This window comes from Herbiconiux aconitum (genome assembly GCF_024979235.1).
Lineage (GTDB): Bacteria > Actinomycetota > Actinomycetes > Actinomycetales > Microbacteriaceae > Herbiconiux > Herbiconiux aconitum.
In genome coordinates this window covers 1,705,051-1,760,576 of the sequence record NZ_JANLCM010000001.1, presented here as the reverse complement: position 1 = coordinate 1,760,576, position 55,526 = coordinate 1,705,051, and the positions used below count along the sequence as shown (strand labels likewise).

General features: G+C 67.7%; 57 protein-coding genes and 1 tRNA gene (1 of these 58 running past the window's edge). 25 read left to right on the top strand and 33 right to left on the bottom strand.

Features of this window, described 5'->3' with window-relative positions:
- The first annotated feature begins 131 nt into the window (after nt 1-131).
- The 3 genes from N1027_RS08335 (at nt 132) to N1027_RS08325 (ending at nt 1,710) form a co-directional block, all read left to right on the top strand.
- Nucleotides 132-596, top strand: a complete 465-nt coding sequence (locus N1027_RS08335) for a DUF8821 family protein (RefSeq protein ID WP_259506880.1) — start codon at nt 132-134, stop codon at nt 594-596.
- A 135-nt stretch (nt 597-731) separates the two neighbouring features.
- Nucleotides 732-1,016 carry a hypothetical protein gene (locus tag N1027_RS08330; RefSeq protein WP_259506879.1) on the top strand — a complete coding sequence of 95 codons (285 nt, stop codon included), beginning with the start codon at nt 732-734 and terminating at the stop codon, nt 1,014-1,016.
- Between the two features lie 229 nt (nt 1,017-1,245).
- On the top strand, nt 1,246-1,710 hold the full coding sequence (locus tag N1027_RS08325) for a pyridoxamine 5'-phosphate oxidase family protein (protein WP_259506878.1): 465 nt from the start codon (nt 1,246-1,248) through the stop codon (nt 1,708-1,710).
- Between the two features lie 13 nt (nt 1,711-1,723).
- Here the strand turns inward: N1027_RS08325 and N1027_RS08320 are convergent, their stop codons facing one another.
- Together N1027_RS08320 and N1027_RS08315 are read right to left on the bottom strand one after the other, a co-directional pair.
- On the bottom strand, nt 1,724-2,374 hold the full coding sequence (locus N1027_RS08320) for a response regulator (RefSeq protein WP_259506877.1): 651 nt from the start codon (nt 2,372-2,374) through the stop codon (nt 1,724-1,726).
- Nucleotides 2,375-2,387: 13 nt separating this feature from the next.
- Nucleotides 2,388-4,100: a GAF domain-containing sensor histidine kinase gene (locus tag N1027_RS08315; protein ID WP_259506876.1), complete on the bottom strand. Its 1,713-nt coding sequence runs from the start codon at nt 4,098-4,100 to the stop codon at nt 2,388-2,390.
- A gap of 204 nt (nt 4,101-4,304) precedes the next feature.
- On the opposite strand from N1027_RS08315, the gene N1027_RS08310 reads away from it, so the two are divergent.
- Nucleotides 4,305-4,853, top strand: coding sequence for a flavodoxin family protein (locus N1027_RS08310; protein WP_259506875.1), 549 nt, complete (start codon nt 4,305-4,307; stop codon nt 4,851-4,853).
- Between the two features lie 4 nt (nt 4,854-4,857).
- Here the strand turns inward: N1027_RS08310 and N1027_RS08305 are convergent, their stop codons facing one another.
- The 5 genes from N1027_RS08305 to N1027_RS08285 form a co-directional block, all read right to left on the bottom strand.
- Nucleotides 4,858-5,772, bottom strand: coding sequence for an SDR family NAD(P)-dependent oxidoreductase (locus N1027_RS08305; protein ID WP_259506874.1), 915 nt, complete (start codon nt 5,770-5,772; stop codon nt 4,858-4,860).
- 66 nt (nt 5,773-5,838) lie between these two features.
- On the bottom strand, nt 5,839-6,936 hold the full coding sequence (locus N1027_RS08300; protein ID WP_259506873.1) for a glycosyltransferase: 1,098 nt from the start codon (nt 6,934-6,936) through the stop codon (nt 5,839-5,841).
- A gap of 83 nt (nt 6,937-7,019) precedes the next feature.
- On the bottom strand, nt 7,020-9,239 hold the full coding sequence (locus tag N1027_RS08295; protein ID WP_259506872.1) for a helix-turn-helix domain-containing protein: 2,220 nt from the start codon (nt 9,237-9,239) through the stop codon (nt 7,020-7,022).
- 75 nt (nt 9,240-9,314) lie between these two features.
- The gene (locus tag N1027_RS08290; protein ID WP_259506871.1) at nt 9,315-10,097 is read right to left on the bottom strand and encodes a helix-turn-helix domain-containing protein; all 783 of its coding nucleotides are present in this window, start codon (nt 10,095-10,097) and stop codon (nt 9,315-9,317) included.
- A gap of 55 nt (nt 10,098-10,152) precedes the next feature.
- A complete protein-coding gene (locus N1027_RS08285) occupies nt 10,153-10,968 on the bottom strand; it encodes a helix-turn-helix transcriptional regulator (RefSeq protein WP_259506870.1) in 816 nt (271 codons plus the stop codon).
- Between the two features lie 259 nt (nt 10,969-11,227).
- On the opposite strand from N1027_RS08285, the gene N1027_RS08280 reads away from it, so the two are divergent.
- On the top strand, nt 11,228-11,947 hold the full coding sequence (locus tag N1027_RS08280; protein ID WP_259506869.1) for a hypothetical protein: 720 nt from the start codon (nt 11,228-11,230) through the stop codon (nt 11,945-11,947).
- Between the two features lie 125 nt (nt 11,948-12,072).
- Here the strand turns inward: N1027_RS08280 and N1027_RS08275 are convergent, their stop codons facing one another.
- The gene (locus N1027_RS08275) at nt 12,073-12,909 is read right to left on the bottom strand and encodes an alpha/beta fold hydrolase (RefSeq protein WP_259506867.1); all 837 of its coding nucleotides are present in this window, start codon (nt 12,907-12,909) and stop codon (nt 12,073-12,075) included.
- Nucleotides 12,910-13,225: 316 nt separating this feature from the next.
- Here N1027_RS08275 and N1027_RS08270 point away from each other — a divergent pair, with 316 nt between their 5' ends.
- From N1027_RS08270 to N1027_RS08255, 4 genes are all read left to right on the top strand, one after another.
- On the top strand, nt 13,226-13,801 hold the full coding sequence (locus N1027_RS08270; RefSeq protein ID WP_259506866.1) for a TetR/AcrR family transcriptional regulator: 576 nt from the start codon (nt 13,226-13,228) through the stop codon (nt 13,799-13,801).
- Between the two features lie 110 nt (nt 13,802-13,911).
- Nucleotides 13,912-15,051, top strand: coding sequence for an ABC transporter permease (locus N1027_RS08265; protein WP_259506864.1), 1,140 nt, complete (start codon nt 13,912-13,914; stop codon nt 15,049-15,051).
- Nucleotides 15,048-15,737: an ABC transporter ATP-binding protein gene (locus N1027_RS08260; RefSeq protein WP_259506863.1), complete on the top strand. Its 690-nt coding sequence runs from the start codon at nt 15,048-15,050 to the stop codon at nt 15,735-15,737. Before N1027_RS08265 ends, N1027_RS08260 begins: the two co-directional genes overlap by 4 nt.
- 33 nt (nt 15,738-15,770) lie before the next feature.
- Nucleotides 15,771-16,133, top strand: a complete 363-nt coding sequence (locus N1027_RS08255) for a hypothetical protein (RefSeq protein WP_259506862.1) — start codon at nt 15,771-15,773, stop codon at nt 16,131-16,133.
- 30 nt (nt 16,134-16,163) lie between these two features.
- Here the strand turns inward: N1027_RS08255 and N1027_RS08250 are convergent, their stop codons facing one another.
- Nucleotides 16,164-16,859 (bottom strand): DUF8817 family protein, encoded by a 696-nt coding sequence (locus tag N1027_RS08250; protein WP_259506861.1) that lies wholly within the window; start codon nt 16,857-16,859, stop codon nt 16,164-16,166.
- Between the two features lie 233 nt (nt 16,860-17,092).
- On the opposite strand from N1027_RS08250, the gene N1027_RS08245 reads away from it, so the two are divergent.
- Complete coding sequence (locus N1027_RS08245) at nt 17,093-19,321, top strand: putative bifunctional diguanylate cyclase/phosphodiesterase (protein ID WP_259506859.1); 2,229 nt, start codon at nt 17,093-17,095, stop codon at nt 19,319-19,321.
- 114 nt (nt 19,322-19,435) lie between these two features.
- Here the strand turns inward: N1027_RS08245 and N1027_RS08240 are convergent, their stop codons facing one another.
- Together N1027_RS08240 and N1027_RS08235 are read right to left on the bottom strand one after the other, a co-directional pair.
- Nucleotides 19,436-19,999 carry a DM13 domain-containing protein gene (locus N1027_RS08240; protein WP_259506858.1) on the bottom strand — a complete coding sequence of 188 codons (564 nt, stop codon included), beginning with the start codon at nt 19,997-19,999 and terminating at the stop codon, nt 19,436-19,438.
- A gap of 68 nt (nt 20,000-20,067) precedes the next feature.
- Nucleotides 20,068-20,520 (bottom strand): anthrone oxygenase family protein, encoded by a 453-nt coding sequence (locus N1027_RS08235; protein ID WP_259506857.1) that lies wholly within the window; start codon nt 20,518-20,520, stop codon nt 20,068-20,070.
- A gap of 86 nt (nt 20,521-20,606) precedes the next feature.
- Here N1027_RS08235 and N1027_RS08230 point away from each other — a divergent pair, with 86 nt between their 5' ends.
- Together N1027_RS08230 and N1027_RS08225 are read left to right on the top strand one after the other, a co-directional pair.
- Nucleotides 20,607-21,179 (top strand): TetR/AcrR family transcriptional regulator, encoded by a 573-nt coding sequence (locus N1027_RS08230; RefSeq protein WP_259506855.1) that lies wholly within the window; start codon nt 20,607-20,609, stop codon nt 21,177-21,179.
- A 309-nt stretch (nt 21,180-21,488) separates the two neighbouring features.
- Nucleotides 21,489-21,869: a VOC family protein gene (locus N1027_RS08225; RefSeq protein WP_259506854.1), complete on the top strand. Its 381-nt coding sequence runs from the start codon at nt 21,489-21,491 to the stop codon at nt 21,867-21,869.
- 89 nt (nt 21,870-21,958) lie between these two features.
- On the opposite strand, the gene N1027_RS08220 is transcribed toward N1027_RS08225, so the two are convergent.
- Nucleotides 21,959-22,048 (bottom strand) — tRNA-Ser (locus tag N1027_RS08220).
- A 63-nt stretch (nt 22,049-22,111) separates the two neighbouring features.
- Here N1027_RS08220 and N1027_RS08215 point away from each other — a divergent pair.
- Nucleotides 22,112-22,894 (top strand): glycosyltransferase family 2 protein, encoded by a 783-nt coding sequence (locus N1027_RS08215; protein WP_259506853.1) that lies wholly within the window; start codon nt 22,112-22,114, stop codon nt 22,892-22,894.
- A gap of 26 nt (nt 22,895-22,920) precedes the next feature.
- On the opposite strand, the gene N1027_RS08210 is transcribed toward N1027_RS08215, so the two are convergent.
- Nucleotides 22,921-23,829 (bottom strand): alpha/beta fold hydrolase, encoded by a 909-nt coding sequence (locus tag N1027_RS08210; protein ID WP_259506851.1) that lies wholly within the window; start codon nt 23,827-23,829, stop codon nt 22,921-22,923.
- Between N1027_RS08210 and N1027_RS08205 the strand changes: the two genes are divergently transcribed.
- Both N1027_RS08205 and N1027_RS08200 read left to right on the top strand, forming a co-directional pair.
- Entirely contained in the window at nt 23,765-24,580 is an 816-nt protein-coding gene (locus tag N1027_RS08205; RefSeq protein WP_372499698.1) for a potassium channel family protein, read from the top strand. The genes N1027_RS08210 and N1027_RS08205 overlap by 65 nt on opposite strands.
- Nucleotides 24,581-24,691: 111 nt before the next feature.
- Complete coding sequence (locus N1027_RS08200; RefSeq protein ID WP_259506846.1) at nt 24,692-25,636, top strand: phosphodiesterase; 945 nt, start codon at nt 24,692-24,694, stop codon at nt 25,634-25,636.
- Here the strand turns inward: N1027_RS08200 and N1027_RS08195 are convergent.
- Complete coding sequence (locus N1027_RS08195; protein WP_372499696.1) at nt 25,572-27,194, bottom strand: stealth family protein; 1,623 nt, start codon at nt 27,192-27,194, stop codon at nt 25,572-25,574. The genes N1027_RS08200 and N1027_RS08195 overlap by 65 nt on opposite strands.
- Nucleotides 27,195-27,309: 115 nt before the next feature.
- Nucleotides 27,310-27,711 (bottom strand): DUF6855 family protein, encoded by a 402-nt coding sequence (locus tag N1027_RS08190; protein WP_259506844.1) that lies wholly within the window; start codon nt 27,709-27,711, stop codon nt 27,310-27,312.
- Between the two features lie 147 nt (nt 27,712-27,858).
- On the opposite strand from N1027_RS08190, the gene N1027_RS08185 reads away from it, so the two are divergent.
- Complete coding sequence (locus tag N1027_RS08185; RefSeq protein ID WP_259506842.1) at nt 27,859-28,641, top strand: cupin domain-containing protein; 783 nt, start codon at nt 27,859-27,861, stop codon at nt 28,639-28,641.
- 5 nt (nt 28,642-28,646) lie between these two features.
- On the opposite strand, the gene N1027_RS08180 is transcribed toward N1027_RS08185, so the two are convergent.
- The gene (locus N1027_RS08180) at nt 28,647-29,372 is read right to left on the bottom strand and encodes a TMEM175 family protein (RefSeq protein ID WP_259506840.1); all 726 of its coding nucleotides are present in this window, start codon (nt 29,370-29,372) and stop codon (nt 28,647-28,649) included.
- Nucleotides 29,373-29,475: 103 nt separating this feature from the next.
- Here N1027_RS08180 and radA point away from each other — a divergent pair, with 103 nt between their 5' ends.
- The gene (radA, locus tag N1027_RS08175) at nt 29,476-30,798 is read left to right on the top strand and encodes a DNA repair protein RadA (protein WP_259506838.1); all 1,323 of its coding nucleotides are present in this window, start codon (nt 29,476-29,478) and stop codon (nt 30,796-30,798) included.
- Nucleotides 30,799-30,965: 167 nt separating this feature from the next.
- Here radA and N1027_RS08170 read toward each other — a convergent pair whose 3' ends face one another.
- Complete coding sequence (locus tag N1027_RS08170; RefSeq protein WP_259506835.1) at nt 30,966-32,525, bottom strand: carboxylesterase/lipase family protein; 1,560 nt, start codon at nt 32,523-32,525, stop codon at nt 30,966-30,968.
- A gap of 118 nt (nt 32,526-32,643) precedes the next feature.
- Between N1027_RS08170 and N1027_RS08165 the strand changes: the two genes are divergently transcribed.
- Nucleotides 32,644-32,802 (top strand): hypothetical protein, encoded by a 159-nt coding sequence (locus N1027_RS08165; protein WP_259506834.1) that lies wholly within the window; start codon nt 32,644-32,646, stop codon nt 32,800-32,802.
- 4 nt (nt 32,803-32,806) lie between these two features.
- Here the strand turns inward: N1027_RS08165 and N1027_RS08160 are convergent, their stop codons facing one another.
- From N1027_RS08160 to exaC, 4 genes are read right to left on the bottom strand one after another with little or no spacing between them, the layout of a single operon-like run.
- On the bottom strand, nt 32,807-33,142 hold the full coding sequence (locus tag N1027_RS08160; protein WP_259506833.1) for a hypothetical protein: 336 nt from the start codon (nt 33,140-33,142) through the stop codon (nt 32,807-32,809).
- Between the two features lie 56 nt (nt 33,143-33,198).
- Nucleotides 33,199-33,876: a hypothetical protein gene (locus tag N1027_RS08155; RefSeq protein ID WP_259506832.1), complete on the bottom strand. Its 678-nt coding sequence runs from the start codon at nt 33,874-33,876 to the stop codon at nt 33,199-33,201.
- Nucleotides 33,877-33,905: 29 nt separating this feature from the next.
- Complete coding sequence (locus tag N1027_RS08150; RefSeq protein WP_259506831.1) at nt 33,906-34,310, bottom strand: DUF779 domain-containing protein; 405 nt, start codon at nt 34,308-34,310, stop codon at nt 33,906-33,908.
- Nucleotides 34,310-35,794 carry an acetaldehyde dehydrogenase ExaC gene (exaC, locus tag N1027_RS08145; protein ID WP_259507941.1) on the bottom strand — a complete coding sequence of 495 codons (1,485 nt, stop codon included), beginning with the start codon at nt 35,792-35,794 and terminating at the stop codon, nt 34,310-34,312. The genes N1027_RS08150 and exaC overlap by 1 nt, the downstream gene beginning before the upstream one ends.
- Before the next feature lie 226 nt (nt 35,795-36,020).
- Here exaC and N1027_RS08140 point away from each other — a divergent pair, with 226 nt between their 5' ends.
- Nucleotides 36,021-36,884, top strand: coding sequence for an AraC family transcriptional regulator (locus N1027_RS08140; RefSeq protein WP_259506830.1), 864 nt, complete (start codon nt 36,021-36,023; stop codon nt 36,882-36,884).
- A gap of 27 nt (nt 36,885-36,911) precedes the next feature.
- On the opposite strand, the gene N1027_RS08135 is transcribed toward N1027_RS08140, so the two are convergent.
- The 4 genes from N1027_RS08135 to N1027_RS08120 all read right to left on the bottom strand — a co-directional run bounded on the left by N1027_RS08135 (nt 36,912) and on the right by N1027_RS08120 (nt 42,396).
- Nucleotides 36,912-38,156: an MFS transporter gene (locus N1027_RS08135; RefSeq protein ID WP_259506829.1), complete on the bottom strand. Its 1,245-nt coding sequence runs from the start codon at nt 38,154-38,156 to the stop codon at nt 36,912-36,914.
- Between the two features lie 79 nt (nt 38,157-38,235).
- Nucleotides 38,236-39,537, bottom strand: a complete 1,302-nt coding sequence (locus N1027_RS08130) for a GAF domain-containing protein (RefSeq protein WP_259506828.1) — start codon at nt 39,535-39,537, stop codon at nt 38,236-38,238.
- A 190-nt stretch (nt 39,538-39,727) separates the two neighbouring features.
- Nucleotides 39,728-41,149, bottom strand: a complete 1,422-nt coding sequence (locus tag N1027_RS08125) for a molybdopterin molybdotransferase MoeA (protein WP_259506827.1) — start codon at nt 41,147-41,149, stop codon at nt 39,728-39,730.
- A complete protein-coding gene (locus N1027_RS08120; RefSeq protein WP_259506826.1) occupies nt 41,146-42,396 on the bottom strand; it encodes a DUF6457 domain-containing protein in 1,251 nt (416 codons plus the stop codon). The genes N1027_RS08125 and N1027_RS08120 overlap by 4 nt, the downstream gene beginning before the upstream one ends.
- 123 nt (nt 42,397-42,519) lie before the next feature.
- Between N1027_RS08120 and fdhD the strand changes: the two genes are divergently transcribed.
- Nucleotides 42,520-43,437, top strand: a complete 918-nt coding sequence (gene fdhD, locus N1027_RS08115) for a formate dehydrogenase accessory sulfurtransferase FdhD (RefSeq protein WP_259506824.1) — start codon at nt 42,520-42,522, stop codon at nt 43,435-43,437.
- Nucleotides 43,434-45,737, top strand: coding sequence for an FdhF/YdeP family oxidoreductase (locus tag N1027_RS08110; RefSeq protein WP_259506822.1), 2,304 nt, complete (start codon nt 43,434-43,436; stop codon nt 45,735-45,737). The genes fdhD and N1027_RS08110 overlap by 4 nt, the downstream gene beginning before the upstream one ends.
- Nucleotides 45,738-45,784: 47 nt before the next feature.
- Here N1027_RS08110 and N1027_RS08105 read toward each other — a convergent pair whose 3' ends face one another.
- A complete protein-coding gene (locus N1027_RS08105; protein WP_259506821.1) occupies nt 45,785-46,297 on the bottom strand; it encodes an 8-oxo-dGTP diphosphatase in 513 nt (170 codons plus the stop codon).
- A 56-nt stretch (nt 46,298-46,353) separates the two neighbouring features.
- On the opposite strand from N1027_RS08105, the gene N1027_RS08100 reads away from it, so the two are divergent.
- Together N1027_RS08100 and N1027_RS08095 are read left to right on the top strand one after the other, a co-directional pair.
- Entirely contained in the window at nt 46,354-46,524 is a 171-nt protein-coding gene (locus N1027_RS08100) for a hypothetical protein (protein ID WP_259506820.1), read from the top strand.
- A 50-nt stretch (nt 46,525-46,574) separates the two neighbouring features.
- Entirely contained in the window at nt 46,575-46,880 is a 306-nt protein-coding gene (locus N1027_RS08095; RefSeq protein ID WP_259506818.1) for a TraR/DksA family transcriptional regulator, read from the top strand.
- A gap of 8 nt (nt 46,881-46,888) precedes the next feature.
- Here the strand turns inward: N1027_RS08095 and N1027_RS08090 are convergent, their stop codons facing one another.
- The 3 genes from N1027_RS08090 to N1027_RS08080 all read right to left on the bottom strand — a co-directional run bounded on the left by N1027_RS08090 (nt 46,889) and on the right by N1027_RS08080 (nt 50,333).
- Nucleotides 46,889-47,185, bottom strand: coding sequence for a hypothetical protein (locus tag N1027_RS08090; RefSeq protein WP_259506817.1), 297 nt, complete (start codon nt 47,183-47,185; stop codon nt 46,889-46,891).
- A complete protein-coding gene (locus tag N1027_RS08085; RefSeq protein WP_259506816.1) occupies nt 47,182-47,700 on the bottom strand; it encodes an amino-acid N-acetyltransferase in 519 nt (172 codons plus the stop codon). Before N1027_RS08085 ends, N1027_RS08090 begins: the two co-directional genes overlap by 4 nt.
- A 116-nt stretch (nt 47,701-47,816) precedes the next feature.
- Entirely contained in the window at nt 47,817-50,333 is a 2,517-nt protein-coding gene (locus tag N1027_RS08080; protein WP_259506815.1) for an ATP-dependent Clp protease ATP-binding subunit, read from the bottom strand.
- 322 nt (nt 50,334-50,655) lie between these two features.
- On the opposite strand from N1027_RS08080, the gene N1027_RS08075 reads away from it, so the two are divergent.
- Nucleotides 50,656-51,690 carry a pirin family protein gene (locus N1027_RS08075; protein WP_259506814.1) on the top strand — a complete coding sequence of 345 codons (1,035 nt, stop codon included), beginning with the start codon at nt 50,656-50,658 and terminating at the stop codon, nt 51,688-51,690.
- 42 nt (nt 51,691-51,732) lie between these two features.
- Nucleotides 51,733-52,254: a PH domain-containing protein gene (locus tag N1027_RS08070; protein WP_259506812.1), complete on the top strand. Its 522-nt coding sequence runs from the start codon at nt 51,733-51,735 to the stop codon at nt 52,252-52,254.
- An 8-nt stretch (nt 52,255-52,262) separates the two neighbouring features.
- On the opposite strand, the gene cls is transcribed toward N1027_RS08070, so the two are convergent.
- The 4 genes from cls to lysS form a co-directional block, all read right to left on the bottom strand.
- Nucleotides 52,263-53,735 (bottom strand): cardiolipin synthase, encoded by a 1,473-nt coding sequence (cls, locus tag N1027_RS08065; protein WP_259506809.1) that lies wholly within the window; start codon nt 53,733-53,735, stop codon nt 52,263-52,265.
- A gap of 85 nt (nt 53,736-53,820) precedes the next feature.
- Nucleotides 53,821-54,003 (bottom strand): hypothetical protein, encoded by a 183-nt coding sequence (locus N1027_RS08060; RefSeq protein WP_259506807.1) that lies wholly within the window; start codon nt 54,001-54,003, stop codon nt 53,821-53,823.
- A gap of 18 nt (nt 54,004-54,021) precedes the next feature.
- Entirely contained in the window at nt 54,022-54,216 is a 195-nt protein-coding gene (locus N1027_RS08055) for a hypothetical protein (RefSeq protein WP_259506806.1), read from the bottom strand.
- A gap of 24 nt (nt 54,217-54,240) precedes the next feature.
- Nucleotides 54,241-55,526 carry the 3' portion of a lysine--tRNA ligase gene (gene lysS / locus N1027_RS08050; RefSeq protein WP_259506804.1) on the bottom strand. It continues 232 nt past the right edge of the window, so 1,286 of the gene's 1,518 nt are visible here — the last part of the coding sequence; its start codon lies off the right edge, out of view; it ends in the stop codon at nt 54,241-54,243.

The window sequence follows — 55,526 nt, the reverse complement described above, 5'->3', positions numbered from 1 at the left end:
GCAACCCCACGCATCGGGCAGTTTTGGAGAAGTGCGTCGTCCGCGCCGTCGATACAGTGGATTCGCTGGCTCGCACAGACGCAGTCGCCTGAGACACGAGAGGGCCAGCACCGAAGGAAGGGATACCCGACATGTCGTATGCCGTGGACTTCATCACTGTCTCACCGATCGGTCTGGAGTCGTCGCCGGTCGTGGATGCGCTCGCCGGACTCCGCGCGAACGAGGCGCGCTACTTCAAGAACAAGTACGACCACGTCTTCACGGTGGAACCTGCGAGCGAGGCCGGCGAGACCATCGATTGGGTGCACGGCATCCTGAAGGACGAACGCGACATCGTGATCGCCTCCCCTCCCCTCGAGGCCACGGAGTTCGAGGTCGAGGGCATCCGGATGGCCTACGTCTTCTACCAGAGCGGTCTCTCGATCAACGTGATGTACACCCTCGACGACGAGGGCAAACGCGCGGTGGGCTTCAAGCTCTCCGATGGAATGGAGATTCCCGACGAGCTCGCCGCACGGTTCAAGTTCGCGCGTCAGAGGTCGAAGCTGGCCGGCACGATCCGTGGCTCCTACTTCACGATCAAGGACGTGCACTGACGCGATTCCGCAGATCCAGGCTCTCGACGCCGCACGGGCGCCTGTCAAGCCCCTGGCCCATCCGACCAGTCTGACTACTCTTCGATGAGGTGCGCCGAACAGCGGCCGCCGACATCGCGGATGCGAGGACCGAGCGTGACCAAGGACACCGTCGACAAGCGCATCACGGTCGAGTCCCGTGTCGAGGTGGTGTCCCTGTGCGAAGGCGAGTGGCGCATCTGCGATCCCGGCCTGCCCGCCGACGACACTCGCCGGCTGGTGAGCTACGTCTCCCAAGACACCGAGGGTTTCGAGGTGCTCTGGCTCGCCACTCTGTCGGTGCAGCGGGTCGCCACCCTCGACGCGGCGATCGAGCAAGCGCAGAAGCGCTGCACCGCCCGCCGGTCGGATGATCGGGCGGCTCGGCCACGAAAACGATGATGAGGCGCTCGTCGTTCTCGGGACCAATGGCCCTGGTGCGGGTCGTGTTCACTTGGCAGTGTTGGTGATAGGCCGCAGGATCCGCATGTGGGTCATGCGTTGAGATTGGGGACTCACTGAGACTTCGAGCGCGCGCTCGAAGTCCGTCGGCCGTCGCGGGTTTGGGTGACTGCGACGGCCGAAGCCAGTCGACTACGACCTTCGCCGACAGAACACAGAGGACCCGATAGTGACCACGAATCCATACCTTCACGTGCCCCGGCCAGCCGCTGCTGTCGACGACTCCGAAGCGCTCGAAACCGAAGAGTGCTGGCGTCTTCTCGCCGAGACCCCGATAGCGCGCCTCTCCGTGTGCGACGACCTCGGAGCCGACATCTTTCCGATCAATTTCCTCGCCGCCTCCGGGTCGATCTTCTTTCGGAGCGCGCCGGGCACGAAGATCGTCGACCTCACCAGGCGCCCCGGGGTGGCCGTGGAGATCGACGGCACCGACGGCGGCAAGAGGTTCAGTGTCGTCGTGCGCGGCGATGCGCAACGGCTGAACGACGACGAGCAGATCCACGAGTCGGGCGTGACCGAGCTGCACACGATGACCTGTTCGGACAAATGGAACTACTTCGAGGTCACGCCTCGAACGATCACCGGCATCCGATTCCGGACGAGCCGACGAGCGAATGAGCCGATAAGCCGATGACCTCCCCCGTGAGCTAGGGCTCGGGGCTCACGGCCGCCGACCGCGAGTCCTGATGCAGGATCGCCGCGTGAGCGCGACGGTGCAGCCCCAGTTTGCTGAGCATCAGGGAAACGTAATTCTTCACGGTCTTCTCGGCCAGCGACATCCGGGCTCCGATCTCGCGATTCGTGAGCCCATCGGCGATGAGCTCGAGCATGTGGTGTTCACGCGATGTGAGTGAATCCATGCGAGGGTCGCTGAGCACAGGTGCCGTGATGCGTTCCATGACCTTCATGCTGAGCCTGGGGTCGAGGAGCTTCTCACCCCCGGCGACCTTGCGGAGGGCGTCCACGAGCCCAGTGCCACGGATGTCTTTCAGCACATAACCGGATGCGCCGGCCAGCACCGCGGCCCGCAGTGCGTCATCGTCGTCGTAGGCGGTGAGCATCAGGCAGGTGGTCTCCGGGTAGCGGGAGCGGATGTCCCGGCACAGGTCGATCCCGCTGCCGTCGGGGAGGCGCACATCGAGCAGCACGACGTCGGGGCGGGTCGCGGCGACCCGTGCCCAGGCCTGGGCGAGGGTGGCGCCTTCTCCGACGACGTCGATGTCGGGCTCGGCGAGAAGCAATCCGGCGATGCCCCGACGTACGAGTTCGTGGTCGTCGACGAGGAAGACCCTGATCATCCGCGATCCCATCTCAGCCGGCTGCCAGCGAGTAGGGGACGCTCCAGCGCAGATGCGTTCCGGTCGTGGCTTCGTCGGGATAGGCCTCGGGATTCAGCTGAAAGGTGCCGCCCCGGATCTCTGCGCGGTGCGTCAAGTTGGCCAACCCACTCCGGCGCCCGTGGTCGACGATTCCTCCACCGTCATCGGTCATGTCGATGACCACCCACCCTTCAGCGACCGCGATGGAGACCGAGACGTGGCCGGCCGCCGCATGCTTGGCGGTGTTGGTGAGGCCTTCCCGAATCACGGCGATGACGTCGCGGGCGAGGTCGCCGGTGACGAGGAGGTCGACCGGGCCCGAGAAGCTCACCTGCGGTATCGAGGCGAGGCGCGGGGAGAGTTCGGTCGCCAGGTCGAGGATCAAGTGTCGCACCGCGTCGTCGGCCGGCCCGGAGGGAGCGGTCAGGGCGAAGATGGCGGTTCGGATCTGCGAGATGCTGGCATCGAGATGCTCGACGGATTTGTGGATGCGAGCGGCGGCAGGCTCCCCGGCGAGGCTTCCGGCGATGCTCTGCAGCTCGAGTCCGGTGCCGAAGATCTGCTGGATCACGTGGTCATGGAGGTCTCGGGCGATGCGACCCCGGTCTTCCAGCAGGAGGAGTCGCTGCCGGTCGGCTCGAGCCTTGGCCAGTTGCATCGCAACGCTCGCCTGACCTGCGAAGTCGGCCGCCATGTCGAGGTCGGCCGTGGTGAATCGCAGCGCAGGAGCCATGCGGGCGACCACCAGCACACCCTCGGCCCGGCCGGCCGCGATGAGCGGGACGGCCATGGCAGGGCCCAACTCACGACCATCGGGAAGGGTGATCTCGCTGTCGTCCAGAAGCTCTGGCCGGCGACCCTCGATGACCCGCCTTGCTATCGAATCGCTGATCGGAATCAGAACCCCGCGGAGACCTGCAGCCCCTCTCCCGGCAGCGACATCGACGATCAACTCGTCCGGCCGACCGGACGGAACGAGCATGCAGACGAGATCGGCGGTGGACAATTCGAGCACCCGGTCGACCAGCAAGACGATCGAGTCGCTGTGCGCTTCGGAGAGAAGAGTGGAGGTTATTTCGGCGGAGGCAGCCGACCAGGCTTGCCGTCGCTGCGTTTCGGCGAACAATCGCGCATTCTCGATGGCGACTCCCGCCGTTGCGGCCAGAGCCGTGATGAGCCGGTCGTCTTCGTCGTTGAATCCTCCATCGCGCCGGTTGCTGAGATACAGGTTTCCGTAGACCTGGTCGCGCACCCGGATCGGCACCCCGAGAAACCCACCCATCGGCGGATGACCGGCCGGCACCCCGCAGGATCGGGGATCATCGGCGACGCGGTGGAGCCGAATCGGATGGGGGTCGTCGATGAGAGCGCCCAGCAGCCCATGCCCCTCGGGGAACCGTCCGATCCTCTCGACATCCGCCTGGTCCATCCCGACATGGATGAACTGATCGATACCGCCGTGGGCGGCGATGACTCCGAGGGCGCCGTAATCGGCACCCACGAGCTCCATCGCGGCCTCGACGATGCGCTCCAACACCACCGGGAGTTCCAGATGCTCGACCACCGCGTGGTTGGCTCTCAGCAGCGCTTCGAGTCGGGCCGGCGGCGCGCCGTTCGCGGCTTCGCCGGTCGCGGAGGGTGCACGTGCCGGAACGGGGGATTCGCCACGCTGACCTGTGTTCACGTCGAGCGGTTCTTCGGCCAAGATGAAGTCGCCTCAGATCCTCATGCTTCGAAGGGAGCCTCCTCGATTGAGATGGCTCCTCCTCACCGTACGCTCCGCCGTGGATTTCGCTCGCAGGAACCACGTATCAGCCTTCTATGCTTCCCTCCGGGGCGGCATCCGGGACCTAGTACTCTGCCCCCGCGATCGTCGAGAAGGCATCCTGAGACAGAAGAGGGAGCCAGCATGAGGGCAGTCGTCGTCTACGAATCGATGTTCGGCAACACACGTCAGATCGCTGAGGCGATCGCCGACGGACTCCGCGAGCGTGCCGAGGTGACCGTGGTCGACGTCAACCGGGTCTCCCCCGTCGACGTCGCGTCGGTCGATCTCATGATCGTCGGTGGGCCCACCCACGTGCACGGGATGACCCGCGCGAACACGCGGGCAGAAGCGGAGAAGTGGACACTCGACCCGGCGAAGAACCTGACGCTGGAACCCGGAGCCCCCGGCCGTGGCATCCGCGACTGGGTGTACGACCCTGCGGCTGTCGTGGCCCCGCTCTTCGCCGCGTTCGCGACCCGCGCCGATCTGCCGGTCATCATCGGCGGCAACGCCGCCACTCAGATCGACCGCGCCCTGCACCACCGGGCGACGCGCCGCCTGCTTCCCGCCGAGAACTTCCTTGTCTCGAAGAACAACATCCTTCTCTTCGAGGAGGCCGACCGTGCGCGCGAGTGGGGCATCCTGATCGGCGCGACGGCCACAGCGCGCCTGGCGAATTCGTACTGGTAGGTCTTCACGCTTCGCGCTTCATCCGTTCACGGATGCCGCCGTCGACGGTCGTGCCTCCAGGAGTCGGCTGGTGGATCGAGCCGTCGGTGGCGGGTAGTGGCGCTCCCTTCTTCGACTCGGCGTCGGCGGTCTTGGCGGAGAGGCGCTCGGTGTGGTCGGGGAAGAGATGGTGGGAGATGTCGGCGGTGCGGGCCTTCGGGCCGACCGGCTGCTCCTCTTTCGGATTCGTGCACGCGGCGACGATCGCGTCGATCACGATCGACGGGTCGTCCATGGCCGCCATGCGGGCGGTGCGCCCGCTGTAGTTCGCGGCGTGGTCCCACCAGGGAGTGTCGACCGCCCACGGCATGATGGTGCCCACCGCGATCGCGTCGCCGACGCCGCTGAGGCGGAGCTCTTCGTTCAGCGTTCGGCCCAGGCTGAGCACGGCGGCTTTCGACGCCGCGTAGGAGGCCTGGTAGGCCAGCGGAATCTCGCTGTCGATCGAGCCCACGTTCACGAGAACCCCCTGCCCTTCGGAAAGGAAGTGGCGGAGCGCGGTGTGAGCGCCGTAGATGAGACCCTTGAGGTTCACGTCGACCACCCGGGCGTGCGCCTCGATCGGGATGTCCCAGAACATGCCCAGCGCACCGATGCCGACGTTGTTGACCCACACGTCGATGCGGGAGAACCGTCGGATGGCGGTCTCGGCGAGCCGTGCGACATCCTCGGGGTCGCTCACGTCCATGGGCACCGCGACCGCGCTGCCGCCCGCGGCCGTGATCTCCGAGACCAGGTCATCGAGCACGTCGCCGCGTCGGGCGGCCACCACCACGTTCGCGCCGAGACCGGCGAGCCTGGTTGCGGCGCCGCGCCCGATCCCGCTGGAGGCGCCGGTGATCACGATGGTCTGACCGGCGACTGTCGATTCCTTCGTCATGTGCTCATCGTGCACCGCTACGGAGTCGCCCGCATCCACGAGCCCCGGCCGGCAAGTCGGCCCCGCTCAGCGCGCCAGCAGGATCTCGGCGGCGTCGGCGGCGGCATCCCTCGCTCTCATGGTCGACCCCAGTCGCCCTGCTGCGTCGGCATAGTGCGGGTCGGACAAGAGATCGGATGCGGCGACGCGGATGTCACCCACGGAGGCCCGCTTGGAGAGACGGAGACCCAGTCCTCGGTCGACCACCAGCTCGGCGATGCGGGGCTGGTCGAACGACGGATTGGTGGGAATGACCACGAGGGGCAGGCCGTGCGCCAGGGCGAGCATGGTCGTGCCGTGTCCGCCGTGGCCGATCACGAACGAGGCCGTCGCCATCACATCAGGGTGAGCGAGCGCCTGGTGGATCGTGCTGTTCGCGGCTGGCCGCAGCTGCCTCCGATCGATGGAGGGTCCTGTCGTCACCACCGTGTGCACGTCGAGAGCGGCGAGGGCGTCGAGGATGCGCTGCAGGAGTTCGCGTTGACCCGCGACATGCGTGGTGCTGAGGCTCACGAGCACCACGGGTGTCCTTGGGTCGGGATGCGCCGCGGCGGCAACCGGCAGAACAGCTCCCACATGATGCACGCGGGGCGCCGTGTCTCCCGCGCCGGGGTCGAATGAGGGTTCGGCGACCACCACCTCGGACTCCGCTCGTTCGTAGAGCAGGCCCGGCCGGAATCCAGCGGTCCGCAGGATGAGACCGAGTGGTCCTCGACGCACGGCCGGCACCATCACGGAGCGCAGCGTGTGCACGAAGATCGAGTAGGGGACATCGGCTTCGGCCAATTCAGCCAAGCACCCGATGAGCAGACCGTCGACGACGATGCGGTCGGCGGGAGCACGCTGCACCGAGATCAACACGTCGCGGCCGATCCCTCGGTCGGCGAAGACCGCGGCGTAGCCGAGATCGGCGCGCAAACCGGAGCGCGGGGTGAGCGATGACCACTCCCTCGCGTGAGCGAACGACTCGAAAGCCAGCCCGGCGGCCTCGATCTGGGCACGCTGGCGAGGATGGCCGAGAATCCGCACGGCCGCCCCCTGGCGTTGCACCTCGCGGGCGACCGCGATCATCGGGGGCACGTTCCCCCCGCCATCCCAGGTCACGAACACGACGGAGGACACCATCCGGGGCCTCCTCCTCGCACAGAACGATGGAATCGCTTCGGCTCCAGTGTGGTGCGCGACGGCGTTCGATGTCGAGCCCTCGTTCAGGCCCCGGCGGCTCGGGCTTCGCCGATCGCTCGGGCGAGGTCGGCGATGGCGCGCTGCAGGGGTGACGCCGGCGCGCCGCTCCGGGGTCCGTCGACCAACGACCGCGCCCTCGTCACGTCGGTATCGGCCTCGTCGAGTCGAGAAGCCGCGACGAGCACTCTGGCCCGGTTGACGAGCGCTCGCGCCGTCGGGCTGTCGGAAGGCGCCTGATCGGCGAAGGCCAGTTGAGTGTCGGCCGCGGAGACGGCCAGGTCGAAGGCGCCGGCCTCGCACGCGACCCGCGCCAACTCCTCCAACGACACCATCCTGCCGTTCCGTTGCCGCGCGGTGAGGGGCTGATCGTCGAGGCGGGCCGCCGCCGCCGCGAGCACCCGCCGCGCCTCCGCGATCTGTCCCGCTTCGGTTCGGATCGCCGCCTCCAGCGCCAGGGTCTCCCCTTCGAAGGAGACTCCGGCCTCCGCGGTGAACTCCTGTTGCGCCGACGCCAAGGCGTCGAGCGCCGCATCGAGTTCATGTCGACGAAAGAGTGCCCACGCGAGGTGGTAGTGCCCCCAGCCCAGTTGCACGCCGTCGTGCGCGCGCCGGGCACGGTCGATGATCTCCGACGCGAGGAGTACGCCATCGAATTCCTCGCGTTTCTCGACCACCGATGCCCAATGGAGGGTTCCGATCAGTCGGGCGATGAGGGCGTCGTCATCGAGCGCCCGCGCAGATTCGACGGCCAGGCCGAACAGCGCGACCCAGTTCCCCCAGCCGACCCAGACATGGGCGAAGCCCTCCTGGAGCAACACCGCCAGCCGTGTCACGGTGGCGTGCTCTCCTTCGCGTGCGGCGCCCTGCATCGCGGGCCACCAGTGTTCGACCTCGCGACGGATCCAGGACGAGGCGTCGTGCTCCGTGACTGAGGGCAGCTGGAGCTGGCGGTACTTCGGGTCGACATCGGACTGAGGAACGAAGACCCCGGCAGATCGGCCGAGCTGCAGGAGGAGCCAATCCCGGAGCCGAGCCGCCACGACCTCCCCCTCGGCCTCTGCAAGGCGCGATCGCCCGAACAGCCGGGTCAGGTCGTGCATCCGGTAGCGGTTCCCCCCGGTGGCCTCCACGAGGCCCGATTCCACGAGATCGTCGAGGTGATCCTCGATCACCTCGAGATCGCCCCCCGCGCCGGCCGCGGCCAGACGCGCATCGAAGGTTCGACCCTCGATCACTGAGACGGTTCGGAACAGCGCCGCGACGGCCGGGTCCAGGTCGTCATACGAGAGGGCGAACGCCGCCTCGACCGACAGATCGCCCGCCACGAGAAGGTGGAGACGGCGCTTCTCCGAAACCAGCCGCTGCGCGAACTCGGCAGCGGTCGTGGTCGGGCGGCTCGCGACATGGTTGCCCGCGATGCGCAATGCCAGCGGATTCCCATTGCACAGCCGCGCGAGATCCCGAACCGCGGAGTCCGTTCGCTGCCCCTCCGGAACGACCTGTTCCAGCAGCCGGATGGCGTCAGCGAGCGGGAGGGCGTGCAGCGCGACACGGGTCGTCGCCGTCAGTCCCGCGAGATTGCGGCGGGAGGTCACCACGACGAACCGGATTCCGTCCACCAGGATGGGCCGCACCTGTTTCTCCTGACCGGCGTTGTCGAGGATGACGATCGGATGCGCGACCGCGCACACGCCCCGCCAGCGCGCCGCCGCGGCTTCGAGTGTGGAGGGAAGGGGCCCGTCAGGATCGGCCTGCTGAAGCAACCGCCGCAATGCGTCGAGCGATGGAACCGGCATCGCACCATGGCCGACGAGGTCGGTGAAGACGACGGGTGATCCGCCGGCCTGTCGTCGGGTCGCCTCGACAGCCAGCGTCGTCTTGCCGATTCCCGGTGGTCCGGTCACGACGGCAAGCCCTCCGACGACGCCCACGAAGTGTTCCAGGCGCAGCAGTTCCTCGGTGCGACCCACGAAGTCCTGGATCGACACCGGAACGATCCCCGGATGCGCTTCCAGCTCGGCCGAGGTCGGCTGCAGCAACCAACGCCGGGCGTGGGCGTCCAACGAGAAGCCGTCGGCGAGCGCCAGCAAGGTCCTGCGCCGAGGCACGGCGCTCACGCCGCGTTCGATGTCGCTGATGGCACGAACGCTCACACCTGATCGCTCCGACAACGATTCGAGGGTGAGATCGGCCGACAGACGAAGGCGCCTGAGACGCTCCGCAAGCGGGCCGGGTGCATCCACGTCGAGCTCCCTCTTCGTTCGGTCAACGCGTCAGGAAAGGGTTCCGACCATCCTGCCTCTCCCCCGCTCCGGCCGCTACACCGTCTTCTGAGAACTCTCCTCCCCCAGGACTGTAACGAGAATTCCCTCGCGCGCGGGAACTTCGAACACATGAAATGAGGCGTACGCCGTCTCAGCCGTGCCCTCCTCCACTCGCATCCGGCCCGACGGATACGGATGCGCGTCATGCCGAGCCCAGATGCGCCGGAAGTCGCGGTCTCTCGCCGACAGCCGCCCGACCAGCTGCTGGAAGCGGTGGTCGTACGGGTCGCCGTGGTAGCGCAGAGCGGCCGTGTACTGCGCGGCCAGCGCCTCCCATCCGTCATCTCGTGCCGCAGAGAAGTGAGACTCGACGAGGTTGAATCCGGGGCGGAACCGGCGGTCACCGATCGTGGCTGCCGGACCATTCACCAGGAGCAGCTCCAGGTTCCCCGACATCACGAATGCCGGAATGCGCGTCCACCGCTCGAGCAGCCGGCTGAGATCGGCAGGCACGGACGCCGGGTTCGCCGCCGAAGACGGGTGCCGGCGCCGCAGGCGGAGAAGATGCTGCTCCGCCCCCTCGTCGAGCAGAAGCGCCCGCGCAATCCCGCGCAGCACATGGTCCGACGGTTCCCGCTCATGACCCTGCTCCAGTCGCAGGTAGTACTCCGCACTGATCGAAGCGCGCTTCGCGACCTCCTCCCGGCGGAGACCCGGCACCCGGCGATTGGGCTCACGCGTCAGCCCGACCGATTCCGGCTGGATCAACGAGCGCCGCGCCCACAGATACTCGCCCAGCACGGTGGCCGAGCGGGTTCTGGGCTGCACGTCGGTCATGAGCGGGCTCCCGCCGCGCCCGTGCGCATCGGTCGTTCGACCACCTCGATCGGCATCACGCTGCCACCTTCAGCGATCGGATGGCGTCTGCGCTGACCGACCCCGGTGCGGCGTGCAGGATCGTCACGATGTGGTTCTCGTCTCCGGCCGGCGTGAGGCTCTGCTGATCGAACGAGACGCGTCCGAATCTCCCGACGTCGAGATGGAGTTCACCCGACACCAGCGGGGCTGCCTCATGGATCGCCCACATCCTCCGGAAGTCGGGGTCGCGCATCGACAGGAGCCCGACGATGTCCCTGAAGACCGGATCGCCCGGATCGCCGTAGAAGCGAAGCGCCGACACGGCGCGATTCGCCGAGGCCTCCCAATCCCGGTCAGAGGCACGCCAGTCATCGCTGAAGATCTGCAGAACCAGGTTTGCGCCGGGGCGCCAGGCTCCCGGCAGGATCGCCCGAGCCAGGTCGTTGAAAGCGATCAGGCTCTGATTGCGATCCGTCAGGTAAGCCGGGGTCGATGACCACTGGTCGAGCAGGCCGCTGAAGCCGGCCCGAACCGCCTCCGGCAGTTTCGCCGTTCGGGATGCCCGCCGGGCGCCCGATTGGAGGCTCACCAGACGCGTCATGTAGCGCACTGCTGCCGCGTCGAGCATCAACGCGCGGGCGAGGGAGCGCAGCACCTGATCGGATGGCTGATGGCCCCGGCCCTGTTCGAGGCGCAGGTAGTACTCGGGACTGATCCCCGCGAGCTCGGCGACCTCCTCGCGCCGCAGCCCCTCGACACGACGGCCCGGCATAGTCGTCAGACCCACGTCCTCCGGTCGCACAGCGGCACGGCGCGCCCTCAGGTATTCGCCGAGTGGTGAGTTCACCATGCACCTCGCATCCGGGTCGGGAAGTCGTTCATGCGACCAGTGTGACCAGGGCCACCCCATCGAGACCATGCAGAAGACAGGCAGATTGGGAGGATCGGCAGGGCTGGGTGTCGACCGCAGGCTGTCCGCAGCAGGGCCACGTCCGCTCGTTCCGATCTCCTTAGCGTGTGATGCAGACGCACGAAAGGCAGACCCAAGCCGCGGCGCTGGTCGACGCCTTCGTCGAGCGCACGACCAACCAGATCTGAGGAGACCGATCATGGCAACACTGCTCGAGAGAATCATGGATGCGCACGGCGGCAGCCGCTGGAACGAGGTCGACCAGATTTCCGCCACGCGGCACTTCGGCGGCGCGTTCTGGGCGCTCAAGGGCGTCGCCGGCATCGCCGACGAGGGGCGATTCACGGTCGACCTGAAGCGCGAGCACAGTCAGCTCTACTCCTTCGGCGATGCGGGGTTGCACACCGACTTCACGCCGGGACGGGTGGCGATCGTGCGTTCGGACGGCAGCGTGGTCGAGGAACTCGCGCACCCCCGCGCATCGTTCGACGGCCACGAGTTGAGCACGCCCTGGAACACGCTCCACCTGGCCTATTTCACGGGCTACGCCATGTGGACGTACAACACGGAACCGCAGTCGTTCACCCTCGAGGGCGTCGTCACCGAGGAGATCGGCGCATGGACGGAGGAGGACGGGCAGGTCTGGGACCGACTCGAGGTCACGTATCCCAGCTCCCTGTCCACCCACACACCGGTGCAGATCGTCTATGCGGACTCGGATGGCGTGCTGCGCCGACGCGACTACACCGTGGACATCGCAGGCGGATCGCCGGCGGTGGAATACATGACCGGGCAGGCGGACTTCGATGGGCTGCTGCTGCCGAAGCACCGCGAGATCTTCGTGCGCGACGAGGCAGGGCGGGCCGTGCCCGAACCACTGCTCGTCTCGATCGACATCGACGACGTCTCGGTGCGATGATGCCGGAGCTCAACCGCTCGGTAGAGCGAGCCGGTCGAGTCGGCGGGCCGCGACGTGCTCCTGGCACCAGCGAACGGCGCACCCGGGTCTCCCCGGGTGCGCCGTGTCGTCAGTGCTGGAGGCGGTTACTGCTGAATGAAGGCGAGCAGGTCGGGGTTCAGAACCTCGGCATGCGTCGTCAGCATGCCGTGCGGGAAGCCCTCGTAGATCTTGAGGGTCGAATTGCTGAGCAGTTCGTGTTGTTTCAGCGAAGCATCCTTGTAGGGCACGATCTGATCGTCGTCGCCCTGGGTGACCAGCACCGGCACGGTGATCGCCTTCAGGTCGGCTGTCTGGTCGGTCTCGGAGAAAGCTTTGATGCCCTCGTATCCGGCCAAGGCGCTGCCCATCATGCCCTGACGCCACCAGTTGTCGATGATCGGCTGGGAGGGCTTGGCTCCTGGCCGGTTGTAGCTGTAGAACGGACCGGATGCCACAGCCTGGTAGAACTCGCCTCGATTGGCCGCCAGCGCTTCCCGGAAGCCGTCGAAGACCGAGAGCGGCGTTCCCTCCGGGTTGGCATCGGTCTGCACCATCAGCGGGGGCACCGACGACACCAGAATCAGTTTCGCCACGCGGCCCTGCGGCTCTCCGTACTGGGCGACGTAGCGCGCGGCCTGACCGCCGCCGGTCGAGTGACCGATGTGGACGGCGTTGCGCAGATCGAGGTGCTCGACGACGGCGGAGGCGTCGCTGGCGTAGTGGTCCATGTCGTTGCCGGTGGCGGTCTGCGACGATCGGCCGTGACCGCGCCGATCGCTCGCGATGACCCGGTAGCCCTTCGAGAGGAAGTAGAGCATCTGCGTGTCCCAGTCGTCGGCCGACAACGGCCAGCCGTGGTGGAACATGATGGGCTGCGCGTCGCGGCTGCCCCAGTCTTTGTAATAGATCTCCGTGCCATCATCCGTGGTCACAAACGCCATCATCGACCTCCGATTTCATGTCGAACCGAGCCGTGCTCGGACGACTGCTGGACATTTCGCCGCTCGATGGAGCGGCTGGGGTGCGACCACACTAACGCGGGGGGAACGGCGAGTTCAACGGTTTGGTACCGGTGGGATTCAAACTCCGACGCGCGCCCTCGCGTTGCAGATTTCAGGCCGTCATTCGGGACCGGTGATGGCTGATGAGTGAAACGATGAGTGAAACGCATCTTTACCGACATGGTGTCGTCATATTCATAGCGGGTTCACGTTCGCTGAGGGCGTGAGCCCCGGCGACGAGGACGATAATGGGTCGGTGCCGAAGATCACCGCCCCCACTGTCGCGGAGCACCGCGTCGCGCAGCGTGGCGCCCTCGTGGCGGCCGCAAAAGCGATCATCGCCGAGAGCGGCGTGGCTGCGATCACCCCGCGTTCCGTCTGCGAACGGGCGGGCCTTGCGCGATCGAGCTTCTATGAGTACTTCCCCTCGAAGGACGACCTGCTGGCAGCGATCGCCATGCAGGCCTTCGACGAGTGGGCAGCCGAGCTGGAGGCCGCGATCGCTGCCGCTGCGCCCGGGCGTGGCAGGCTCCACGCCTATGTCGCGGCGACGATCCGGATGACGGCCGACGGCAAGCACTCGCTGGCCACCGGACTACAGCAGGCCGACCTCTCTCCTAAGAGCGTCGAGACCATCATGGCCATGCACGACGCCCTCACGACGCCGCTCCGCACCTTGCTCGAAGAGCTGCGGATCCCGAACGCGGTGGCCCAGGCGGCGCTCGTGCAGGGGGTCATCAACGCCGGCATGCAGTTGGTGGGTCATGGGGTTCCGCCGGGGGACGTGATCGATTCCGTCAACGGGATCCTCGACGGAGGCGTGCAGGGCTGAGCCGTCGCCGATTTGCTCCGCGTCCTGGATGGTGACACACTGTCGGTAAGTTACTGACACTGTGTCGGTTCGTTGGCATTCTGCCATGCCCTCTCCTTTAGGACGTGATGATGTTCCTCGCTGCGCGCGAACTCCGGTTCGCTCGAGGCCGGTTCACGCTGATGGGTATCGTGATCGCTCTGATCGCCGTGCTCGTGGTGCTGCTCTCCGGTCTTTCCTCCGGTCTGGTCAACGACGGGGTCTCCGGGCTCAAGTCGATGCCGGCCACCGCCTTCGCCTTCGATGAGGGCACGATCACCGACAACGCGTTCAGTCGTTCGCTGGTCGACGGCGAGCAGCTCGCCACGTGGCAGGAGGCCGAGGGCGTCGACCAGGCGGAGCCGATGGGCGTGAGCATCGTCAACGGCACCACCGACACCGACCACCAGGTCGACCTGACCCTGTTCGGGATACAACCCGGCGGATTCCTCGACCCCGCCGTCTCCGGTGGAACCGCGGTCGGCGACGACCTCGGCGGCATCGTCGTGTCGGAGACCGCGAAAAGCGAGGGACTCGAGCTCGGCACGGTCGTGACCCTCGACAGGATCGGACTCGAGCTGAAGGTCGTCGGCTTCACCGAAGGGCAGGCCACCTTCGGTCACGTCGACGTGGCGTACCTCCCCATCGACACCTGGCGGCTGATCGCGTCGAACACGGCGCTGCCCGGAGCTCCGACGGCGGAGCAGATCGCCGCGCTCGACTACGACTACTCGAGCGTCGTCGCCCTCGACGCGCCGTCGGGAACCGACCTCACCGCCATCGACGCGACCGCCGGCACGATGACGATGTCGCGCACCGAGGCCTTCAACGCCTCACCGGGCTACGAGGCCGAGACGCTCACGCTCACCATGATCCAGGTCTTCCTCTACGCCATCTGCGCACTGGTGGTCGGCGCGTTCTTCACCGTCTGGACGATCCAGCGCAAGGGCGAGATCGCCATCCTCCGCGCTGTGGGAGCGTCGCGCGGCTACCTCCTGCGGGACAGCATCGCGCAGGCCGCGATCCTCCTCATCGGCTTCACCGCGATCGGAGTCGCCGCCGGCGTCGGGCTCGGCGCCATCATGCCCGACGCGATGCCCTTCGACCTCGAGGCCGGCCCGATCGCCGTCGCAAGCGTTCTCACCATCGCCCTGGGTCTCATCGGAGCGGTTCTCGCCGTCGTCCGGATCTCCCGAATCGACCCCCTCACCGCGCTCGGAGGCCGGCAATGACAACGACCCGCACACTCGTACCCGCACTCGACATCAACGACGTCACGCTGGAGCTCGGCGACGGCGACGCACGCATCCGCGCTCTCGACAACGTCTCGCTCACCGTCATGCCGGGCGAGTTCGTCACCATCGTCGGACCGTCCGGTTCGGGCAAGTCCTCGCTCCTCGCGGTCGCCGGCGCCCTCACCAAGGCCGACTCCGGCACGGTGCACGTGCACGGCACCGACCTCGGCCGCATCCGCGGCAACGCGGCGGCACGCTTCCGGCTCGACACCATCGGTTTCGTGTTCCAGTCGGGCAACCTCATCCCGGCCCTCACATCGGCCGACCAGCTCCGACTCATGGGGCGCCTGGCGGGCAACCCGTCGGTCGACCCGGCACCGCTCCTGGACGCGGTGGGCATGAAGCACCGCGCCAAGCGCCGCCCGGCACAGCTCTCCGGCGGTGAGCGCCAGCGCGTGGGCATCGCTCGTGCCCTCGTCAATTCCCCTTCGCTCCTGCTCGTCGACGAACCCACGGCGGCGCTCGACCGGGCCCGGAGCCACGAGGTCGTGCAACTGCTCGCCGAGCAGGCACACCGGGCCGATGTCGCGGTGGTGATGGTCACCCACGATCACGAGGTGCTCGAACACTGCGACCGCGTGCTCGAGATGGTCGACGGCACGCTCTCGCCCTACACGACTTGATCCCACCGCACCCCGACACGAACAGGACCAGACATGGAAATCGTCAAGAACATCGTGCTCGCTCTGCACATCATCGGAGTCGCCAGCCTGCTCGGCGGCATCCTCGTGCAGATCTCCGCCATCAAGCTCGGAAAAGCGCGCATCATCCCGGCGATCCTGCACGGCGCCTGGGTGATGCTCGCGACCGGAATCGTGCTCGTCGGCCTCCAGTACCCGCTCGGTCACGAGGTCGACAACGTGAAGATCACCATCAAGCTCGTCATCCTGATCGCCATCCTCATCATCGCCCTGATCAACCGCAAGCGGGAAACCGTCGCCCGCTGGGTTGTTCCCACGCTCGGCGTACTCACGGTCGCGAACATCGTCATCGCGACGGTCTGGCGGCCCTACAACTGATTCGAGCCGTTCCAGCGAACGATCCCAGTCCTAGGAACGCGCTGACTCTGCCGCGACCGTGAACGCTTGCTCTGCCTCTCTGCCGAGCCCATGGTCGGCGAGCAACGCGCTCGCGGCGGCGAGGTCAGAGGCAGTGTCCGCTCCGGTACGTACTTTGAGTTCCACACGGTAGAGCAGCGCCTCGAATACTTCGATCGGCGGGGCGTCGGGATAGCGGGTGAGTCCTGCGTCGAGCACCGCGATCGCTTGTGCGTCGTCGCCGCGCGCATCCCCTTGCCGTGCGGCGACGTCGATCACTCGGGCCAGGCCGGATCGACGTTCTGTCGCTTCATCCTCGGACGAACCCTCCCGATAGAAGCGGAGCCAGTTGCCGCCGACATCCACGACCGAGAACCCCGTCGCGGTGCCGGCCTTGCGTCGCGGTGGGAGCAGGCGCGGGATGCCCTTGGTCGGAACCCTGCCGTACAGTTCCCGCAGCCCAGCCTTGAACGCGTCGTGGCGCTCACCGGGCTCTGAGACGGTGATGATGGCGCTGCCATACGACGTCTCCGGGTCGAAGCCCTCAATGGCGGACAGGTGGATCGCGATGTCGTCCAGCTTCACGACCGCGCATGGGTAAGGTCTGCGCTGATGGAAGCTGACAACGAACCCGAGCGCGACGTAGAACGCGAGCGCGTCGTCCAGATCCGCGCACGTCAAGACCGGATATATGCGTTCGCCGGCCATACGGTCCCCTTCTTCGACGAGCCGTCACGATTCTACCCGGCGCAGCCGGTTGCGCTTTCGCTCGTGCTACTGCACGAACCTCGCGGACGCAAACGCCAGATCATCGAAATGGCACACATTCGTTGGCCGGGCCAATACTCTCGACCTGGGGGCACATTGTGTGGAAGGTTCCAGCGCGGCGGGTGGCCGTGAGCCGACGCAGGCTCGCGTCTCTTCCAGCGCCGGTGCGGGTCTTGTTGCTTGTAGCGGTCGCGGGCCAGATCGTCTACGTCATCAGCCTCATCTTCCCGGTGACGGGTACCGAGCTGATCGTGGATGCGTGGGTGTCGATGATCGCGGAGTGGACGGCCGTGCTCACGTGCTGGACGGCCTTCGCGCTCATGAAGTCAAAACGGATCGTCCCGGTGCTGGGATCGGTGGCGGTGACCGCCACCGTGTTGGGCGACTCACTCTTTCTCGCAGCGACCGACGGGGATGGTGTGACACCGTTCCCATCCCCCGCAGACCTCTCCTATCTCGCCTTTTACCTGCTGCTTCTGGCCGCAATCATCCTGGCTGCCCGGGACCTACTGGCAGGCCGGGGTGCCGTCGTCGTCTTCGATGTCATCGTGGGCTCCCTCGGCGCCGCCTCAGTCCTCGCCCTGGTGCTCACACCGGTTCTTGACAGCACGATCGTCAGCTCAGACCCCGTCGCCTCCGTCTTGTCGTTGTCGTACCCGGTTCTGGACGTGCTGCTGATCGCGGCCTTGGTCGGTGTGCGTGCTTCTGACCGGTCGGGTGCGTCCTGGATGCCGCTCATCCTCGGTTTGGTGCTCTTCGCGGGCGCCGACATCGTCTACGCCATGGATGTCCCAGGCTCGGGCTACGTGGTGGGAACTCTGCTCGACGCCGCGTGGAGCGTGGGAGTGCTCTTGATCGTTCTGTGGGTCTGCCTGTGGACGGTGCCGGGCGAACCCGCACTGTCCCCTACCCTCCCGTCCCGGGTGGGGACGGCTGTCGCGGTGCTCGCGATCGTGTGCGCTTTAGCGGTCCTCGTGATCGCCCCCGCAGTGTCGGGCTCCGCGGTGGCCGTCGTCCTGGCGGTGGCGACTGTCGTCTGCACGATCGCCCCGGTCGCCATCCGTCGCCGGCACCTGCGCGCCCAACGGGATCTCGACCCCCTCACCGGGTTGGGCAACCGCAGCCTCGTCGAGCACCGCGCCGACACAGCGCTGCCGTTCCTCTCCACCGCGACCGTCATCCTCATCGAACTCGACGATGTCGGCGAAATCTCGGAAGGGCTTGGCCACAGCACGAAAGACGACGTTCTACGGCAGGTGGCAGCAAGCGTGCGCGAGGCAGCGCCGAGCAACGCGACGATCAGCCGACTCAGTGGAAGCGAGTTCGTGATCTTCGCACCCGAACTTTCCCGTGACCTACAGGAGCCACTCCGCACCGGCGTGCATGCGGCGATCGCCCGTCCCATCAGGGTCGCCGATCTGGACCTCGTGATGAGATCCACGGTCGGTCTCGCCACCTTCCCCGAAAACGGCGACAGCTTCGTCGAGCTACTCAAGCACGCCGAGTCTCTCGTGCGCCGCACCCGGACGCGACACAAGGTGCGCCGCGACGACAGCGACCATCCCCCTTCGGACGCACTGAACCGGCTCAGGAGCCTTCACGAACTACGGTCGACGATCGGGAGGGAGCAGATCGTGCTCTGGTACCAGCCGAAGATCCGCATCTCCACCGGCACGATCGACGGGGTCGAGGCTCTGGCTCGCTGGGAACATCCGACGCGAGGGCTACTCGGACCCGACCAGTTCATCCCCCTGCTGGAAGACGCGCAGTTGATGACCGGCTGGACACACGACATTCTCGTGGAAGCACTAGACCAGGCGGCACAGTGGGCAGAGCAGGGTCTTTCGATGCCGGTCGCCGTGAACGTCTCGGGCAGCTCCCTCACCGAATCGGGATTCGTGAACCAAGTGCTGCCGCTCTTGCACGAGCGGGGACTCTCCCCCGCACTCCTCACGCTCGAGATCACCGAGCAGCACGTCATCGACGACGCCGACCGCGTCGCCTCGGCCCTGTCCCCTCTGCGCGAAGCCGGCGTCCGCATCTCCCTCGACGACTTCGGCACGGGATTCAACTCCCTCACGTCGCTGCACGACCTCGTCGTCGCCGAACTCAAACTCGATCGCAGCTTCGTCTCCGCTCTCACCGTCGATGCGCGTGCGCGGGCCCTGGTGCGATCCATCGTCTCCCTGGCCCGCGAACTGGGCATCGATACGGTCGCTGAAGGCGTCCAGATCCCGGAGGAACTGACAATTCTCGCGGAGGTCGGCTGCACTCGCGCCCAGGGATACCTCATCTCCAAACCGGTCCCGGCCTCGGCCATTCCGCCCCTCACCGAGACAACCTTGCTGCCGTCGAGAGAGGCGGATCCTCGAGAACTCGCGGTCGCTGAGGAACGAGAGTGACCTTTACACGAGGAGGGACGAGCGATGACCACTGAACCCGCTCACCCTTCCTCCCTCGAGCGACAGGGTTCGGCGGGGGATGTGGTGCGGGTGTTTGCACGGTCGGCGTGGTGACTATCCCAGTTGCGCAGCCCCGAAGCCGACGCTGAACTGCACGCACCACAGCGAGACGCTGCGATAGGCGGTGAGGTCAACCTCCGCGGGGATGTCATAGACCTGGTTGCCCTGGTTGCCCTTGATGACGCCGAGATCGACGTAGGCGGTACCGCCTGCCAGGAACCAGCCGTCCAGGCCCTCAACCGCATCCGCGGCGCTCAGCCAGACGTGCACGTCTGGACCGTTGGTGGTGTCGAGATTCTCGATCGCGAGCACGCGCGTGCCGTCCGGGTTCCCGATGATCGTTGCTGTGCCCGTCGTCGCGTGCTCTTGGCTGACGAAGGAGCCGGACGCAAGGACAACCGGCACCGGCTCGGGCACTTGGTCCGGCACCGAGTCGGGCATCGGTGTCGCGGACGAGTCAGGGTCCGCGGTTGCGGCGGGTTGGGTGCTCCGAATCGTCGGCAGCGCCTCGTCGACCCGCACATCACTGAACAGCAGCCACGGCTGAAACACGACCAGCCCGACGATCAGGGCAGCAGCCGCCACCAGGCCGCCAAGGACGAGAAGTGCCCGCTTCATGACCGCAGTGTAGCGACATGACCTCTGCGAACGAGTACGGTTGCTCGGGCGTTGCAGACCAGCGTCCCTCAGCGCGTCGTCGCCGAAACCGCGACGAGAGCGAAGGCCGCGACGATAATCGCGACGCGGCCGAAGTGCAGCCTGTCCCAGCGCTGGCTCTGCTCCCGCCAGTCGTCGGGGTGGTTCTCGGCGGTCCAGGTCTTCGACCGGTTGTTGATGGGCACCAGCAACGCGATCGACATCACGACGCTGGCGGCCAGGAGAACTGCGGCGACGAGGGCTGTCGTGGCGGTCGTCGTGCCCCAGGTGACGACGGCGAGGGCCACGGTGAGGATGAGAGAACCGATGTACCAGAACGGCATCGCGCGCCCCAGCATCCGCGCGCCGTCGGACCGCGCCACCAGCGAGGCGCCGGCCGGCAGGCGCAACAGGATCGGGTTGATGACGAACGCCACCGCGAACTCGACGCCGACCATGAGCCCGACGACGACGGTGGAGATGACGGCGAGAACGGATGCCATGGAAGTTCCTCTCGAATCTAGCAACACTAGATAACCTAGCAGTGCTAAGGTGGGCGAGAATGACCAGCACTGCAAGAGGAGGTCGGATGGCCGACCAGACGCCCCGCCAGCAACGCACCGATGAGCGCCGCCGACGCATCCTGGCCGCTGCTCGCGATCGCGCCGACGCCGAGAGCTGGGCGGCGGTGACCACACGGCATCTCGCCGACACCATCGGATACACCCAGCCCGTGCTTTACGGTCACTTCCCCGGCGGCAAGGCCGAGATCATGCTCGCCGTCGCTCTCGAGGGCTTCGTCGATCTGACTCGGCAATGCCGCGCCGCGCTCAGTGGACGAGACGGTCGAGCGGCGATCGAGGCAGTCGCCCACGCCTATCTGGAGTTCGGCAGCGAGCATCCGGCCGTCTACGAGGCCATGTTTCTGCAGCCGATCGGCGCGCGATTCGCCGCAGACGACACGGCTGCCGATCTGCGCGCGGGTTTCGACGTGCTATCGGAGGCGATCGGCGATCGCGGCGACGGCTCGACGACCGAGGTGTTCTGGAGCGCCCTGCACGGCATCAGCGAGCTGGAACGGGCCGGCCGCATGCGCATCGAGCACCGGCCGCATCGCGTGGCCGAACTCGGCATCCGCTTCGCCGCCGAGCCGCCTCGGTAGAACGAACCGCCGTCGTCGTGCGCGTCGCGAAGAACCGTGAGCCCGGAGTGATGCACGAGGTCTCACATCGGCCCGCGCCGGTCGACTTCGAGCCGCGGATTCTCGTGGGGCGGCGTGTGGATGGCATCGCCAGATGGACTTTCCCGCAGCGATGAATGTCACTCCCGCCGCACGTGAGCCGATCCCTCGACGCGCACGGCGCCTGCGTATCGCCTCCTCCGGTACGATAGCGGAGCTGTTTTCACTGCTGGGCGCCCATGAGGTCGTGTGGCGTCCCCGGCAGTCCCCAAGCTGAGAGCGGGTTTTGTTATGGCATGTCGTATCGGTGAGCTCGTGCTCGGTTGCCGCGACCCTGAGATGCTGGCGCGGTTCTGGTGCGAGGTGCTGGATTTCGTCGTGCTCGATCGCGAGGACGACGGCTCGGTGGAGATCGGGGCGCGCGAGGGGTTCGGCGGTCCGCAGCCGACGATCTTCCTCAGTCGCAGGGATGAGCCGGAGAAGGGGAAATCCCGGCTGCACATCGACGTCAACGCCACCGACCGCGATCAGGACGCCGAGCTCGAACGCCTTCTGAAGCTCGGTGCGCGCCCGGCCGACATCGGCCAGACAGGGCAGGAGTCCTGGCATGTCCTGGCCGACCCGGAAGGCAATGAGTTCTGCCTCCTCAAGGCCCGCCTGGACCCGCTCTGATGCTCATCGAGATGTAGTCAAGCCAGAGTTTGCCACATAAGAAAAGCCCCGCATTCCCGTACTTTCAGGGGACTGCGGGGCTTTCGCAATGGCGGTACCGGTGGGATTTGAACCCACGGTGGAGTCTCCCCCACACAACTTTTCGAGAGTTGCACCTTCGGCCGCTCGGACACGGTACCCCGGACGAGTGTACGCGAGCGGAGCCCGTCTCGCCAATCCGCGCCTGCCGATAGTCTGGCCGCATGGCGATCTCGATTTCGGTGGTCATCCCTGCCCGTGACGACGCCGAGTTCCTCCGGCGTGCACTCGAGGCCCTCGCCGCGCAGACCCGCCCCGCCGACGAGATCATCGTGGTCGACAACGGCAGCACCGACGACACGGCCGACGTCGCCCGGGCACACGGCGCGCGCCTCATCGACGAGCCGGTCCAGGGCATCCTGCGCGCCACCGCGGCCGGATTCGACGCCGCCACCGGAACCCTGCTCGCCCGCATCGATGCCGACTCCGTGCCGCTGCCCGACTGGCTCGAACGCGTCGAAGCTGCCTTCCTGCGAGCGGATGCGCTCACCGCCTACACCGGACCGGGCCGCTTCTACGACATCAACGCCGCCGGCGCCTGGGCCGGCAAGACCTTCTATCTCGGCGGCTACGTCACCTGGATGACCCTCTTCCTCGGCCACGCGCCCCTGTTCGGCAGCAACATGGCGATGCGACGGGATGCCTGGATGCGCATCCGCGACACCGTGCACCGCACCGACCGCCGGGTGCACGACGACCTCGACATCACCTACCACCTGCTGCCCGACATGATCGTCGAATACGACTCCACCCTCGTCATGCCGATCTCGGGCCGCCCGTTCCACAGCTACAAGGGATTCATGCGGCGGCTGGGCTGGGCCTTCCGCACCATCGGCGTGAATCTGCCCGGGCAATGGCCGTGGCAGCGCTGGTCGCGCCGCCGCGCGGCCCGCAAAGCCGCGGCGCGGCTGGTAACTACGCAAATGCGTGAGACCGACGCCGTATAGGGCATCGCTTGCACGCATTTCTGTAGTTATCGGGACGACGCCTTCGCGTACAGCGCCAGCAGGTCGCCGCTCAGCTCGTAGGGCGCGTCTTCACAGGGGCTGTGCCCCGTGCGGTAGACGCAGATGGAAGCGCCGATGGCCTCCGCGAAGCGCGCGTGCCGGGCGAGCGGCCAGAGGTCGTGCTCGCCCACGGCAACGGCCATCGGGATGTCGACGGCCGCGAGCGCGGCTTCGACATCCGGGGCCTGCATCATGATGTCCATGATGTCGCGGTGCGAATCGCGCCGCGTGAGGTGGAAGCGGTCGCGCACGAACTTCAGCCGACCCGGCCGAACCCGCAGCACGTTCACCTGCACGCCCCAGCGCATCAGGTTCGCCGCCGCGGCGGGCGTCGCGAAATCGGCGAATCGACCGATCCGTTTCACTCCGGCGAAACTCAGCCCCGGATCGGGCGGCGTGCCGAGGAGGGTCAGGCTCGCCACGAGATCGGGTCGAGACGTCACCACGACCCCGGCCACCACCCCCGCGAAGGAGTAGCCGAGCAGGTGCACGGGCGCCGTTCCCGCCGACAAGAAGGCGATCATGTCGTCGACGAAGAGCTCGAGCGTGTAGTGCTGTTGCGGCGGCGAGAGGTTCCACGGCCCCGCCGCGTGCGACTCGAACTGCCCCGCGAGGTCGTAGCTCTGCACGTAGAAGCCGGCGGCCACGAGCTCCGGCATGATGAAGTGGAAGTCCTCTTTCGACCCCGTGGCGCCGGCCACGAGCACGACCCTCGGATGCGCCGGGTCGCCCATTGAGATCACCGCGAGATCGCCGCTCGGTGCGTGGAAGGTGGAGGTGACCGCACCCGTGGGAGGGGTCACCCAGTCGATGTCAGGAAGGTTCTCGTCGCGACTGACCGCGAGTCGTTTCGCTTCCAGGGCCGGGTCCAACACGCCCCCAACTTACTCTTTCCGGCAACCGTTCCGTGTCATCCTGATGCCGACCGAGGAGACGGACATGGCGAAAGACGAGGATCGACGCCGGAAGTGGGAGACCACGACATCCGTGCCCCTCGTCGTGCTCTCGATGGTGTTCATCGTGCTCTACACGGTGCAGGTGCTGACCCCGGAGATGGCCCCAGGGGGCACGCTGGCCCTCAGCATCACCCTCTTCGTGATCTGGCTGAGCTTCGCCGTCGACTACGTGGTGCGGCTGGTGCTGGCGACCGACAAGGGCGCGTTCTTCCGGTCGACACCGCTCGACCTGCTCTCGGTGCTGGTTCCGGTGTTCCGCCCGTTCCTTCTGCTCACGCGGCTGCGCGACATCCCGTACTTCCGTCGGCGCAGCGGTGGCTCCGTTCGCACGACCATCATCATCTATGCCGCACTCTTCGTGATCCTCTTCGTCTATTCGATCGCGCTGGCCGAACTCGCCGCCGAGCGCAACGCACCCGGGGCCACGATCACGACCTTCGGCGACGCCATCTGGTGGGCCTGCGTGACGATGACGACGGTCGGTTACGGCGACTACGTTCCCGTCACCATCCTCGGGCGCACCCTCGCGGTCGTGCTCATGTTCGGCGGGGTCGCCATCCTCGGCGTGGCGACAGCCACGATCGTGTCGTTCATCAACGAGAAGATCCGGCCGCGCGCTCGCGAGCGGGAGCACGACCCCGCTCCAGGCAACGATCAGGACTCTCACTGACGACTCGCCACCTGACGTCACCCAAACGTTCACTTTCGCGTGCTTGAGTCGGAACAGCACCACGGACGGGCGACAACCCTGGAGCCCGCACCTCATCCGAATGGAAGTCTTGTGACTATCAGAACGGCCGAGTACCCGAGGCCGAACCATTTCCTCCTTCACTTGAGTGACACGCACCTGCTCGCCGGGGGTGGCAAGCTCTACGGCACCGTCGACAGCGAGGCCCACCTGCGCGAGGTGTTCGCCGAGCTGGAGGCCTCCGGTGGCCGCCCCGAAGCCATCGTCTTCACCGGCGATCTGGCCGACAAGGGCGAACCGGATGCCTATGAGCGGCTCCGCGCGATCGTCGAGCCGGCGGCCGCGCGGCTCGGCGCCCAGGTGATCTGGGTGATGGGCAACCACGACGACCGCGCCGCCTTTCGCGAAGGGCTGTTCGGCGAGATGCCGAGCACCCGCGCCGTCGACCGCGTCTACGACGTGAACGGTCTTCGGGTCATCACGCTCGACTCGACGGTTCCGGGTCACCACCACGGCGAGGTCTCGGGCGCACAACTCGACTGGCTGGCCGAGGAACTCGCCTCACCGTCGCCGCACGGCACGATCCTCGCCCTGCACCACCCGCCGGTGCCGAGCGTGCTCGACCTCGCCGTCGCCGTGGAGCTCCGCGATCAGAAGGGCCTCGCCGAGGTGCTCGAGGGCTCCGACGTGCGCTCGATCATCGCCGGTCACCTGCACTACTCCACCACCGCCACCTTCGCGGGCATCCCGGTCTCGGTCGCCAGCGCCACCTGCTACACGCAAGACCTCAACGTGCAGATCGGTGGCACGAAGGGCCGCGCCGGCGCTCAGGCCTTCAACCTCGTGCACGTCTACGAGAACACCGTGCTGCACTCGGTGGTGCCGGTGGGCAGCTACCCGGCACTCGACCACATCACGGCCGAGGAGACCCGTCTCCGACTCGCGACGCTCGGTGTCACGATCGCCGATGCGGTCAGCCCGCGGGTATCGCCAGAACCGCCGATGACGATGCCGATCCTGCTGCCGACGGGAGCGTGACCTCGGTCTTCTCCCACGGTGCCGGGAACGGGAAGTAGCGCTCGAGGAACGAGATGACCGCGCTCGTGCGCTCCTCGACCTCGATCTCGGGCTTCGATCCGTCATTGAGGCAGAACATGTCCATCGACCGCTTCTTCAGCAGCACGTCCATCTCTTTGAGCGCGGAGCGGAGCGTGGTCTCGATGTACTTGACCTTCGCATCCGTCTGCACCACGGCACGACCGGTCATCAGCGCGTAGTAGTGGTAGAACGAGTTCGTCACCGAGATGTCGGTGGCCGACCGGAACGGGCTCGCAGCCGTGCGCGCGAAGGCGTCGGCGAACTCCTGCTCCATCTCGAACAGCACGCTCTTGCGCAGCGGCGCCGCGCAGTGCTCGAGGTGGCGGGTGGTGACGCGGCCGAAGCGCTGCTGCAAGAGCTCGCGGTTGACACGCGCGGCATTCTCGAAACCGCTGCGGTGCAGGGCGTTCGCACCGAGACCGATGCGGGTGTCGGCCTCGACGAACTTCGTGATGCCACCGGGCGAGAAGAACAAATCGGGTTTCACCGGGCGACCGAAGAACATGTCGTCGTTGGAGTAGAGGAAATGCTCCGAGAGCCCCGGGATGCGGTGCAGCTGCGACTCGACGGCGTGCGAGTTGTGCGTGGGCAGATCTGACGGGTCGCGGAAGAACTCCTCGCTCGGCATGATGGTGACCCGGGGGTCGTCGGCCAGCCACTCGGGCTTCGGCGAGTCGGTGGCGATGAAGATGCGGCGCACCCACGGGGCGAAGGTGTAGACGCTGCGGAGCGCGTACTTCAGCTCGTCGATCTGGCGGTAGCGAGCCTCGGAGTCGTCGCCGTCGCCCACCACGTAGCTCGCCATGCGCTTGGCCCGCGCGCGCTGGAACTCGATGGCCGTGCCGTCGACCCACGAGAACACGATGTCGACGTCGAAGTCGATGTCGCTGGCGAGCGCTGAGAACATGCCCTCGATGGTCGTCCAGGTGCGGCCGAAGAGATCGACCGTGGTCTCGGCCATCTCCTCGCGCGGAATCAGTCGGCGGGTGAGCGAGTTCTCCAGCGGCGCTTCGAAGACGTCGCCGTTCTCGCGCCAGAACTCCAGCTGCACGGCCGACCCGACGCCGTAGCGCAGCCGCCCGATCGGCTCGATCCGGGGCCGGAACAGCCGCATGACGCGCGCCTTCGGATCGCGGGAGAGCTTGCCGTCGGCCACCAGGAGGGCCGGTGCACCCGGCGCCTTGGAGTAGAAGGGCTCGTCGGCCATGGCTTCGAGCAACGCCGACTTGGCCCGCTTGCGGTCGCTCCAGCGCACGGCGAGCACCGGGCGCTCGTCGTTGCCGCGCACGAGCAAGAAGGGAACGTGCGCCGCGTCGAGCGCATCGGCGATGAAGAGCAGATCTTCGATCATCGACTGCCGCGGGGTGGAGTGCCCGTTGAGAAGGGTCAGCTGGCCTTTGCGAAGAACGAGGTCGCCACGGTCGAGAGCGATCGGATGCGTCGATGCGACACGCAATACGGATTCGAGATGGGGGGCTCCAGATACGTCATCGGTCAAAGTCGCCTCCTTGGGTCGAGCGAGTGGTGCGGGTCTGCTGGGTGTCGGTGCTCCTGCCGTCGTCGCCAGTCACTTCAGTTTACGTCGATCCGCCTCGTGCGGCTCGCCTGTCCGCTTAGAGCGCGCGCACCGAATTGTTGCGGGCGTCGTGGGTGAGCTCCACCAGTCCGAGCTCTTCGAGCAGCGGCGGCAAGTACATGCCGAACCGTCCGCGGTAGCCCTTGCGCAACCCGTACCAGCCGCCCACCGGGTTCTGCTCGGAGCGGCCCCACGCCTCCACCGACCCTTCGGCCGCGACCTTCTGCTCGTCGGCCGCGCCGAGCGGCACCCAGCCGTTCTGCTCTTTCAGCCACGCGTGCAGATCCTCGATCGCACTCAGGTGATATTTCAGGGTGGTCGACCCGACCTGACACACCAGCGCGGGCGGGTCGGCAGCCTCGTCGCGGTACATCGTGTAAGCCGACGAGCCCGGTGCGGTGCTGAGCTGCCATGGGTCTTCTGGGGTTCCGGATGCCATGCTCCGCATTGTCCTCCGCGCGCGTCCCGACGGGAAGACGTACGCCTGTTTTCGACCCCTGCCCGGCGCTGGGCAGCGTGTTAGCCTTGCCTAAGTAGAGCATGTTACAACGCGCTTGTTCTCAAACTGGAAGGGCCCATTTCGCCGATGAGCTACGTTCGCTCGACAGCATTCGAAGAGACCGGTTACGTCGTCCTCGACTCCTACGACCAGGCCGCCGACCCCCAGGAATGGCTCGACCTCGAATACGTCGACTGGAAATCCTCCGGCGACACCCGCTTCGCACCGCTCGCGAGCGCGTTCGGCGACATGGAGTGCAACGGCTTCTGGAACCACACCCCTCCCCGCACCGACAAAGACGGCGTCTGGGTGCAGGCGAACGTCGAGAAGGCCCCCATCCTGAAGGCCCGTGCCGAGGAACCCGGCGCGAACATCGGCCGCTGCCGCGTGATCGAATTGCAGCCCGACACCTACCCCACCGCGCTCTACAACCTGCACCAAGACGACAACAACCGTCTGAACCCCGACGGCACCGGTTGGATCGTGCGCGGCTTCTTCAACCTCTCCGACGACCCGGAGTCCTTCCTGATCCTGCGCGAAGACCGCTTCGACCCCGAGACCGAGGTGCGCATCTCGCTCCCCGCCGGGCGGCAGGTCATCGTCGACACCCAGCGCTTCTGGCACGCGGTCTGGCAGAAGGGCCCCGAGCCGCGCTACTGCCTCATCACCTCGTGGGAGTCGGGCCCTGAGCTCGACGCCTACATCGAGAAGTACCACGGCGACCCGCATTTCCCGAGCGCGGCCCTCGATCCGCAGTTCGTCGAAGACGCGCAGGTCGAGGTGCGCCGCCGCCTCGCCGAGCGGGCCGCCACGCTGGCCGCCAAGGGCAAGGCCGGTCAGGTGCTCGTCGACCTCGAGCTCGACGACTGAGCTGATCAGGCGCGGGTCGGCTTCTCCTGCGTTTCGCCCCTGGTTGCCCCGCGGCGGCGCACCTGGGCGCCGACGACACCGGTGAGGAGCAGCAGGAAGTAGACCCAGCCCGCGATGGTGAGCACCCAGACGTTCGTCACGCCCGCCAGCAGGAAGGCGCCGGCCAGCGCCGCCGAGAGCAGGCCCACCACCGTGAAGACGAGAGCGACGGATGCGCCGACCGCGGCGTCGACGACGCTGTCGTCTGCGGGTGCTGCACCGCGCATCCGCACACTCCGGCTGTGGCGGTAGAGACCGAACACGCACGCCGACATGCTCGCGAACGCGAGGCCGTAGGTGAGGAAGAGCACGCACAGTACCCGGCCGTCGAGGTCGCCCTCGAAGGGGGTGGGCAGGAAGCCTGCGGTGATCCAGCTGAGGAACGTCGACGACATGATCCGTAGCGGGAAGACGAAGATCAGCACCACGAACACCAGCGCGAGCGACAGCACGGTGGAGAGGTTGTCCTCCACCCGGTGATTGCGCGACCAGCGCACCTGCTGCCACCAGAAGAAGGAGATGAGCGCGAAGCTCGCCGCGAAGCTCGGGATGAGACCGAAGATCGCCACGAGCGACTCGAAGTCGTTCGGCAGGCGGTCGTTCCAGAGCACGAGCAGGGTGATGGCGAACGCGAAGGCGGCGTCGACGAGGGCGTCGAGCCGGGTCGGTTCGGCGCCGCGGAGGATCTTCACTGACCCAGCATCCTGTCCTCGCCGCGCTGTGTAAAGAGGTGCGGATCTGCACCATTCGCGAGGCGACGATCGGATGTCGGCGGTCGCCTCTAGGGTGTTGCTCATGGCCAGCAGAACCTCCACCGCGTATCGCTGCACCGAGTGCGGGTGGCAGACCGCGAAGTGGGTGGGGCGCTGCGGCGAGTGCCAGTCCTGGGGCACCGTCGTGTCGTCGGCCGAGAACGAGGGCATCTCGCGTGCGGTGCGCGCCACAGTGCTCGACGCGGCGCGCATCGCCCGGCCAATCACCGAGATCTCCTCCGACGTCGCGGCCCACTGGGCCACCGGAATCGGCGAATTCGACCGCGTGCTCGGTGGCGGGCTGGTGCCCGGGGCCGCCATCCTGCTCTCCGGCGAGCCCGGCGTCGGCAAATCGACACTGCTCCTCGAGGTCGCGGCGAAGGCGGCCGAGGAGCACCTTCGGGTGCTCTACGTCTCGGCCGAGGAATCGGTCTCCCAGGTCAAGCTCCGGGCCGAGCGCACCCACTCGCTCTCCTCCACCCTCATGCTGGCGGCCGAGACCGATCTGGCCACCGTGCTCGGCCAGATCGACGCGGTGCAGCCCCATCTGGTCATCGTCGACTCGGTGCAGACGGTCTCGTCGTCGTCGCTCGACTCGGCGGCCGGGTCGCCCACGCAGGTGCGGGAAGTGGCATCCTCTCTCATTCGGGTGGCGAAGGAGCGGTCGCTGCCGGTGCTGCTCGTGGGCCACGTCACGAAAGACGGGTCGATCGCGGGGCCGCGGGTGCTGGAGCACCTGGTCGACGTGGTGTGCCAGTTCGAGGGCGATCGGCAGACCTCTCTGCGCTTCGTGCGGGCGCTCAAGAACCGCTTCGGGCCGACAGATGAGGTGGGCTGCTTCGAGATGACGTCGGATGGCATCGCCGAGGTGCCCGACCCGAGCGGGTTGTTCCTCTCGCGAGGGTCGGATGCGGTGTCGGGCACCTGCGTCACCGTCGCCCTCGAGGGGCGGCGGGCGCTGCCCGTGGAGGTGCAGGCGCTCGTGGTGTCGACGCCGTCGCCGAACCCGCGCCGGGTCACCAACGGGGTCGACTCCTCGCGGGTGGCAATGATTCTCGCGGTGCTCGAGCGGCGGGCGCGCATCAAGCTGAGTGATCAAGACGTCTACGTCTCCACCGTCGGCGGGGTGAAACTCACCGAGCCGGCGGCCGATCTCGCCATCGCACTGGCGCTGGCCTCGGCCTCGAACGACAAGCCGCTGGCACACGACCTCGCGGCCTTCGGCGAGATCAGCCTCGCGGGAGAGGTGCGGCCGGTCTCGTCGAGCCGCACCCGCGCATCCGAAGCCCGTCGTCTGGGCTTCACGACGATCATCGACGACGACGTGCGTCAGCTCGTGAAGGCGCTCGGTCGCGCCTTCGGGTAGCGCCCGCTCGGCCCCTGGCCCGCCCCCGGCCGCCGCCTGGCGTCCGGATGCCCGAATCGACGGGGGAAAGCGGCAGCGACGGCCCCACCCTCCGTCGTTTCGGTCGAACGGCCCCAAAATCCGTCGTTTCGAACGGGGCGCGAGCGGGTGAGCTGGGTGGGTCGGCGTCAGACGTGCGGAACGAAGGCCTGCCACGCCAAGCGGCGCGACCCGCGGGGGTCGGCTTCGACCCGATCCGTCGAGTCGATGATGAGCGTCAGCCGCTCGTCTTCGTCGTAGCGGGGCCACACGGTCTCGTCGACCCGCCCGTCGAGGGCGAAGGCCAGCCAGTGGGCGCGCATCCGTCGGCTCGCGGCGAGAAAGGCACGCCGTCCGCCGAGCGAGGTCATGGTGCGACCGAACCAGCTGTTCATCCGGTCGAAGATGGCGTAGAGCTCGAGGCCGTGGGTGGCGTCGAAGCCCGCGATCCGCACAAGCCGCGGCGCGATGTCGAAACGGTAGAAATGCACGGGCTGGAATCGGGCGTGACGTTCGGCGACCTTCACGGTCGGATACCAGAACGCGTAGTCGCCCCCGAAGTCGGCGGCGGGTCGCTTGGCCGGCAGACCCGGATACTCGGCCTTGATCGCCTTGCGCGCGCTCTTCTTGGTGCGCGAGAAGATGGCACGGATGCGCTTGGGCGTCGTGGCGAGGATGTCGAGTCGGCCGGTGAACAGCGATCCTTCGCGGTCGTTGGTGCCGATGATGAGGGGCACCGGAGCGGCTCGCCCCTCCTTGAAGGCGTCGAGCGGCCGTTCGGGCAGGAAGTCGCCGTCGATCACCGGGGAGAGCACGATGGTTCCCGGATGCGCGTCGGGGGTCTTCAGGGTGAGCGAGACGGCGGCTTCCACCAGCTCGGCGGCCGCGGCATCCGCGAGCATCTGGCCGGCGATGTCGTCGGAGGTCGATTCGACGCCGTCGGTGTCGATCGAGTCGCTCAGGAGCTCGACGAACTCCTGAGCCCACACCGCGGTCATCTCGGGCAGGTAGATGGCGTTCGCCGGATCGCTCTGCGCGATCGCGCGGGCGAACAGCCCGCGGGCGGCGGGCGTGGCCATGAGGGTGGTGACGGCGTTGGCGCCGGCGGACTCGCCGAATAAGGTGACGTTCGCGGGGTCGCCGCCGAAAGCGGTGATGTTGTCGCGCACCCATTCGAGCGCGGCGACCTGGTCGCGGAGGCCGAGGTTCGATTCGAGCGGGCGCTCCGGAGTCGAGAAGCGCGTGAAGTCGAGGTAGCCCAGGGCACCCAGCCGGTAGTTGAAGCTCACGTAGACCACACCGCCATCACGCACCAGCGCCTCACCGTTGCGTGGGTGTTCAGCCGACGACCCGACGCTGTAGGCGCCGCCGTGCACGAAGACCATGACGGGCAGGCCCTGCGCATCCGTCGCCGGGCGCAGAACGTTGACCGTGAGGCAATCCTCCGACATCGGGGTCGTGCGGGCGGCGCCGATGAAGTTGCCGTTGCGCGACTGCATCGAGATGGGGCCGAAATCAGAGGCGTCGCGCACACCCGACCAGGGCACGACCGCGCGGGGAGCACGGAATCGCAGCGAACCGACCGGCGGAGCCGCGAACGGGATTCCGCGCCAGTGCCGCAGCCCCAGCCTCCGGCGCTCGACGCCGCGCACGACGCCGCCCGTCACGGCGACCTCCAGGGCGCCGGTGCGGAACGTCGTGACGGTCACGCCTGAATGCTACAACCGGCAGGTGAACGGCTGACCAACCGCGCCTGTGAGCGGATTCCCAGCCCGCGTTCACACAGCCGTCACCCGCCCGACCGCGAGCGCGCGTAGCGTCGCATCCGTGCCCTCGACGAAGCGAAGTCGCCGGGAGCGACGAATCCAGCGCCGTTACTACCCCACCGCACGCCCGCGCCTCCGCCTGGCCGGAATCGTGGCCTTGGTCTGCGCGTTGGTGGCCCTGGCGGCCGTTCTGGTCTGGGCAGCACTCTTCTACAAGTAGTGGCTCACGCCGGGATGCCCTGACACGAGTCCATGGCGACGTCGTAGTGGGCCGCCCACGGCGAGTTCTCGATCAGATACCTGGCCTCCTCGGGGTACGAGACCGATCGGTCGATGTCGTAACCGGCGAACGCCTCGATGGCCTCTCGTGACTCCCACAACGACATGGTCTTGATCTCGGTGTAGCCCGCATCGAGGTCGCGGGCGAGCACCCACGACCGGATGTGCCCCGCGATTCCACTGTGCTCCTTGAGACCCGTCCGCTCCACCAGGGCGATGTACGCCTCCCGGTCGGAGGTCAGGATCGTGGCCGTCCACACTCGCATCACTTCGTTACCCACGCTGCACGAACCTACGCCGATCGACCCGAAACGGCATGCCAGGCCGAGGCCATCGGTCAGTTGAGGATGAACTGCTGCGAATCGACCGAATCGATGCCCGCCACCTGCACATTCAGGTGGTACGACGCGCCGGCCGCCGGAACCTGCGGGCGATCGCCGCCTGAACACGTGTCCTTCGACGAGCGCGTGCGATCCCAGGTGAACGGTGTGGACGACACGGCGACACCCGGCTCGAGCACGGCCTGCGTGTCGGAGGGGTCGGTCTGGCAGTCGGTGGAGACCCAATAGGTCTCCTGGCCACTCGTGATCGTGTAGATCTGCTGCGAGGTGCCGGCGTTGATCTTGCACGCCTCGGAACCCGTGTTCGTGATGGTGAACGAGAGCTGCGGCTTGGTGGCGGCGTCGTAGTTGGCGGCATCCGTCACCGGCGTGATCGAGATGTTCCCCGCGGCGCAGGCCACCACCTCGCCGGCCGGAGTGGTGGAGGGCGCGTCGACGGCGCCGGGGGTGGACGTCGCGTCGGAGTCTGTCGTGGCCGCATCCGTCGAGGCCGTGGTGGGCGGAGGGCCGGCGTGGATGCCGCCGTTGCTCGCGTCGGCCGCACCGGAGCCCGGCCGCACCACGATCAACACCACGATGGCGATGATGGCCAGCGCCAGCAGCAACACCACCAGCCGCCGTCGCCAGTACACCTTCTTGGGTTGCGGGCCCACCGGATGCCTGATCGTCGACATGTGCCCAGGCTAACGAGCGGATGCCCGAACTAGGGCGACACCGCCCCGTGAGTCGCGAGGCCGAATGCTTCGAGTTCGCTGTCAACGAGCATCCGGGAGCGGATGAGGAACCGTTTGCCTTCGGGCGCCTCGATCGAGAAGCCGCTCCCCCGCCCGTCGACGATGTCGATCGTGAGGTGCGTGTACTTCCAATACTCGAACTGGGCCCGCGACATGTACACCTCGATGGGGTAGGTGCCCTCGACGTGCAAGGTGCCGAGCAGGATGTCGGACGCCCCGACCCGGAACATCCCGACGGGGAAGCACATCGGCGAAGACCCGTCGCAGCACCCGCCCGACTGGTGGAACATGAGTTGCCCGTTCGTGGCGGCGAGATGCCGCAGCATGTCGGCTGCGGCATCCGTCACCTCGACCCGGGAGGGGGTCTCAGTCATCAGAAGAAGCCCATCGGCCCGTCGGCGTAGGAGACGAGGAGGTTCTTCGTCTGCTGGTAGTGGTCGAGCATCATGCGGTGGTTCTCCCGCCCGATGCCCGATTGCTTGTAGCCGCCGAAGGCCGCGTGCGCCGGGTACTGATGGTAGGTGTTCGACCAGACGCGGCCCGCCTGGATGGCCCGGCCCGCGCGGTAGAGCTGCGATCCGGAGCGCGACCAGACGCCGGCGCCGAGCCCGTAGAGCGTGTCGTTGGCGAGGGAGATCGCGTCGTCGTAGTCGTTGAAGCTCGTGAGTGCGAGCACCGGCCCGAAGATCTCCTCCTGGAAGATGCGCATGTCGTTGCGCCCCTCGAACACCGTCGGCTGCACGTAGTAGCCGCCGCTCAGCTCGCCGCCGAGGTCGGCCCGCTCGCCGCCCGTGAGCAGCTTGGCGCCCTCCTGCTTGCCGATGTCCATGTAGCTGAGGATCTTCTCGAGCTGGTCGTTCGAGGCCTGCGCCCCGATCATCGTCGACACGTCGAGCGGGTTGCCCTGCTTGACCTTCGCGACCCGATCGAGGCCGTCGGCCACGAAGCCGTCGTAGATCGAGCGCTGCACGAGCGCGCGCGACGGGCAGGTGCAGACCTCCCCCTGGTTGAGCGCGAAGAAGGTGAACCCCTCGAGCGCCTTGTCGTAGAAGGAGTCTTTCTCGTCGGCCACGTCGGCGAAGAACACGTTCGGGCTCTTGCCGCCCAGCTCCAGCGTGACCGGGATGAGGTTCTCGCTCGCGTACTGCATGATCAGGCGGCCTGTGGTGGTCTCGCCGGTGAACGCGATCTTGCGGATCTTCGGATGCGACGCGAGCGGCGCGCCCGCTTCGATGCCGAACCCGTTCACGATGTTGAGCACGCCGGCGGGCAGCAGGTCTTTGATCAGGTCGAGCCAGACATGGATGCTGGCCGGTGTCTGCTCGGCCGGCTTCAGCACCACGCAGTTGCCCGCGGCGAGCGCCGGGGCGAGCTTCCAGGTGGCCATGAGGATAGGGAAGTTCCACGGGATGATCTGCCCCACGACGCCCAGCGGCTCGTGGAAGTGGTAGGCCACGGTGTCGTGATCGAGTTCGGAGATACCGCCCTCCTGCGCCCGGATGCACCCGGCGAAGTAACGGAAGTGGTCGATGGCGAGCGGGATGTCGGCGGCGAGGGTCTCGCGCACCGGCTTGCCATTCTCCCAGGTCTCGGCCACGGCGAGGAGTTCGAGGTTCGCCTCCATGCGATCGGCGATCTTGTTGAGGATGACGGCGCGCTCGGCGACGCTCGTCTTGCCCCACGCGCCGAAGGCCTTCCACCCGGCTTCGACGGCCCGGTCGACGTCGGGTGCGGTGCCCCGGGCGATCTCGGTGAACACCTGGCCGGTCACGGGCGAGGGGTTCTGGAAGTACTGGCCGTTCGCCGGCGGCACGTAGTCGCCGCCGATGTAGTTGTCGTAGCGCGGCCGGTAGCTCATGACGGCTCCGGCGGTTCCCGGGTTCGCGTAGACGGTGGGGGAGGCCGTGGGCTCGGCGGCGGCCTCGGAGGCTCCGGTGTCGGGGCGGTCGGTGAGGGTCATTGCTGCTCCTTGAGATGCATGCTCCTTGTCGACGACAGTGTCGACTGGGCCCGACGCTACGCCGCGGGAGGTTGCATCCGGTTGCGCCGGGAATGCGGAGCGGCCGCGCATCCTTGTCTCTCTCATGACATCTGTGGCGACGTCGGGCGATCCGCTGAGCGATCTCATCGCGCGCCTGCGTTGGACGGTGACCGGTTTCGAGACCTCACGACTCGCCTCGGGCTCGCGCACAAGCTTCGCGGGCGACACCGTGACGTTCCATCACGTGGCCGCGGGGTCGGTGCGCATCGACCGTCGCGGCGAATCCGCCACCGTGCGCGCGGGCGACTTCCTGCTGCTCCCGCGCGGCGGAACACACACCCTCACGGTCACCGACGACGCCGAGGTCTCGAGCGGCACGATGCTGCTCGACTCCTCCGCGGCTCCCGCCATCGGTCTGTGCCTGCCGGAGCTCCTGGTGGCGTGCGGCTTCGTGCTGCGCGAGCCGTTGGTGGCGTCGCTTCTGGCCGGGATGCGCGCGGAGCAGTCGAGAGCTCGCCCGGGTTCCGCCTCCGTCGTCACGGCGTTGGCGAACGTGGTCGCGGCTTCAGCGATCCGCACCTGGATCGAGAGCGGCTGCGGCTCGAACACTTCGAACTGGCTGATCTCGCTGCGCGATCCGCAGATCGCGCTCGCCCTCGAGGCGATCCACTCCGACCCGAGCTCGCCCTGGACCGTGGCGAGCCTCGCCCGCGTGGCGCAGTCGTCGCGCTCGATCTTCTCGGAACGCTTCCATGCCACGGTCGGCGATCCGCCCTTGAAATATCTCGCACGCGTGCGGATGGCGCGGGCGATGGAGCTCCTCGGCCGCGAGGGCCTCAGCGTCTCGCAGACCGCGGCGATGCTCGGGTACGGATCGGATGTCGCGTTCAGCCGCGCCTTCCGGCGCTTCGCCGGGGCGTCACCGAGCGAGTGGCGTCGGGAGCACGCGGCCCTGAGCGTGGCGTGACGCCGGCGCTCAGGGCACGTTCGAGGCTCAGGCGCGACGGCGGAGGCTGCTGAGAAGCACCCCGCCCGCGATTCCCGCGATGCCGCCCACGACCAGGGCCGTGTGCACGCCGACGGCGTCGACCAGCACTCCGCCGACCACGGCGCCCACGGCGATGGCGACTTGGAACGTGGCCACCACGAGACCGCCGACGCTCTCGAGCCGCTCGGGCTCGGCCCGCGCCATCCAGGTCTGCAGGAGCGTCGGGATGCCGCCGAACGCGAGCCCCCACAGCGCGACGGAGGCGATGGTGCTGCCCGCACTGCCCCCGCCGAGCGCGAAGACCGCCATGCCGGCGCCCATCGCGACGGGGAAGACCAGCACGGCGCCGCGCAGCCAGCGGTCGGCGAGCGGTCCGCTGATCAGGTTGCCGGCGAAGGCAGCCACTCCGTAGACGAGCAGCAACATGGCGAGACCCGTGGCATCGAGACCGCCGATCGATTCGGCGGCGGGGCGGATGTAGGTGAAGCCGGTGAAGTGACCGCCGGCGATCAGGGCCACGGCGACGAGTCCGAGCAGCACCAGGCGGGACTGCAGGGTCGAGCCGAGCGCGCGGAACCCGGGGGCGCCGCTTGGCGCCACCGACGGGAGCACCACGATCTGCACGAGCAAGGCGACGGCGCCGATGCCGGCGGCGAGCACGAACACCCAGCGCCACCCCCAGATCTCGCCGAGGAAGGTGCCGAGCGGAATCGCCGCGACCGTGGCGAGCGAGACACCGGTGTTGACGACGGTCATCGCCCGGCCGAGGTGGTGGGAGGGCACGAGCTGGGCGGTCATCGCGAGCGAGAGGGCCCAGAATCCGCCGATCGCGATGCCGAGCAGGATGCGCGCGGCCAGCAGCACGGGATAGTTCGGCGCCAGTGCCACGAGCAGATCGGAAGCGATGGCGAGCGCGGTCAGGCCGAGCATCACGATGCGGCGGTCCAGTCGCGGCAGCAGCACCGGGAGCCCGATGCCGGCGATCGCGGCGACGATGGCCGTGACCGTCACCGACTGGCCGGCCAGGCCTTCGGAGACCCCCAGGTCGCCGGCGATGCGGGACAGCAGGCTGGCGGGCAGGAACTCGCCCATCACCAGGGCGAAGACGCCGAGGCCGAGCGAGGCGACGCCGAGCCAGGAGCCGCGAGTGGGGGTGGGAGTGGTGCCGGCGGTACCGGCGAGTGAGATGGATGTGGTGTCCGGATGCGATGCGGGGGGAACGGGGATGGAACGGGTGTCACTGGTGGTCATGGTTCCAGCGTGCGCGCGCCGCGCATCCGTCACCGCACCGTTCGTCGGCGACCTCGTGCCGATCGTCCGGAATCGTCCTCTACCGCTCGAGTGCCTCGAGGTGGGCCACGACGCCGGCCCGTTTCGGGGAGCGCGGGGGCAGCAGGCGCAGGGCGGCGGTCCACACCTCGGCGTCATCCTGCGCGTCGTCCGTCGCGGCGTAGTCGAGGAGCACGTCGATGGAGGCATCCGTGAGGATCGCCTCACGTAGTCGGCCCCGCACGACGTCGCGGATCTCGGCGACCCCCGGCGCCTCCGACCCCGGCAACAGGAGTCCGCGCGATGCCGCGAGCGCCACCCGGTGCGCGCCGCGGTCCAGCAGCGAGATGACGTGGTGCGCGTCGAGCTCAATCGGCACGCTCAGCCTGTACGGCCTCGACTCCAGCTCCACGCCGCCGACGGACGCGAGGATGCGCCGCAGCCGCACGATCTCCGCTCGCAGGGTGACCGTCGCCTCCGCGTCGTCGTAGACGAGGTCGGCTAGACGGGCGGCAGAAAGCCCTTCGCGGTGCCAGGCGAGCACGGTCACGATCTCGGAGTGGCGGGTGCTCAACTCCAGGGTTCCGGCGGGCGTGGTGAGCTCCCCGATGTCGCGGCCGAGCACGTGCATCGATACCGGTCGCGGGAGGGCGGCGCGCTCCCGCGGGTAGGCGGTGGACCGGGGCGCCCCGGGTCGCGAGCCCCGCGCGAACCCGGCGATGCGCATCCGGGGTTCTGCACCTTCGCTGTCGCGTAAGGCTCGCAGTCGCAGCACCATCAGTTCCGCTTCGGCCGCCGCGGCGGTCGCTTCGATCAGAGGAAGGGTGTGCGGATCGACGGCGCGCGCGTCGCCTGTGATGTCGATGACGCCAAGGATGCGTCGGGTTTCCGGATCGTGCACCGGCACCGCCGTGCAGCTCCAGCCGTGCACCCGGAGAGCGTAGTGCTCTTCGTCGTGGATCTGGATGCCGTGGTCGAGCTCCAACGCCGTGCCGGGGGCCGAGGTGCCGACCTGCCGTTCCGACCATCCGGCGCCCTCGACGAACCGCATCTCCTCGGCGCTCCGCTTCGAGGCGTTGTCGCCCTCGACCCAGAGCAGCCGCCCCATCTCGTCGCCCACGGCGACCAGGAGGCCCGATCCTTCGGCGTCGCGCACCAGCAGTTTGCGAATGACCGGCAGCACCGGAGCGAGCGGATGCGCCAGCCGGAAGTCGGCCAGGCTGTCCTCAGCGACCTCGAGCGCGGGGAGCAGGCGTTCGGGGTCGAGGTCGAGGCGGCGGGAACGCTCCCACGATTCGTGCACGACCTGACGGGGGCGAGCCGGGGCCAGGTCGCCGGGTCGGGCGAGCCAGGGGCTGGTCATGTGCTCCGCCAATCGTCGTCGATCGTGGGGTGCGCTCGGCACGGCCCTCGCCCCCAGTATCGCTCCCCCGCCTGCGAGGCGCCAGGGCGGGCGGGCCCGCGGCCGCCCGCAACGTTCCGGAGGCCACCACATCTTCGGGAGGCCGCACCCGCCTCGCCCGTCGACCGACCCCGGTGCGCGGCGGCGCGACTCACCAGGGCAGCGGCAGCACCTCGAGCTCGGCTCCCGCCGCTGCGCCTTCGCGGGGAACCACGAGCACGCCGTCCGCCTCGGCGAGACCCCGCAGCATCCCTGCCCCGTGCCAGGCGGTCGGATGCGCCTCCCCGGCCACGAGGCGATACGGCCGCAGAGACGTCGGGGCTGTGCCGGCCGACAGGGAGGTGGCGATTCGGATGCGGCCGAGTTCGGGCATCCCTCTCCCCTGCATCGAGGAGAGGAGCGGATGCGCGAGCGTCAGCAGCGCGAGCATCGCGGCCAGCGGGTTGCCGGGCAGCCCGATCACCAGCCGACCGTCGGGGAGGCGAGCGAGCAGGGCCGGCGCTCCGGGTCGCACGGCGATGCCGTCTACGAGGAACTCGGCGCCCGCGGCGCGAAGGGCCGGTCGCACGTGATCGGACGGGGAGTCGCCGGTGCCGCCGGTCGTGATGATCAGGTCGGGGGCGGCGTCGGCGCCCTGGCCTCCCGAACGTGCCGTCGCGGGGGGAAGAGCGTCGCCCAGGCGAGACGACGTGAAGTGCTCGAGGGTCGCGGCGAAGTCGTCGCCGACGCGATGCTGAGCCACGACCTCGGCGCCGAGGCGCGACACGAGCGCCGGGAGGGTCGGCCCGAAACTGTCCCGCACCGATCCCGGTCCGGGAATGCCCCGTGCGACGACTTCGTCGCCCGAGAGCAGGAGTGCCACGCGCGCACGCCGCACCACCGCGATCTCGTCGTGCCCGCATCCGGCTGCCACGGCGACGTGCGCCGGCGTGAGCAGGGCCCCCGCGTGGAACACCGTCTCCCCTGCGGCCGCCTCGGTTCCGGCGGGTCGCACGTGCAGACCCTCGCGGGGCTCTCCCGGATCGATGCTCGGAAGCACCCCGAGAAGGCCCGAGTCTGGGCGCACGTCAGCGCTGCGGGTCGCATCGGGGATCGCGTCCACACCCGCGCCCGCATCGGGGATCGCGTCCACACCACGGTCGGCAGCGACCACGCCGTGCTCGCTGCGGAGCACGCCCCGCGTTCCCGGCGGGATCACGCCCCCCGTGACGATCGGCACAGCCTCCCCGGCGCGGAGGATGGCGCCGCCACCCGCGCGGCGCCCCTCACTGTCGCCTTCGGCGTGAGCGGGCGCGTCGTCTGCACCACCGCCGTCATCGCCACCCCGCCCCTCTCGGAGCGAGCCGCCACGCTCTGTGTCGGAGGTCAGGATGCGCCACGGCCCCGGTCCCGCGACGGCCCAGCCATCCATCGCCGACGATGCGTAATGCGGCACCGCGATCAGCGCGACGAGGTCGTCGGCCAGCACCCGCCCGACGGCGTCGCCCAGAGCTACGCGCTCTGTCTCCCGCTGCGAGCCCACGTCGTAGGCCAGACGCCGCGCGTCGTGCCACAGCACGCTCGCGTGAGTCACGTCCGCCGCGTGCTGTCAGGCCCTGTGGCACCGCGATCCGCATCCCCGTCGCGGCTCTCGCTGCCACCACTGCCACCGCTGCCACCGCCGCGGCGAACAGACCCGCTCCCGCCGACGTCGCTCTCCGTGGCACCGCCATCCACGACCCCATCGCGGCTCCCGCTGCCACTGCCACTGCTGGCAGGCCCGCCTCCATCGTCATCGGCCGCGACGGCTGTTCCGTCCGCGGCGTGCTCCGCGGCCAGCCGCCGCGCGACCTCGCCCGCCTGCGTCGCCGCATCCGAAGCATCCGCCCCGCCCGCTGCCGCCAGGCCTGCGGCGTATCCCACCACGAACGTCGTCAGCGGCGCCGCCGGCCGTAGCACCGCGTGCGCCGCCACCCCCGCGAGCCCCAGCACCTCGTCGACCTCGACCTCGAGACCGTCGAGACCGAGCTCCGCGGCCAGCTGCGCGACCCATCGGGCCAACACGACGCTCTGATGCTCGTCGTCGGCCGCCGTCCGGTCCTTCTCGGCACCACCCCGGTCGGTTCGGGAGGCCCTGCCTTCCTCCACGATCCCGTGCCGTGCCGCGTCGGCCCAGGTGTCGACGTCGTCGGCCGATCCGCGCGGCACCGCCGCCAGCTCGAGATTCAGTCCAGCGATCAGCCGCCGAACGGGCAGCCCGTCGAGGTCGCCCGCCGAACGGTGCCGGTCGACGGCCGCGGCGAGCGCCGACGTGCGATACATCGCGAGAAGATGCTGCTGTCGCCCTTCGTCGTCGACGGCCACGATTCCGTCCGCTCCCTCGACCGCATCCACGCGGTCGAGTCGCGCGTGCTCCCGCGCCGCGGCCAGCAGCGCGCCCACCCCGCCGTCGATCTCGGGCAGGTCGCACGCCAGCACCAAAACGAAGTCCGACGTCTCCTGCCCCCCGGATGACCGATCCAGCGCCGCAAAGCCCGCCGCGATCCCGGCCGCCGGGCCTCCGAACGGCGGCTCTTCGCGCGCCACGATCACGGGCGCGCGATCGCCGAAATCGAACGGAACGCCCGGCACAGTCTGCGGAACGCCCGGGACTCCCGCAGCACCCGCCATCTCGAGCGCATCGGCCCCGCCCACCACCACGACCCGCCGCGCGCCGCGCGACACCGCGCTCGCCACCGTCGACGCGAGCAACGAACTCCCCCGGAACCGTAGCCCCGCCTTGGGCGTTCCGCCCAGACGCGACGATTTTCCCCCGGCCAGCACCATCGCATCGAACAACACGCTTCCACATTAGACGTGCCCCGGGCGGTCGTCTCCTCCATCACAATTCCTGTTCACCGTCGGTCTGCTCACAATCTCCGCCAACGATTGCCCGGCGGCACGGCGCGTGCCTACCCTGAATCCATGGGAAGAATCACCGCTCGACGCCGGGTCACCCGCATCACGGTCGGCGAATCACGAGTCATCCGCGAAGACGTTCTCGCGGTCGAGGAGCCACTCGAGATCCGGGTCGGTGGCCGCTCGCTCGCCATCACCATGCGCACGCCCGGTCACGACATCGATCTCGCGGCCGGCTTCCTCGTGTCCGAGGGCGTCATCCACCATGGCGACGACTTCGCCGCCGCCCGATACTGCGCCGGCGCCACCGACGAGGGTCTCAACACCTACAACGTGCTCGACGTCACGCTCGCACCCGGCGTGCCGGCGCCCGATCCCAGCCTCGAACGAAACTTCTTCACCACGAGTTCCTGCGGCCTGTGCGGCAAGGCCAGCATCGACGCCGTGCGCACACTGTCGCATTACGAGGTGGCGACGGATGCGCTCACTCTCGACCCCGCACTCCTCGCCACCTTCCCCGACCGGCTCCGCGCGCACCAGGAGGTCTTCGAGAAGACCGGTGGCCTGCATGCTGCTGCTCTCTTCGACGGTCAGACCGGCGAGCTCCTCGTGCTGCGCGAAGACGTGGGCCGACACAACGCGGTCGACAAGGTGGTCGGCTGGGCTGTCAAAGAGAATCTGCTTCCCCTCCGCAGCACCGTGCTCATGGTCTCCGGCCGCGCGAGCTTCGAGCTCACGCAGAAGGCGTCGATGGCGGGAATCCCGTTGCTCGCGGCCGTCTCGGCCCCGTCGTCGCTCGCCGTCGAGCTCGCGGCCGACCTGGGCATGACGCTCGTCGGATTCCTCCGCGGGCAGTCGATGGTGGTCTACAGCGGGGCGCACCGCCTCACCGAAGCAGCGCCGCCGCCCCCCGGCGATCTCGAGGTCGGGCTCATCTCGCCGTCCGCATCCGCGGGCGACGCCATCCGGGCGGTCAGCGCATGAGCGCCAAACCGCCCATCGTCGACGCGACCGACGCGCTCATCAAGGTCACGCACCCCGGTCACGCGGCCGCAGGCATCCCGGGAGTCGTGCACTCGATGGGCCCGGCACTGGCGCAGCTGGGTGCGCGCCGCACCATTGCACTCATGACCTCGATCAACCAGAAGGAGGGCTTCGACTGCATGAGCTGCGCGTGGCCCGATCCTGACTCGCGCAAGACACTCGAATTCTGCGAGAACGGCGCGAAGGCCGTCGTCTGGGAGGCCACACCGATCACGGTTCCGACGAGCTTCTGGGCAGAGCACTCCGTCGACGATCTGGCCGGCAAATCCGAGTACTGGCTCGGCCTCCAGGGCCGGCTCACGGAGCCGGTCTACAAAGCGGCCGGAGCCGACCATTACCGCCCGGTGAGCTGGAAGGAGGCTTTCGCCATCGCGGGCACCGCCCTCCGCGAGCTCGACAGCCCCGACCAGGCCGCGTTCTACACGAGCGGTCGCGCCTCGAACGAGGCGGCCTTCGCCTACCAGCTCTTCGTGCGCGCCTTCGGCACGAACAACCTGCCCGACTGCTCGAACATGTGCCACGAGTCCACGGGAACGGCGCTCTCCGAAGTCATCGGCATCGGCAAGTCCACGGTGAGCTACGACGACTTCGAGCAGGCCGACCTCATCATCATCATGGGTCAGAACCCCGGCACCAATCACCCCCGCATGCTCACAGCGCTCGAAGACGCCAAGCGCGCCGGCGCATCCATCGTCTCGGTGAACCCGCTGCCCGAGGCGGGGCTGCAGCACTACAAGAACCCGCAGACGGTGCGCGGGCTCATCGGCAAGGGCACCGCGTTGGCCGACCAGTTCTTGCAGATCCGGTTGGGCGGCGACATGGCTCTGCTGCAGGCGGTGTCGAAGCGCGTGCTGGAGGCCGAGGCCGCGCATCCGGGAACCGTGCTCGACCACGAATTCCTCAAGGAGCACTGCGTCGGGCTCGACGAACTCGCGGTACACCTGGCACAGCTCGATGAAGAAGAGGTGCTGGCCGCAACCGGTCTCACGAGCACCGAGATCGACGAGTTGGCCGATCGCTACCTCCGCGCCGACCGGGTCATCATCACCTGGGCCATGGGCGTCACGCAACACAAGAAGGCCGTGGCGGGCATCAAGGAGATCGTCAACCTGCTTCTGCTCCGCGGCAACATCGGCAAGACCGGCGCCGGCGCCTCGCCCATCCGAGGGCACAGCAACGTGCAAGGCGATCGCACGATGGGCATCTGGGAGCAGATGCCCGACTCCTTCCTCGATGCCCTAGAGCGCGAGTTCGGCTTCGAGCCGCCCCGAAAGCACGGTGTCGACTCGGTGCACGGAATCCGCGCGATGCAGCGGGGCGACATCAAGCTCTGGGTGTCGCTCGGCGGCAACTTCGTGGGCGCCATCTCCGACACAGCTGCCGCCGAAGCGGCGATGCGCGGCACCGAGCTCACGGTGCAGATCTCCACGAAGCTCAATCGATCCCATGCGGTCACGGGAGCAGCCGCCCTCATCCTGCCGACCCTCGGTCGCACCGAGATCGATCGGCAGCAGGGCGGCGTGCAGTTCGTCACCGTCGAAGACTCGGTGTGCGCGGTGCATGCGTCGCGAGGCCGGGTCGAGCCCGTTGCGCCAGATCTCCTCTCGGAGGTCGCCATCATCTCCCGCCTCGCGCAAGCGACGCTCGGCCCCGACAGCCCGGTCGACTGGGCCGGCTTCGAGAACGACTACGACGTCATCCGGGAGCACATCGCGAACGTGGTTCCCGGATGCGCGGAATACAACGAGAAGGTGCGCCGCCCGGCTGGTTTCGTGCTCCCCAACGGGCCGCGCGATTCGCGCACCTTCCCCACGGCCGTCGGCAAGGCCGTGCTCACGGTCAACACCCTCGAGACGATCGAGTGCCCGCCCGGGCGTCTGCTGCTGCAGACGTTGCGCTCGCACGATCAGTTCAACACCACCATCTACAGCCGCAACGACCGCTACCGGGGCATCAAGAAGGGGCGCGACGTGGTGTTCGTCAACCCCGACGACCTGGCCGACCTGGGGCTCGAAGACGGGCAGCACGTCGACGTGTTCAGCGAGTGGCCAGGGCAACCCGACCGAGTGCTGCGCGATTTCCGTGCGGTGTCCTATCCCACGGCTCGCGGATGCGCTGCGGCCTACTTCCCCGAAGCGAACGTTCTCGTGCCACTCGACAGCACCGCAGAGGGCAGCAACACCCCGGTCTCGAAAGCGGTGGTGGTGCGGCTCGAGCCGGCACTCGTGCCCGCGCAGTAGCCCGTCCGGCGACACGGCCTTCGCCCGTGCGACCGGGCTTCCTGTCGCTAACCTGCCTGGAGGAGCGCGGGGTCGTGCAGCTCGTGCTCTGCTACGGTGCGGCAGTCCGCACCGAAGGTGAAATCACCGAGCACGCGGCCGCCCGCGAGCACGGTGGGAAGCCAGTACTTCGCGTCGTCCCACATCTCGTCCAGCGGCAGCTCGTCGACGGGGTACCAGGCTGGGGCGACCTCGTCGGATTCCTGGGGTTCACCGGTCCGCCGCGTGCCCACGAACACGGTCGAGTCCTGGCTCCAGTTCTCGCGATACGGGAACGCGAACTTCACCAACCCGGCCTGTCGGAGATCGGCGGGGTCGACCACCACGCTCGACTCCTCCTCGATCTCGCGCACGATCGCCTCGAGGGCGGTCTCTCCCGGCTCGATCTTGCCGCCGAGCCCCACGATGTTCCCCGAACCGAGCCCGGTCTTCTTGCGCCCGAGGAGCACTTCGGTGCGACCGTCCGCGCCGGCGCGCAGGAGGAAGGCCACACACACCTGGTAGGGAGAGACAGGGGACATCTGTGGATGATATCCCGCGGATGTGTTCGGCGTGTTTCCGGCGTACCCTCGATGGCATGACCGATTTCATTGATCCGCTCTTGCCGGGTTCTTTCGAACACAATGGCCAGCACCCGGAGGTCGACGAGGACGAGGACCAGGATTCCTTCGACAAGCAGGTCGAAGCCGAGTTCAAGCAGTACATCGGCGAGGCTGAGGCAACTGACGGCCCCGCCCCGGCAGGCTGACGACGACGACCGACGACACCGACGCGGCCGCGCTCGCCGCGCTGACCCGCTTGCGCGCGAGCACGCTCGAGGAGATCGCCGCCCTCACCGATTCGATGACGGCGCTGCGGCTCGTTCGCGAATCCTCCTCCGACGACGACGAACACGACCCCGAGGGGCCGACCCTCTCGAGCGAGTGGTCGCGCATCCGGGGCCTCCTTCTGGAGTCCGAGACCCAGTTGGCCGAAGCGGATGCCGCGCTGGCCCGTGTTGCCGACGGCACATACGGTCTCTGTCAGAACTGCGGCCGCCCCATCCCTCCGGGTCGCCTCGAAGCCCGGCCGGCGGCCCGCCTCTGCGTTCCCTGCGCCTCCTGAGCGCCGAGCTACTTCGCCGGAGAGTCGGGGGAATCCGGCGCCTCGCCGCCGAGTTCCCACGGGAGCGGACCCTCGAGCTCGACCGGCTCCTCGGGCGGGGTGTCGAATCCGCCCGGGCGCTGCACCCGGCCGAAGAATCCCATCTGGTTCGACTTCGGAAGCACCGACTCGGCCGGTCCGTCGTAGCCGACCGGCGCATCCGCGTGCTCCGGATCGGGGCGGCGCCGTCCGAAATAACGCGCCCGTAAGCGCTCGTTGAAGCTCTTCTTCTCCAGGGGCGATTCGCCCGAGCGCGATCCGCTCACCGCAGGTGCTTCAGCATGCGCGTGTTGCCGAGGGTGTTGGGCTTGACGCGGGCGAGGTCGAGGAATTCGGCGACACCTTCGTCGGGCGACCGCACGAGCTCGGCGTACACCTCGGGGGCCACCAGGGAGAGGGGCGAGGCGGTGTACCCGTTGTGTTCGAAGAACGGCACCTCGAAGGTCAGGCAGAACAACCTCGAGAGGCCGAGCTCGAGAGCATCCGACTCGATCCTCTGCACGAGGGCGCGCCCGATTCCCTGGCCGAGCCAGTCGTCGTGCACCGCCAACGTGCGCACCTCACCGAGGTCTTCCCAGAACACGTGGAGGGCGCCACAACCGACCAGGTCGCCGTTCGAATCCTCGGCCACACGGAACTCCTGCACGGCTTCGTAGAAGACCACCGCGTCTTTTCCCAGAAGGATTCGTCGCTGCACCAGGGGCTCCACCAGCTCTTGGATGCGGGGAACGTCACTGGTGCGCGCCCGCCGCACGGTGACGAGCGTCTTCTGGGTTGTCATCGAACCAGCGTAGCCCGCCCGCAACCCGTTCTTTAACGACCGAGATCCGTCACTTTCGGCCCTTCCCGAAGGATTTCAGGGCCGAAAGTGACGGATCTGGCGGTGTGGATCGAGCTCTAGTCGAGGTCTCCCAGCGCGGCCGCCGCGGCTGCCGCCGAGACCTGCTCGTCGGGGCCGGCTCCGATCGCGACCGGCTCACGAGAGGACTGCAGGAAGGTGAACTTTCCGTCGACGAAGTCCACGTGCACGTGGTCGCCGGCGTTCAGCTCGCCCTGCAGGATGCGCTCCGACAGCTGGTCTTCGACCTCGTGCTGCATCGCGCGGCGCAGCGGGCGCGCACCGAGCGAGGGGTCGAAACCGACCTCGATCAGGCGCTCCTTGGCGGCGAGCGTGAGCTCGATCGTCATGTCGCGGTCGAGCAGACGGTCGCGGAGGCGCTTGATGAACAGATCGACGATCTGCAGAAGCTCCACCTTGTTCAGCTGCGGGAACACGATGGTGTCGTCGACGCGGTTGAGGAACTCGGGCTTGAAGCTCTTCTTCAGCTCTTCGGAGACCTTCGCCTTCATCCGGTCGTACGACGTCGCCTCGTTGCCCGTGGCCTGGAAACCGATCGGGGCACCGGTGATGTCTTTCGTGCCGAGGTTGGTCGTCATGATGATGACCGTGTTCTTGAAGTCGACGACGCGACCCTGGCCATCCGTCAACCGGCCCTCTTCCAGAACCTGGAGAAGGGAGTTGAAGATGTCGGGGTGGGCCTTCTCGATCTCGTCGAACAGCACCACGCTGAAGGGCTTGCGGCGCACCTTCTCGGTGAGCTGACCACCCTCTTCGAAGCCGACGAATCCGGGAGGAGCACCGAACAGTCGCGAGACCGTGTGCTTCTCGCCGTACTCCGACATGTCGAGGGAGATCAGCGCGTTCTCGTCGTCGAACAGGAACTCGGCGAGCGCCTTGGCGAGCTCGGTCTTACCGACACCGGTGGGGCCGGCGAAGATGAACGAACCGGAGGGACGCTTCGGGTCTTTCAGGCCCGCGCGGGTGCGGCGGATCGTGCGCGACAGCGCCGCGATCGCCTCGTTCTGGCCGATGACCCGCTGGTGCAGGGCCTTCTCCATGAACACGAGTCGCGCCGACTCCTCTTCGGTGAGCTTGAACACCGGGATGCCCGTGGCCTGAGCCAGCACCTCGGCGATGAGCCCCTCGTCGACGATTCCGGAGGTCTGCACGTCGCCCGACTTCCACTGCTTCTCGAGGCGCAGCCGCTCGCCGAGGAGGTTCTTCTCCTCGTCGCGGAGGGATGCTGCCTTCTCGAAGTCTTGGTCTTCGATCGCGGCTTCCTTCTGGCCACGAACGGCGGCAATACGCTCGTCGAACTCGCGGAGCTCCGGCGGGGCCGACAGGATCGACAGACGGAGGCGCGCGCCGGCCTCGTCGATCAGGTCGATCGCCTTGTCGGGCAGGAAGCGGTCTTGCACGTAGCGGTCGGCGAGGTTCGCGGCGGCGACGATGGCGCCATCCGTGATCGACACCTTGTGGAACGCCTCGTACTTGTCGCGCAGGCCCTTCAGGATGTTGATGGCGTGCGGCAACGACGGCTCGGCGACCTGGATGGGCTGGAAGCGGCGCTCCAGCGCGGCATCCTTCTCGAAGTGCTTGCGGTACTCGTCGAGCGTGGTGGCGCCGATGGTCTGCAGCTCACCGCGGGCGAGCAGCGGCTTCAGGATCGACGCCGCGTCGATCGCACCCTCGGCAGCGCCCGCGCCGACGAGCGTGTGGATCTCGTCGATGAAGGTGATGATGTCGCCGCGGGTGCGGATCTCCTTGGTGACCTTCTTCAGGCGCTCCTCGAAGTCTCCGCGGTAGCGGGAACCGGCGATCAGCGAACCGAGGTCGAGCGTGTAGAGCTGCTTGTCCTTCAGGGTCTCGGGCACGTCTCCGCGCACGATGGCCTGGGCGAGGCCCTCGACCACGGCGGTCTTTCCGACGCCGGGCTCACCGATCAGAACAGGGTTGTTCTTCGAGCGGCGGGAGAGGATCTGCATGACACGCTCGATCTCCTTCTCGCGCCCGATCACCGGGTCGAGCTTGTTGTCGCGCGCTGCCTGCGTGAGGTTGCGCCCGAACTGATCGAGGATCTGCGAGCCCTTGTCGGGAGCCTGGTCGTTGCCGCCCACAGCCACCTGCTCCTTGCCCTGGTAGCCCGAGAGGAGCTGGATGACCTGCTGCCGCACGCGGTTCAGGTCGGCGCCCAGCTTCACGAGCACCTGAGCGGCGACACCCTCACCCTCGCGGATGAGACCGAGCAGGATGTGCTCGGTGCCGATGTAGTTGTGGCCGAGCTGAAGGGCTTCGCGGAGCGAGAGCTCCAGCACCTTCTTCGCGCGCGGCGTGAAGGGGATGTGGCCGGTCGGCTGCTGCTGACCCTGGCCGATGATGTCTTGCACCTGCTCGCGCACGGCGTCGAGCGAGATGTTCAGCGACTCGAGGGCCTTCGCGGCCACGCCCTCACCCTCGTGGATGAGACCGAGCAAGATGTGCTCGGTGCCGATGTAGTTGTGGTTGAGCATCTTGGCCTCTTCTTGGGCCAAAACGACGACGCGACGGGCTCGGTCGGTGAATCTCTCAAACATGTCTGTCTCCTTGGCCGCCAGGGCAGGATGACGGCCGTTACGAAGAGACTAACCAGCGAACCGGGGCCCGGCAGCCCCTGTTCGCCGTGGGCGTGACACTATTGCGCCGGTCCTGCACAATCGCGGCGCGCTCCCGGTCTCTCCACAGTTTCGAGGCCCACCGCGTCACATCTCAGCCCGCGGCGCACACTCGCCTGTGACTATTGCTCATTACAAGCCACCGTGCGACCGATGGGTTCGAGAATTTCGAACCCGCGAGGCCGGGCGTGGACATCGATCAGGCGGCGGTACGCGACAGCGTGTTGGAGATTAGGATGCGGGCATGAGCAACCTCGAGAAGCACCCGTCGGAGACGTGGGTCGAGTGCGACGCGGAGGAGTTCGGCACACCGGGCGCCCCCGAGATCATCTCCGCGCGCGAGGTTCCGCTCGGCGGCCCCCGGGCCATGACCGTGCACCGCACGTTGCCGAGCAAGCAGCGCACCATGATCGGCGCCTGGTGCTTCGTCGACCACTACGGCCCGAGCGACGTCACGGTGACGGGCGGGATGGTGGTGCCGCCGCATCCGCACACCGGGCTGCAGACCGTGAGCTGGCTCTTCGAGGGCGAGATCGAGCACCGCGACAGCGTGGGCAGCCACGCCTTCGTGCGCCCCGGCGTGCTGAACCTGATGACCGCGGGTCATGGCATCTCGCACTCCGAGTTGTCGACTCCCGCCACCACCACCCTGCACGGTGCCCAACTCTGGGTCGCGCTGCCCGAGGCGAGCCGCGACGTCGACCCCTTCTTCGAGAGCCACACCGCCGTCGCGACCCGCATCGACGACGCCGACATCAACGTGTTCGTGGGCGAGTTCGCCGGCGCATCCGTCGGCGCCACCACCTTCACGGCACTCTCGGCGGCCGAGATCCGCCTGCCGGCCGGCGGCAGCGCCGTGCTCCCGGTTCGCCGCGATCACGAGTACGGCGTGCTCATCGACACCGGGCGGGTGACGGTCGACGGCGTTGCCGCAGAGCGCACCGACCTCGTCTACACCGGCACCGGTCGTGCGACGCTGACGATCGCTGCCGGCCCGGATGCGGCGGCCCGGGTTCTGCTCATCGGCGGCGAACCCCTCGACGAGCAGATCCTGATGTGGTGGAACTTCGTGGGCCGCAGCCACGAGGAGATCGTGGAATATCGCGCTCAATGGCAGCGCGAGTCGGGCGCCGGTGCCGCGGTGGGCGAGACGGATGCGACGCCGCCCGAAACCGACCCCGCGATCCGTCGTTTCGGTGTCACCGACCACCACTTCGAGGGCGAACCCCTGCCCGCCCCGGTGCTGCCCAACGTGCGTCTCCAGCCCCGCCGTCGCTGAGGCTTGGTGAGTAAATATCATTTACTGATAGCATCGGGTCCCATGACCCCGAGCATTCCGATCCCCTCACCATGGATGACCATGTCCATGACCTATCGAGTCAGCGCCGCATTGCGGGCGGCGCTGTCGTGGTTCTTCCTAGCCGCCCTGGCGGCCGTATTCGCCATCGTCGCACCATCCTTCCTGGGAACGGGATTTTCATACGTGACATTCGCACCGCTGGTCGCGTGCGCAGTATCCGTGCTGGCGCTCGGTACCGCGACGATGACCTTTGTCTCCGCTGGGAGAATCCGATACCAGCTCGGGGAAGACGAGATCCAGTACGAAGCGGGGATTCTCAGTCGAACGGCGGTCTCCTTGCCCTATGACCGCATCCAGACGGTGTCGATAACCAGCGGTCTGGTCGACCGTCTGCTCGGCATCAACCATGTCGTCTGCCAGTCCGCAGCAGACCAGAGCAATATCACGCTGCCAGGGCTCCGCACCGACCAGGCAGAGGCGACACGTCAAGCCGTTGCAGAACGGTCGCGGCTGAGCCGGCGCGGAGGCAACCGCGACCTCTGACCCGCGGGCTACTGGATCGCCGAGGTCAACCGCGCGAGGTTGTCGAGGATGGTCGAGCGCAGCGGCTGCTTGTGCCACTCGTCAAGGGTCAGCTCGCGACTCAGCGCGCGGTACCCGTCTTCCACGGCCCGCATCTCGGAGACGAAACGGCGCCCGCGCACCATCAGCGACACCTCCATGTTGAGGCTGAACGACCGCATGTCCATGTTCGACGACCCGATCACAGCGACCTCGTCGTCGATCGTGAAGTGCTTCGAATGCAGGATGTAGGGCGCCTGATACATGTAGATGCGAACGCCCGCCCGCAGCAGCAGCTCGTAGTAGGAGCGCTGGGCGTGGTAGACGAGCGCCTGGTCGCCGATCTCCGAGACGAACAACTGCACCTCCACCCCGCGCTGGGTGGCCGTGGTGATCGCGTACATCATCGCGTCGTCGGGCACGAAGTACGGGCTCGTGATGATGATGCGCTCCTGCGCGCTGTAGAGCAGCGCCAGGAACAGTCGCAGGTTGTTCTCGCCCTCGAACCCGGGGCCGGAGGGCACCACTTGCATGTCGAGCGCATCCTGCTGGTCGTCGATGATGTCTTCGGTGATCGCCCGGGTCTCGCGCAGCAGGAGCTCGTTGCTCTCGCTGTACCAGTCGGTGATGAAGATCGCGTTGATTCCCGTCACGATCGGGCCTTCGAGACGGGTCATCAAGTCCTGCCATTTGAGGCCGCGCTTGATGTTGCTCTTCTTGTTGTAGCTGCGGTCGACGATGTTCTGCGACCCCATGTAGGCCACGTCACCGTCGACCACGAGGATCTTGCGGTGGTTGCGGAGGTCGGGCCGCTGCCACTTTCCCTTCAGCGGCTGCACGGGCAGCATGAAGTGCCACTTGATGCCCATCGCGTTGAGCATCTTCACGGTCTTGCGATGCCCGGGAGCACGAACGGATGCGATGTGGTCGAGCAGCACGCGCACCATCACGCCGCGCTTCACCGCGGCTTCGAGGGCCTCGAAGAAGGGCTTCGTCGTCGTGTCGTACGACAGGATGTAGAACTCGGCATGCACGTAGCGCTGAGCGTGCTCGATGTCGGCGGTCATCTGGCGGATGGCGTCGTCGTAGTCACCGACGAGTCGGGCGTCGTTGCCACCCACGAGCGGCATCGCCCCGAGGGTGCGGTTGAGCTCGACGACGTTCTTGAACCACGGCGGCCAGGGGTCGGCGTCACTGACCTGCTCGATGCCCTCGGTGGTCTCGATGATGAACTCGTTGATGGCGTACTGCTTGTCGCGCCGCGACTTGGGGAGCTTGTAGCTGCCGATCAGCAGGAAGAGCAGGAAGCCCACGTAGGGCAGCACGAAGATGGCCATGAGCCACGCGATACCGGTGGACGGCCGACGGTTGCGCGGCACCACGATCACCGAGATGACACGGATCGTCAGGTCGATCAGCAACAGCGCCAGCGCGACGAAGACCGCGACATCAGCACCGGACAATGCGGCCTCCTCGTAGCTGCGAACCCCTAGCGATACCGTATCGGTTGCGCGGTGAGATCCGCGTCGACGGAACTCCGGAGCCGAGCTATTCGGCGGTGACCTTCTCCAGCGGCAGGCCGAGCTTGGCGCGCTCTTCGGCCTCGATCTTGGCGAGGGCTTTGCGCTCCGACTTGTCGGAGCGGATGAGGGCGCGCATGATGAACCAGAACACGAGCCCGATCAGAACGGTCGGGGCCAGTGCGAACACGGCGGGCCAGAAATCATCCATCGGGCTAAGGATACCCGTTCAGTTGGTGAGGATGCCGATGATGCCGCTGCCGATCAGGTACAGACCGACGCCGCCCACGATGACCCAGATCACGATGCGCGCGGTCGAGGGCTTCCGCGGGTCTTTCTCCGGGTCGCCCTCCGCGCCCTCTTCGCCCTTCTTGCCGGGGCCGTCGGGGAACTCGTCTTTCTTGCCGAAGCCGAACATGCTCATCTGGGGGTCCTCATCCGTGCATCGTCATTTCACCAGCGGGAACAGGATGGTCTCGCGGATGCCCAGGCCGGTGAGGGCCATCAGCAACCGGTCGATCCCCATCCCCATGCCGCCCGACGGGGGCATTCCGAATTCGAGGGCGCGCAGGAAGTCTTCGTCGAGCCGCATCGCCTCGTCGTCGCCGGCCGCGGCCTGCTTGGCCTGCTCGACGAAGCGCTCGCGCTGGATGACGGGGTCGACCAGTTCGGAGTATCCGGTGGCGAGTTCGAAGCCACGGATGTACAGATCCCACTTCTCGACGACGCCCGCGATCGAGCGGTGCGCCCGGGTGAGCGGGCTCGTCTCCACCGGGAAGTCGAGCACGAAGGTGGGGCGCACGAGCGAGCCCTTCACGAAGTGCTCCCAGAGCTCTTCGACGAGCTTGCCGTGGTTCGGCAGATGCACCGAGACCCCCTCGCGGTCGGCGAGAGCCTGCAGTTCCTCCACGCTCGTCGACGGCGTGATCAGAACACCGGAGGCGTCGGAGAGCGACCCGTACATGCTGATGCGGTCCCACTCCCCACCGAGGTCGTATTCGGTGCCGTCGGCCCAGGTCACCACGTGCGATCCGGCCACGGCGAGCGCGGCGTTCTGGATGAGCGACTGGGTGAGCTCGGCGATCGAGGTGTAGTCGCCGTAAGCCTCATAGGCTTCGAGCATCGCGAACTCGGGGCTGTGGGTGGAGTCGGCACCCTCGTTGCGGAAGTTGCGGTTGATCTCGAACACCCGGTCGATGCCGCCGACCACGGCGCGCTTGAGGAAGAGCTCGGGGGCGATGCGCAAGTAGAGCTCGGTGTCGAAGGCGTTGGAGTGGGTGACGAAGGGGCGCGCTGCGGCGCCGCCGTGCATCGTCTGCAGCATGGGGGTCTCCACCTCGAGGAACTCGCGCTCGGTGAAGGTGCGCCGCAGTGACGCCATGGCCTCCGCTCGGGTGCGCACCATCTGGCGGGCCTGATCGCGCACGATGAGATCGAGATAGCGGCTGCGCATCCGGGTCTCCTCCGAGAGCTCGGAGTACACGTTCGGCAGCGGCAGGATGGCCTTCGACGAGATCTTCCACTCGGTGGCCATGACGCTCAACTCGCCCCGGCGCGAAGAGATGACCTCGCCCGAGAGGAACAGGTGATCGCCGAGGTCGACGAATTCCTTGAACGCCGCGAGGGACTCCTCACCGACGGCGGCGAGCGAGATCATGCCCTGGATGCGTGTGCCGTCGCCGGACTGCAGCGTCACGAAGCAGAGCTTGCCGGTGTTGCGTAGGAACACCACGC

Excerpts from the sequence above, each read along its gene's own strand:
- N1027_RS08240 (WP_259506858.1), bottom strand. The coding sequence starts at position 19,999 with ATGAAGCGGGCACTTCTCGTCCTTGGCGGCCTGGTGGCGGCTGCTGCC.
- N1027_RS08080 (WP_259506815.1), bottom strand. The coding sequence starts at position 50,333 with ATGTTTGAGAGATTCACCGACCGAGCCCGTCGCGTCGTCGTTTTGGCC.
- N1027_RS08300 (WP_259506873.1), bottom strand. The coding sequence starts at position 6,936 with ATGGTGTCCTCCGTCGTGTTCGTGACCTGGGATGGCGGGGGGAACGTG.
- exaC (WP_259507941.1), bottom strand. The coding sequence starts at position 35,794 with ATGAGCTACCGGCCGCGCTACGACAACTACATCGGCGGCGACTACGTG.
- N1027_RS08185 (WP_259506842.1), top strand. The coding sequence starts at position 27,859 with ATGAGCTACGTTCGCTCGACAGCATTCGAAGAGACCGGTTACGTCGTC.
- N1027_RS08150 (WP_259506831.1), bottom strand. The coding sequence starts at position 34,310 with ATGACTGAGACCCCCTCCCGGGTCGAGGTGACGGATGCCGCAGCCGAC.
- N1027_RS08190 (WP_259506844.1), bottom strand. The coding sequence starts at position 27,711 with ATGGCATCCGGAACCCCAGAAGACCCATGGCAGCTCAGCACCGCACCG.
- N1027_RS08070 (WP_259506812.1), top strand. The coding sequence starts at position 51,733 with ATGACCCCGAGCATTCCGATCCCCTCACCATGGATGACCATGTCCATG.
- radA (WP_259506838.1), top strand. The coding sequence starts at position 29,476 with ATGGCCAGCAGAACCTCCACCGCGTATCGCTGCACCGAGTGCGGGTGG.
- fdhD (WP_259506824.1), top strand. The coding sequence starts at position 42,520 with ATGGGAAGAATCACCGCTCGACGCCGGGTCACCCGCATCACGGTCGGC.
- N1027_RS08250 (WP_259506861.1), bottom strand. The coding sequence starts at position 16,859 with ATGGCCGGCGAACGCATATATCCGGTCTTGACGTGCGCGGATCTGGAC.
- N1027_RS08290 (WP_259506871.1), bottom strand. The coding sequence starts at position 10,097 with ATGACCGACGTGCAGCCCAGAACCCGCTCGGCCACCGTGCTGGGCGAG.
- N1027_RS08335 (WP_259506880.1), top strand. The coding sequence starts at position 132 with ATGTCGTATGCCGTGGACTTCATCACTGTCTCACCGATCGGTCTGGAG.
- N1027_RS08055 (WP_259506806.1), bottom strand. The coding sequence starts at position 54,216 with ATGAGCATGTTCGGCTTCGGCAAGAAAGACGAGTTCCCCGACGGCCCC.
- N1027_RS08205 (WP_372499698.1), top strand. The coding sequence starts at position 23,765 with ATGTCAGGAAGGTTCTCGTCGCGACTGACCGCGAGTCGTTTCGCTTCC.
- N1027_RS08280 (WP_259506869.1), top strand. The coding sequence starts at position 11,228 with ATGGCAACACTGCTCGAGAGAATCATGGATGCGCACGGCGGCAGCCGC.
- N1027_RS08225 (WP_259506854.1), top strand. The coding sequence starts at position 21,489 with ATGGCATGTCGTATCGGTGAGCTCGTGCTCGGTTGCCGCGACCCTGAG.
- N1027_RS08140 (WP_259506830.1), top strand. The coding sequence starts at position 36,021 with ATGACATCTGTGGCGACGTCGGGCGATCCGCTGAGCGATCTCATCGCG.
- N1027_RS08215 (WP_259506853.1), top strand. The coding sequence starts at position 22,112 with ATGGCGATCTCGATTTCGGTGGTCATCCCTGCCCGTGACGACGCCGAG.
- N1027_RS08155 (WP_259506832.1), bottom strand. The coding sequence starts at position 33,876 with ATGTCGACGATCAGGCATCCGGTGGGCCCGCAACCCAAGAAGGTGTAC.
- N1027_RS08075 (WP_259506814.1), top strand. The coding sequence starts at position 50,656 with ATGAGCAACCTCGAGAAGCACCCGTCGGAGACGTGGGTCGAGTGCGAC.
- N1027_RS08060 (WP_259506807.1), bottom strand. The coding sequence starts at position 54,003 with ATGGATGATTTCTGGCCCGCCGTGTTCGCACTGGCCCCGACCGTTCTG.
- N1027_RS08285 (WP_259506870.1), bottom strand. The coding sequence starts at position 10,968 with ATGGTGAACTCACCACTCGGCGAATACCTGAGGGCGCGCCGTGCCGCT.
- N1027_RS08105 (WP_259506821.1), bottom strand. The coding sequence starts at position 46,297 with ATGTCCCCTGTCTCTCCCTACCAGGTGTGTGTGGCCTTCCTCCTGCGC.
- N1027_RS08235 (WP_259506857.1), bottom strand. The coding sequence starts at position 20,520 with ATGGCATCCGTTCTCGCCGTCATCTCCACCGTCGTCGTCGGGCTCATG.
- N1027_RS08255 (WP_259506862.1), top strand. The coding sequence starts at position 15,771 with ATGGAAATCGTCAAGAACATCGTGCTCGCTCTGCACATCATCGGAGTC.
- N1027_RS08135 (WP_259506829.1), bottom strand. The coding sequence starts at position 38,156 with ATGACCACCAGTGACACCCGTTCCATCCCCGTTCCCCCCGCATCGCAT.
- N1027_RS08265 (WP_259506864.1), top strand. The coding sequence starts at position 13,912 with ATGTTCCTCGCTGCGCGCGAACTCCGGTTCGCTCGAGGCCGGTTCACG.
- N1027_RS08310 (WP_259506875.1), top strand. The coding sequence starts at position 4,305 with ATGAGGGCAGTCGTCGTCTACGAATCGATGTTCGGCAACACACGTCAG.
- N1027_RS08320 (WP_259506877.1), bottom strand. The coding sequence starts at position 2,374 with ATGATCAGGGTCTTCCTCGTCGACGACCACGAACTCGTACGTCGGGGC.
- N1027_RS08110 (WP_259506822.1), top strand. The coding sequence starts at position 43,434 with ATGAGCGCCAAACCGCCCATCGTCGACGCGACCGACGCGCTCATCAAG.
- N1027_RS08085 (WP_259506816.1), bottom strand. The coding sequence starts at position 47,700 with ATGACAACCCAGAAGACGCTCGTCACCGTGCGGCGGGCGCGCACCAGT.
- N1027_RS08305 (WP_259506874.1), bottom strand. The coding sequence starts at position 5,772 with ATGACGAAGGAATCGACAGTCGCCGGTCAGACCATCGTGATCACCGGC.
- N1027_RS08275 (WP_259506867.1), bottom strand. The coding sequence starts at position 12,909 with ATGGCGTTTGTGACCACGGATGATGGCACGGAGATCTATTACAAAGAC.
- N1027_RS08260 (WP_259506863.1), top strand. The coding sequence starts at position 15,048 with ATGACAACGACCCGCACACTCGTACCCGCACTCGACATCAACGACGTC.
- N1027_RS08230 (WP_259506855.1), top strand. The coding sequence starts at position 20,607 with ATGGCCGACCAGACGCCCCGCCAGCAACGCACCGATGAGCGCCGCCGA.
- N1027_RS08130 (WP_259506828.1), bottom strand. The coding sequence starts at position 39,537 with ATGACCAGCCCCTGGCTCGCCCGACCCGGCGACCTGGCCCCGGCTCGC.
- N1027_RS08100 (WP_259506820.1), top strand. The coding sequence starts at position 46,354 with ATGACCGATTTCATTGATCCGCTCTTGCCGGGTTCTTTCGAACACAAT.